General features: G+C 64.1%; 49 protein-coding genes and 1 tRNA gene (1 of these 50 only partly in view). 22 read left to right on the forward strand and 28 right to left on the reverse strand.

Features of this window, described 5'->3' with window-relative positions:
• Nucleotides 1-445 precede the first annotated feature (445 nt).
• The 3 genes from FIU85_RS02215 to FIU85_RS21890 all read right to left on the reverse strand — a co-directional run bounded on the left by FIU85_RS02215 (nt 446) and on the right by FIU85_RS21890 (nt 8432).
• A complete protein-coding gene (locus FIU85_RS02215; protein WP_152495689.1) occupies nt 446-2332 on the reverse strand; it encodes a Hint domain-containing protein in 1887 nt (628 codons plus the stop codon).
• Nucleotides 2333-2620: 288 nt separating this feature from the next.
• Nucleotides 2621-8044, reverse strand: a complete 5424-nt coding sequence (locus tag FIU85_RS02220) for a tandem-95 repeat protein (RefSeq protein ID WP_172978775.1) — start codon at nt 8042-8044, stop codon at nt 2621-2623.
• Nucleotides 8045-8048: 4 nt separating this feature from the next.
• Complete coding sequence (locus FIU85_RS21890) at nt 8049-8432, reverse strand: hypothetical protein (RefSeq protein ID WP_172978776.1); 384 nt, start codon at nt 8430-8432, stop codon at nt 8049-8051.
• 742 nt (nt 8433-9174) lie between these two features.
• Here FIU85_RS21890 and FIU85_RS02225 point away from each other — a divergent pair.
• From FIU85_RS02225 to FIU85_RS02250, 6 genes are read left to right on the forward strand one after another with little or no spacing between them, the layout of a single operon-like run.
• Nucleotides 9175-10389 (forward strand): SRPBCC family protein, encoded by a 1215-nt coding sequence (locus FIU85_RS02225; protein WP_152495691.1) that lies wholly within the window; start codon nt 9175-9177, stop codon nt 10387-10389.
• Between the two features lie 34 nt (nt 10390-10423).
• Entirely contained in the window at nt 10424-11290 is an 867-nt protein-coding gene (locus tag FIU85_RS02230; RefSeq protein WP_152495692.1) for an ABC transporter permease, read from the forward strand.
• Nucleotides 11287-12102 (forward strand): ABC transporter permease, encoded by an 816-nt coding sequence (locus FIU85_RS02235; protein WP_152495693.1) that lies wholly within the window; start codon nt 11287-11289, stop codon nt 12100-12102. Before FIU85_RS02230 ends, FIU85_RS02235 begins: the two co-directional genes overlap by 4 nt.
• 3 nt (nt 12103-12105) lie before the next feature.
• Nucleotides 12106-13227: an ABC transporter ATP-binding protein gene (locus FIU85_RS02240; RefSeq protein WP_254702983.1), complete on the forward strand. Its 1122-nt coding sequence runs from the start codon at nt 12106-12108 to the stop codon at nt 13225-13227.
• A 4-nt stretch (nt 13228-13231) separates the two neighbouring features.
• Nucleotides 13232-14437 (forward strand): SRPBCC family protein, encoded by a 1206-nt coding sequence (locus FIU85_RS02245; RefSeq protein ID WP_152495694.1) that lies wholly within the window; start codon nt 13232-13234, stop codon nt 14435-14437.
• Nucleotides 14434-15210 (forward strand): methyltransferase domain-containing protein, encoded by a 777-nt coding sequence (locus tag FIU85_RS02250; RefSeq protein WP_152495695.1) that lies wholly within the window; start codon nt 14434-14436, stop codon nt 15208-15210. The genes FIU85_RS02245 and FIU85_RS02250 overlap by 4 nt, the downstream gene beginning before the upstream one ends.
• 79 nt (nt 15211-15289) lie before the next feature.
• Here the strand turns inward: FIU85_RS02250 and FIU85_RS02255 are convergent, their stop codons facing one another.
• Nucleotides 15290-16303, reverse strand: coding sequence for an extracellular solute-binding protein (locus FIU85_RS02255; RefSeq protein ID WP_254702984.1), 1014 nt, complete (start codon nt 16301-16303; stop codon nt 15290-15292).
• On the opposite strand from FIU85_RS02255, the gene FIU85_RS21895 reads away from it, so the two are divergent.
• Nucleotides 16287-16460 carry a hypothetical protein gene (locus FIU85_RS21895; RefSeq protein WP_172977967.1) on the forward strand — a complete coding sequence of 58 codons (174 nt, stop codon included), beginning with the start codon at nt 16287-16289 and terminating at the stop codon, nt 16458-16460. The genes FIU85_RS02255 and FIU85_RS21895 overlap by 17 nt on opposite strands.
• Nucleotides 16461-16499: 39 nt before the next feature.
• Here FIU85_RS21895 and FIU85_RS02260 read toward each other — a convergent pair whose 3' ends face one another.
• The gene (locus FIU85_RS02260) at nt 16500-17891 is read right to left on the reverse strand and encodes an aminotransferase (protein ID WP_254702985.1); all 1392 of its coding nucleotides are present in this window, start codon (nt 17889-17891) and stop codon (nt 16500-16502) included.
• Nucleotides 17892-18144: 253 nt separating this feature from the next.
• Between FIU85_RS02260 and FIU85_RS02265 the strand changes: the two genes are divergently transcribed.
• The gene (locus FIU85_RS02265) at nt 18145-18768 is read left to right on the forward strand and encodes a TetR family transcriptional regulator C-terminal domain-containing protein (RefSeq protein ID WP_254702986.1); all 624 of its coding nucleotides are present in this window, start codon (nt 18145-18147) and stop codon (nt 18766-18768) included.
• Between the two features lie 178 nt (nt 18769-18946).
• A complete protein-coding gene (locus FIU85_RS02270) occupies nt 18947-19861 on the forward strand; it encodes a glycosyltransferase (RefSeq protein WP_172978777.1) in 915 nt (304 codons plus the stop codon).
• Between the two features lie 16 nt (nt 19862-19877).
• On the opposite strand, the gene FIU85_RS02275 is transcribed toward FIU85_RS02270, so the two are convergent.
• Genes FIU85_RS02275 through FIU85_RS02285 form a run of 3 tightly spaced genes read right to left on the reverse strand, consistent with a single transcriptional unit; the run spans nt 19878 to nt 22427 of the window.
• Nucleotides 19878-20825: a GNAT family N-acetyltransferase gene (locus tag FIU85_RS02275; protein ID WP_152495699.1), complete on the reverse strand. Its 948-nt coding sequence runs from the start codon at nt 20823-20825 to the stop codon at nt 19878-19880.
• On the reverse strand, nt 20822-21751 hold the full coding sequence (locus FIU85_RS02280; RefSeq protein WP_152495700.1) for a hypothetical protein: 930 nt from the start codon (nt 21749-21751) through the stop codon (nt 20822-20824). The genes FIU85_RS02275 and FIU85_RS02280 overlap by 4 nt, the downstream gene beginning before the upstream one ends.
• A gap of 1 nt (nt 21752) precedes the next feature.
• Nucleotides 21753-22427, reverse strand: a complete 675-nt coding sequence (locus tag FIU85_RS02285) for an acetyltransferase (protein ID WP_152495701.1) — start codon at nt 22425-22427, stop codon at nt 21753-21755.
• 115 nt (nt 22428-22542) lie between these two features.
• Here FIU85_RS02285 and FIU85_RS02290 point away from each other — a divergent pair, with 115 nt between their 5' ends.
• Together FIU85_RS02290 and FIU85_RS02295 are read left to right on the forward strand one after the other, a co-directional pair.
• Nucleotides 22543-22953 (forward strand): FdtA/QdtA family cupin domain-containing protein, encoded by a 411-nt coding sequence (locus FIU85_RS02290; RefSeq protein ID WP_152492272.1) that lies wholly within the window; start codon nt 22543-22545, stop codon nt 22951-22953.
• Complete coding sequence (locus FIU85_RS02295; protein WP_152495702.1) at nt 22950-24044, forward strand: DegT/DnrJ/EryC1/StrS aminotransferase family protein; 1095 nt, start codon at nt 22950-22952, stop codon at nt 24042-24044. The genes FIU85_RS02290 and FIU85_RS02295 overlap by 4 nt, the downstream gene beginning before the upstream one ends.
• 10 nt (nt 24045-24054) lie before the next feature.
• Here FIU85_RS02295 and FIU85_RS02300 read toward each other — a convergent pair whose 3' ends face one another.
• Entirely contained in the window at nt 24055-24921 is an 867-nt protein-coding gene (locus tag FIU85_RS02300; protein WP_152495703.1) for a glycosyltransferase family 2 protein, read from the reverse strand.
• On the reverse strand, nt 24908-25630 hold the full coding sequence (locus FIU85_RS02305) for a glycosyltransferase family 25 protein (RefSeq protein WP_172978778.1): 723 nt from the start codon (nt 25628-25630) through the stop codon (nt 24908-24910). The genes FIU85_RS02300 and FIU85_RS02305 overlap by 14 nt, the downstream gene beginning before the upstream one ends.
• Before the next feature lie 359 nt (nt 25631-25989).
• Here FIU85_RS02305 and FIU85_RS02310 point away from each other — a divergent pair, with 359 nt between their 5' ends.
• Both FIU85_RS02310 and FIU85_RS02315 read left to right on the forward strand, forming a co-directional pair.
• Nucleotides 25990-26370 carry a hypothetical protein gene (locus FIU85_RS02310; protein ID WP_152492268.1) on the forward strand — a complete coding sequence of 127 codons (381 nt, stop codon included), beginning with the start codon at nt 25990-25992 and terminating at the stop codon, nt 26368-26370.
• 319 nt (nt 26371-26689) lie between these two features.
• Entirely contained in the window at nt 26690-28684 is a 1995-nt protein-coding gene (locus tag FIU85_RS02315; RefSeq protein WP_254702987.1) for a DEAD/DEAH box helicase, read from the forward strand.
• A 51-nt stretch (nt 28685-28735) separates the two neighbouring features.
• On the opposite strand, the gene FIU85_RS02320 is transcribed toward FIU85_RS02315, so the two are convergent.
• Genes FIU85_RS02320 through comD form a run of 6 tightly spaced genes read right to left on the reverse strand, consistent with a single transcriptional unit; the run spans nt 28736 to nt 34004 of the window.
• Nucleotides 28736-29899, reverse strand: coding sequence for a mandelate racemase/muconate lactonizing enzyme family protein (locus FIU85_RS02320; RefSeq protein ID WP_152495706.1), 1164 nt, complete (start codon nt 29897-29899; stop codon nt 28736-28738).
• 55 nt (nt 29900-29954) lie between these two features.
• On the reverse strand, nt 29955-30410 hold the full coding sequence (locus FIU85_RS02325; protein ID WP_152495707.1) for a tripartite tricarboxylate transporter TctB family protein: 456 nt from the start codon (nt 30408-30410) through the stop codon (nt 29955-29957).
• A complete protein-coding gene (locus FIU85_RS02330; RefSeq protein WP_152495708.1) occupies nt 30410-31912 on the reverse strand; it encodes a tripartite tricarboxylate transporter permease in 1503 nt (500 codons plus the stop codon). The genes FIU85_RS02325 and FIU85_RS02330 overlap by 1 nt, the downstream gene beginning before the upstream one ends.
• A 26-nt stretch (nt 31913-31938) precedes the next feature.
• Complete coding sequence (locus FIU85_RS02335; RefSeq protein ID WP_152495709.1) at nt 31939-32895, reverse strand: tripartite tricarboxylate transporter substrate binding protein; 957 nt, start codon at nt 32893-32895, stop codon at nt 31939-31941.
• A gap of 46 nt (nt 32896-32941) precedes the next feature.
• Entirely contained in the window at nt 32942-33505 is a 564-nt protein-coding gene (gene comE, locus FIU85_RS02340; RefSeq protein WP_152495710.1) for a sulfopyruvate decarboxylase subunit beta, read from the reverse strand.
• Between the two features lies 1 nt (nt 33506).
• Nucleotides 33507-34004, reverse strand: a complete 498-nt coding sequence (comD, locus tag FIU85_RS02345; protein ID WP_152495711.1) for a sulfopyruvate decarboxylase subunit alpha — start codon at nt 34002-34004, stop codon at nt 33507-33509.
• A 142-nt stretch (nt 34005-34146) separates the two neighbouring features.
• Here comD and FIU85_RS02350 point away from each other — a divergent pair, with 142 nt between their 5' ends.
• Together FIU85_RS02350 and FIU85_RS02355 are read left to right on the forward strand one after the other, a co-directional pair.
• Entirely contained in the window at nt 34147-35052 is a 906-nt protein-coding gene (locus FIU85_RS02350; protein WP_152495712.1) for a LysR family transcriptional regulator, read from the forward strand.
• A 121-nt stretch (nt 35053-35173) separates the two neighbouring features.
• Nucleotides 35174-36571: an FAD-binding oxidoreductase gene (locus FIU85_RS02355; RefSeq protein ID WP_254702988.1), complete on the forward strand. Its 1398-nt coding sequence runs from the start codon at nt 35174-35176 to the stop codon at nt 36569-36571.
• A gap of 484 nt (nt 36572-37055) precedes the next feature.
• On the opposite strand, the gene FIU85_RS02360 is transcribed toward FIU85_RS02355, so the two are convergent.
• Nucleotides 37056-38087, reverse strand: coding sequence for a YeiH family protein (locus FIU85_RS02360; protein ID WP_152492258.1), 1032 nt, complete (start codon nt 38085-38087; stop codon nt 37056-37058).
• Between the two features lie 96 nt (nt 38088-38183).
• Here FIU85_RS02360 and FIU85_RS02365 point away from each other — a divergent pair, with 96 nt between their 5' ends.
• Nucleotides 38184-39071 carry a LysR family transcriptional regulator gene (locus FIU85_RS02365; RefSeq protein WP_152492257.1) on the forward strand — a complete coding sequence of 296 codons (888 nt, stop codon included), beginning with the start codon at nt 38184-38186 and terminating at the stop codon, nt 39069-39071.
• Between the two features lie 38 nt (nt 39072-39109).
• Here the strand turns inward: FIU85_RS02365 and FIU85_RS02370 are convergent, their stop codons facing one another.
• The 8 genes from FIU85_RS02370 to FIU85_RS02405 form a co-directional block, all read right to left on the reverse strand.
• A complete protein-coding gene (locus FIU85_RS02370) occupies nt 39110-40594 on the reverse strand; it encodes a class I adenylate-forming enzyme family protein (RefSeq protein WP_152495714.1) in 1485 nt (494 codons plus the stop codon).
• Nucleotides 40591-41337, reverse strand: a complete 747-nt coding sequence (locus FIU85_RS02375) for a CoA-transferase subunit beta (protein ID WP_152495715.1) — start codon at nt 41335-41337, stop codon at nt 40591-40593. Before FIU85_RS02375 ends, FIU85_RS02370 begins: the two co-directional genes overlap by 4 nt.
• The gene (locus FIU85_RS02380) at nt 41334-42161 is read right to left on the reverse strand and encodes a CoA transferase subunit A (protein WP_152495716.1); all 828 of its coding nucleotides are present in this window, start codon (nt 42159-42161) and stop codon (nt 41334-41336) included. The genes FIU85_RS02375 and FIU85_RS02380 overlap by 4 nt, the downstream gene beginning before the upstream one ends.
• Nucleotides 42158-42934 (reverse strand): enoyl-CoA hydratase/isomerase family protein, encoded by a 777-nt coding sequence (locus FIU85_RS02385; RefSeq protein ID WP_152492253.1) that lies wholly within the window; start codon nt 42932-42934, stop codon nt 42158-42160. The genes FIU85_RS02380 and FIU85_RS02385 overlap by 4 nt, the downstream gene beginning before the upstream one ends.
• A complete protein-coding gene (locus FIU85_RS02390; RefSeq protein WP_152495717.1) occupies nt 42931-44088 on the reverse strand; it encodes a CaiB/BaiF CoA-transferase family protein in 1158 nt (385 codons plus the stop codon). Before FIU85_RS02390 ends, FIU85_RS02385 begins: the two co-directional genes overlap by 4 nt.
• On the reverse strand, nt 44085-44894 hold the full coding sequence (locus tag FIU85_RS02395) for an IclR family transcriptional regulator (protein WP_152495718.1): 810 nt from the start codon (nt 44892-44894) through the stop codon (nt 44085-44087). Before FIU85_RS02395 ends, FIU85_RS02390 begins: the two co-directional genes overlap by 4 nt.
• The gene (locus FIU85_RS02400) at nt 44891-47104 is read right to left on the reverse strand and encodes a TRAP transporter fused permease subunit (protein WP_254702989.1); all 2214 of its coding nucleotides are present in this window, start codon (nt 47102-47104) and stop codon (nt 44891-44893) included. Before FIU85_RS02400 ends, FIU85_RS02395 begins: the two co-directional genes overlap by 4 nt.
• 111 nt (nt 47105-47215) lie before the next feature.
• Nucleotides 47216-48217 carry a TAXI family TRAP transporter solute-binding subunit gene (locus FIU85_RS02405; protein ID WP_152492250.1) on the reverse strand — a complete coding sequence of 334 codons (1002 nt, stop codon included), beginning with the start codon at nt 48215-48217 and terminating at the stop codon, nt 47216-47218.
• A gap of 845 nt (nt 48218-49062) precedes the next feature.
• Here FIU85_RS02405 and FIU85_RS02410 point away from each other — a divergent pair.
• Both FIU85_RS02410 and FIU85_RS02415 read left to right on the forward strand, forming a co-directional pair.
• A protein-coding gene (locus FIU85_RS02410; protein WP_152495719.1) for an IS3 family transposase occupies nt 49063-50210 on the forward strand; the annotation gives its coding sequence in 2 pieces (ribosomal slippage) (nt 49063-49315 and nt 49315-50210; 1149 coding nt in all).
• 77 nt (nt 50211-50287) lie between these two features.
• On the forward strand, nt 50288-51085 hold the full coding sequence (locus FIU85_RS02415) for a hypothetical protein (protein WP_152495720.1): 798 nt from the start codon (nt 50288-50290) through the stop codon (nt 51083-51085).
• A 66-nt stretch (nt 51086-51151) separates the two neighbouring features.
• Here the strand turns inward: FIU85_RS02415 and FIU85_RS02420 are convergent.
• A tRNA-Leu gene (locus tag FIU85_RS02420) sits at nt 51152-51237 on the reverse strand.
• A 129-nt stretch (nt 51238-51366) separates the two neighbouring features.
• On the opposite strand from FIU85_RS02420, the gene FIU85_RS02425 reads away from it, so the two are divergent.
• Nucleotides 51367-51981 carry an exopolysaccharide biosynthesis protein gene (locus FIU85_RS02425; RefSeq protein ID WP_152495721.1) on the forward strand — a complete coding sequence of 205 codons (615 nt, stop codon included), beginning with the start codon at nt 51367-51369 and terminating at the stop codon, nt 51979-51981.
• A 74-nt stretch (nt 51982-52055) separates the two neighbouring features.
• On the forward strand, nt 52056-52532 hold the full coding sequence (locus tag FIU85_RS02430; RefSeq protein ID WP_152495722.1) for a disulfide bond formation protein B: 477 nt from the start codon (nt 52056-52058) through the stop codon (nt 52530-52532).
• Here FIU85_RS02430 and FIU85_RS02435 read toward each other — a convergent pair.
• The gene (locus FIU85_RS02435) at nt 52529-52957 is read right to left on the reverse strand and encodes an Lrp/AsnC family transcriptional regulator (RefSeq protein WP_152495723.1); all 429 of its coding nucleotides are present in this window, start codon (nt 52955-52957) and stop codon (nt 52529-52531) included. The two genes, FIU85_RS02430 and FIU85_RS02435, sit on opposite strands and share 4 nt — an antisense overlap.
• A gap of 115 nt (nt 52958-53072) precedes the next feature.
• Here FIU85_RS02435 and rocF point away from each other — a divergent pair, with 115 nt between their 5' ends.
• Nucleotides 53073-54002 carry an arginase gene (gene rocF, locus FIU85_RS02440; RefSeq protein WP_152495724.1) on the forward strand — a complete coding sequence of 310 codons (930 nt, stop codon included), beginning with the start codon at nt 53073-53075 and terminating at the stop codon, nt 54000-54002.
• Nucleotides 54003-54025: 23 nt separating this feature from the next.
• Nucleotides 54026-55072 (forward strand): ornithine cyclodeaminase, encoded by a 1047-nt coding sequence (locus tag FIU85_RS02445; protein ID WP_152498158.1) that lies wholly within the window; start codon nt 54026-54028, stop codon nt 55070-55072.
• 398 nt (nt 55073-55470) lie between these two features.
• On the opposite strand, the gene FIU85_RS02450 is transcribed toward FIU85_RS02445, so the two are convergent.
• Nucleotides 55471-57370, reverse strand: the 3' portion of a protein-coding gene (locus FIU85_RS02450; RefSeq protein ID WP_152495725.1) for a vitamin B12-dependent ribonucleotide reductase. Its footprint extends 1766 nt past the window's final position; 1900 of the gene's 3666 nt are visible here — the last part of the coding sequence; its start codon lies off the right edge, out of view; it ends in the stop codon at nt 55471-55473.

The following is a 57370-nucleotide window of genomic DNA, read 5'->3' on the forward strand; positions in this document are numbered from 1 at the left end:
GGCGGGGTGCGGGACGCAAGCGCTCGGACCCGGGCCTTTGGCGCAAGTCGGGTGCGAGGGGCAAGACCTGTGCAACGCGCAAGACCTGTGCGACACACGGGGCGGCCGCAACAAGCAAGGCGCGAGCAACTCACGAGGCGAACGGGACGCAAAACGCAACGCACAAGGCCGATGCAACACACGAGGCGCGAGGCGGATACAACACGCGACATGCAACGCGCGCGCAATACGCGCCCCGTGCAAGGCACGCTGTGCACCCAACGCGCGCGGGATGCGCAAGGCGCGTGCAACATGCCAATCGCGCGCGACGCGCAAGGGGCGTTAAACACGCAAGGCGCTTGCAGGGCGCAAAGCCCACGAGGCACGCAAAGCGCACGAGGCACGCAAGGCGCTCGGGACGCGCCAAGTGTTGAGGTCGCGCGCAGATGCGCGATGCGTGCAGGTGCTAGCGCAGTGCCTGGTCCACCAGCAGCTTCGCCTCGTGCGCCTTGAGCGACAGGCGGGCGGAGTGGTAGCCCGCCAACCCCGCCTGCGTGGCAAGCTCGGGAAAGAGCGTGAGGATTTCGTCGCGGCTTTCCTGCCCCACGCCGCGCATCGAGTAGTCGCCGGGCTGGAAGCTTTCGGACCAGGCCGCGTCGGCCAGGATCACCTCGTGATGGTCGAACATCAGGTGAATGTAGCTGACCCTGTCGGTGACCGCGCGGTCAACACCGTCGAGCCCGGTCAGGTGCTTGGCGGCGATCAGAACCTCGCGCTCGCCGAACATGACCTCGGCCAGTTCGTTGGCCAGAAGCATCCGGTGGTTCGGGCTGACAAGCATGTCGCGGTCGGGCATGTCGGCCCCGAGCGCGCCCTTGCGGATCAGGATGGGCTGGAACTTGGGCATCGCGGCCAGGTCTGCCGCGCCAAGGTCGCGACGGCCCACCCAGCGGATCTCGCGGATGCCGTTGTCGCGGGTGAAGACGCGGTCGCCGGGGCGCAGCGTCTCGACCGCGCGGGTGCCCTGCGGGGTGGCGATCTGTGCGCCCGGCGTGAAGCAGACGATCAGCTCTTCGATATCCGTATAGTTGATATTGGCCGTCTCTTGGCCGCGCTGAAGCTGGATCTGGCCGTTGAAGCCCGGATTGCCATTCGTTTCGGGATTCTTGACGAAATTCGTCACGGTCCAGCCGTCATCCAGAAGCGGCGTGATGTCGAGCGTGTCGTAGTCGTCGCCGGTCGAGCCGCCGTTCACGGTGGTGTTGTTGACGCCCGACGTACCCAGCTGGTTGATGATGAAGGTGTCGCGGTCGGCTCCGCCGTTCAGGTTGTCATTGTCGCCGCCGCCGAAGATCGTATCGTTGCCCGCGCCGCCCTCGACGTTGTCGCACCCGTCGCCCGCGTCGATCCGGTCATTGCCGGCGCCGCCGTCGATCGTGTCGTTGCCCGAGCCGCCCTCGATCGTGTCGTCGCCGTCGCCGCCGGACAGGCTGTCATTGCCGCCCTGCCCGAAGATCTGGTCATTGCCGGTGCCGCCGAAGATGGTGTCGTTGCCTTCGACGAAGGGCGTGACGACCGGGTCGTCGATAAGATCGCCCGACAGGGAAAAGCCGGACTGGCCGGTGCGGGTTTCCAGGGTAAACTCGATGAATTCGCGGTTCTCGAACGAGGCCGAGAACCACGCGTCCTGATCGGACGGGTCGTTGGTTTCCGTCCCCGCGGCATTGACCACGCCACCCGAGGTGGTGACGTTCAAGGACGTGTCGCCCGAGGTCGAGAAATCGGTGAAGCTGCCGGCGTCGATGGTCACGGATTCCTGGTCGCCGGGGCTGTTGCGGTCGATGTCGTTCCAGGTGGCGACGGAGTTCAGCGCGACGTTCTGGCCGGTGGCCGGGTCGAAGAACTCCAGCCGGAACGAGGCGGTTTCGCCCACGTCATGCGCGTCGAAGTCGCCGTTCAGAAGGATCTCGAACCCCGCGCCGCCGGACAGGTCCACGGCAAGGTCCTTGTCGGACTTGGCGGTCAGGATCAGGCGGGCAGAAATGGGGGTGCCGTCCTCGAGGGTGGCCACGTTGCTGTAGACCGCGACATCGCCGACCTGGGCACAGTTGTTGCCCGACGAACTGTCGGAGACGAGGTTGTCGATATCGAGCACCAGCGGCGAGGCATCGGAGCCGAGCGCGGTGCCTTCGCCGGCATCGCCGAAGAGCACGTCATCGCCGGATCCGCCGTCGATGCAATCGCTGCCGCCTTCGCCGGAAATGCGGTCGTTGCCGCCCGCGCCGGTGATCGTGTCAGGATCGTTGGTGCCCTGCAACGTATCGTTGCCGGGAGTGCCGGGAATCGTCGCCATGGCAGTGGCCTCCTGAAGGAGCGGACGGACCTCCCCCGAGATGCGCCGCAATGCCGTCTAATTTGAGTCAAGATTGAGACATCATCTACCTCTGCTTCAAGGAGAATTCGAGTAAAATCCTTCATACTGTGCATAATGCGGCGTTAATTTATGCGGACGTCAATTACTTGATCTCAAAAACGAAACAATCCCGGCCAATGGCCAGGATTGTTCATTGGAACTCGAGTCAGCCCCCGTAACCGATTCCATGTGACCGGCCCCGGAAAGGGCCGGTCGGCTGCAAAGCTGTTACTTGACCAGAAGCCGGGCTTCGTGCCGTTTCAGCGACCGGCGCGCGGCGGTGTAGGCCTTCAGGCCCTCTGCCTCGGAGAGTTCCGGGAAGAGCTCGAAGATCTCCTTGCGCTGGGCGTCGCCCATCGCGTCGAGCACCGTGTCGCCGGGCTGGAAGCTTTCGGTCCAGGCACCGTTGGACAGCACCACCTCGTGTTGGTCGAACATGAAGTGGATGTAGCTGACCGAGCTGGCCTCGACCGAGGTCACACCTTCCATGCCGGTCAGGTGCTTGGCCGCCGCCAGAACCTCGCGGTCCTCGAAGTAGAGCGCCGACTTCTCGTTGTTGATCAGCAGGCGGTGCTGCGGCGAGACCATCATGTCGCGTTCCGGCAGGCCGTGACCCAGCGAACCCGCACGGATCAGGACCGGCTGCAGGTGCGGCGCGCGCGCCAGCTCCTGCCCCGACAGATCGCGGCGGCCCACCCAGCGGATTTCCTGCAGACCGTTGTCGCGGGTGATGACCTTGTCGCCTTCGCGCAGCTCTTCGACCAGCCGCTCGCCTTTCGGCGTGGCGATGACCGTTCCCGGCGTGAAGCAGGGAATGACGTCCTCGATCTCGGTGAACTTCAGCGAGCCTTCGACATTGCCGTCGGCATCGAGGAAGTTGACCTGGCCGGTAAAGCTGTTGCCGTCCGGATCGTTCGGCGTGGTCAGATCCAGCGGGGTGACGCCGTCGCTTTGGACGATCTCGAACCGGCCGAGACCGCGCAGGTCGAGCTGGTCGTTCTCGTTGTCGGTCGTCGGGTCGTTGTCACCATCCTCGGTGCCGCCGTCGATCTCGTCGCCGAAGGCATGTTCGCGCTCGTCGAAGTGGAACTCGTCCGAGCCGGCCTCGCCATACATCGTGTCGGCACCCTGGCCGCCATAGATGGTGTCGCGGCCGTTGCCACCGTAGATCAGGTCGTTGTCGATACCGCCATCGAGCAGGTCGCTGCCGCCGCCACCGTAGATGGTGTCGTCATCGTCCTGGCCATAGACCGTGTCGTTGCCCGCGCCGGCGTTGATCAGGTCGCGGCCGTTGCTTTCGTCCGGGTCGGGGCCGAAGGTTCCGCCATCGGGGGCGTTCGGGATGTTGACCTGGTCGAAGGGCACGACGTTGGGATCGAGACCGCCGTAGATGAGGTCGTCGCCTGCACCCGAAGAGATCGTGTCGTCGCCTTCGCCGCCGACGATGGTGTCGTCGCCCCAGAGCGTGTTGATCTCGTCGTCGTCGATGCCCGCGTCGACATAGTTGTCGCCTGCGCCGGCATTGATGGTGTCGTCGTCGTCGCCGGTATAGATCGTGTCGTTGCCGTTGCCGGTGTTGACAAGATCGCGGTCGTCGTTCGGGTCGGCATCCGAGGGCACGGCCGGGAACGGGCCGTAGGACGGGAAGCCGTCATCGGGCAGCGGCAGGGCGCTGTTCTTGGAGGTGTCGATGTAGTTGTCGCCACCGCTGCTTTCGACCGTATCGCTTCCGTCGCCGGAGATGACAGTATCGTTGCCGTCACCGGTGTCGATCTTGTCGTCGTCGTTGCCGCCGTCGACACTGTCGTCGCCTGCGCCGGTTTCCACGTCGATCGGGCCATCGGCATCCTTGGCGTCGATTGTGTCATCGCCGCTGCCGGTGATGATGCGCTCGATCTCCTCGAAGGTGATGTCGGGGGTATCGTCGGCATCGAGGCCGTTGACGGTGCCGTTCTCGGGATCGGCATCTTCCAGGATGACGGTCAGGTCGCCGGTCTGGTCGCCGAGGTTCAGGATGTCGCCCGCGTCGCCGTTTTCCGGGCCGTCGGGGTTGCCGTCGGTGCCGTCCGAGCCGCCGTCGATGGTGGCGTCGATATCCGCCGCCGGATCGGTGGCGTCGACGGTGAACTCGTCGTCGCCGGTGCCGCCGGACGCCTCGTCGTCGCCGCCCACGGCGATGTCGTCATCGCCCTGGCCGCCGTTCAGCGTGTCGGTGCCCGCGCCGCCCGCAAGGGTGTCGGAGCCCTCACCGCCATCGACGCTGTCGTCGCCGTTGGCGCCGGTGATTTCATCGTCGCCGGTGCCGCCATCGACCGTATCGTCGCCTTCGCCGGAGTCGATCCTGTCGTCGCCGCCATTGCCGAAGATGGTGTCGTTGTCACCGTCGGCGCCGTCGATCTGGTCGCCCTCGGCATCGGTGTAGCCGGGGGTCATCACCTCGCCGGTGTCCTTGCCGTCGACCGGGCCGATCACGTCCGTCACCTCGACCGAGATCTGCGCGGTGTCGGTCAGCCCGTTGCCGTCGGAAATCGTGTAGGTGATCGTCGCGTCGCCCACAAAGGCGGGTGCCGGGGTGAAGGTGACCGTGTCGTCGGTATAGGTCACCGTGCCCTGGCTGGACGGGACGCTGGCGTTGATGATGCGGATCGGGTCGCCATCGGGATCGCTGTCGTTGGTCAGCGGCGTGACGGTGACGGCCGTACCCTGCGGCGTGGAGCCGCCATCGTCGTTCTCGGCGACAGGTGCGTCGTTGACCGGGCCCACGTTGACCAGTGCGGTGCCGGTGTCGGTGCCGCCCTGCCCGTCGCTGACGGTATAGGTGAACTCGACCGGGCCGTTATAGTTCTCGGCCGGCGTGAAGGTGACGGTGCCGTCGCCGTTCAGGACCACCTCGCCAAGCGCCGGGTCGATCGGATCGACCGCGGACACCACCAGCGGATCGCCGTCGACATCGGTGTCGTTGGCCGCCGGGTTGAAGGTGATCGGCGTGTCCTCGAGCGTGTTCTCGATATCGTCCACCGCGACCGGGTCATCGTTGACCGACGTCACGGTCACGTCGATCTCGGCGCTGTCGGTGCCGCCGTTGCCGTCGGTGATCGTGTAGCTGATCGTCGCCTCGCCGTTGAAGTTCTCGGCGGGGGTGAAGGTGACGGTGGTGTCGGTGAAGGTCACCGTGCCCTGTTCGGACGGGACGTTGGCGCCGGTAATGGTGAGCGTGTCGCCATCGGGATCGGTGTCATTGTCCAGCGGCGTCAGAACGATCGCCGTGTCCTCGGCCGTGGTGGCGGTGTCGTCGGCAGCCTCGGGCGCGTCCTGCACCTGGCCCACGTTGACCAGAACGGTGCCGGTGTCCGACAGACCGTCGGGGTCTTCGACCGTGTAGGTCAGCTCGACCGGGCCGTTATAGTCGGTGGCCGGGGTGAAGGTGACCGTGCCGTCGCCGTTCACGACCGCGCTGCCCAGGGTGGGATCGGTGACGGTGACCGAGGTCACGGTCAGCGTATCGCCATCGGGATCGGTATCGTTCGCCGCAGGGTCGAAGGTGACGGATTCGTCTTCCAGCGTCGAGACGGTGTCGTCCACCGCTTCGGGCGCGTCGTTGACGTTGTTCACCGTGACCGAGACCTCGGCGGTGTCGGTGCCGCCATTGTCGTCGGTGATCGAGTAGCTGATCGTCGCCTCGCCGAAGAAGTCATCGGCCGGCGTGAACTGGATCTCGGTGTCGGTGAAGGTCAGCGTGCCCTGGTCGGACGGGACCGTGGCCGCCGTGATCCGCAGCGTGTCGCCGTCCACGTCGGTGTCGTTGTCCAGCGGCGTGATCGTGACGGTGGTTTCCTCGTCCGTGGTGGCCGTGTCGTTGACCGCGTCGGGCGCGTCGTTGACCGGGGCGACGTTGAACGTGATCGTCGCGGTCGAGGTTTCGCCCGAGGGATCGGTGACCGTGTAGCTGACGCTGTCGGTGCCGTTGAAGTTCTCGTTCGGCGTGTAGGTGTAGGTGCCGTCGCCGTTGTCGGTCAGCGTGCCGTTGGCCGGCGTGCCGATGCTGTCCACGGTCAGCGTGTCGCCGTCCGGGTCGGTGTCGTTGGCGGTCGGGTTGAAGGTGACGGTTTCGTCCTCGTCCACCGGGACCGTGTCGTCGACCGCGGTCGGCGCCTCGTTCTGGGGATCGGTCAGGATGGTCTCGATCTGGCTGAATTCCAGGGTCGAGCCATCGGCGAATGTCACGGTGCCGGCGCGGGCGCCGTCATCGGAGGCGTCCGCCGCATCGGTGATGGTGACCTTGCCGGTGCCGCGCAAGTCCAGCGTGTCGTTGTCCAGCGTGTCGTCCGGGCCGTTGCCGCCGACGATGGTGTCGCCATCGCCATCGGAGGACGTGGAGACCACGAAGGTGTCGTTGCCGCCCTCGCCGTAGATGACGTCCGCGCCCGCGCCGCCGGTGATCACATCATCGCCGCCCTCGCCATCCTGGTCGGGATCGAAGCCGGTGTCGAAATACATGTCGGTGATGTGAATGCCGGAATTGTCATGGCCATTCTGCGTGTGCGAGACCTCGACCCGCGATACCGGGCCGGGAATGGTAACCTGGACGGTCGTGTCGGGATCGTTCTGATTCTGGTACGGGCCGTTGGCATCGGCCTCGTTTCCGTTGATGACGACATCCTTGCCGCCCTGCAGGACGACTTCGATCGGGTTGTTGTCGGCGTCATAGGCGGTGACGGTGACAAGCCCGTCGCCGTCGAGGTCGTTGATGTTGAATTCCAGATCGCCGACCGGCTTGGAAAACTCCCATTGGAACTTGCCGGTGTTGCCCTTGCCGGAGGTTTCCGAATAGAGCGAGCTGTTGGTGTCGATCGACTCGCCGCCCGTGTCGATGCCGGCGGTGTTCAGGTTGGTGTGATTGTCGACGTCGCTTTCGTGGTGCCCGGTATCGAGGATCCGGGTGTAGGTGACGTCCACGCTGCCGGTATTCTGGGTGACGGTGTTGTCGGCCTGGTGGCTCGAGACCAGATCCCAGTTGAAGCTTTCGCGCGGGCCTTCGAATGTGCCGGCGTCGCCGCTGTCACCGTAAATGGTGTCGTCGCCGCCTGCGCCGTCGATCGTGTCGTCGCCGCCATTGCCGAAGATCAGGTCGCCATCGTTGGTGATCTTGTCGCCGCCCTGGTCGGTGGGCGCGTTGGAGTCGTCATAACCGAGGGCCATGTCCTCGCCGAAATCCTCGCCGTCGACGGCGCCATCGGCCGGGGCGTCGGAGGTATAGCCGGCATCCACGTTGAGCGCGCTCTTGTCGCCGCCGGACTTGTAGGGCGCCGCAATGGGATCGGAGAACCCGGAGTGCTGATTGGCGTCGCTGTCCTCGTTCTCGGCGCCGGCATTCTGCTTGACCAGCGGCTCGCCGTTAACCTCGGTGGGGAATTTCACCACGTAGGACTTGCTGTGATACGTGTGCAGGCCGGTGAACTCGTAGGCGCCCGACGCGTCGGTGTGCGTATATCCCAGGAAATACTTGTTGCCGTGGGAATCGACCTTGTAGAGTTCGACCCGCAGGCCCGCCAGGCCGGTGTCGTACCCGCCGGTGCCATTGTTTTCAGTGTTGTCGCCATCGCTGTCCGAGAACAGGCGCCCTGAAATCGTTCCGCCGCTTGAAAAGGTCATGAAATCATACTCCCGTGGTGGCGCGAGCGCCGAAGTTGAGGAAAGTGCCACCAGTGCCGGCGACGTGTGCAAAAGAGGTCGGAGAAGCGTTCGATCCGGTGCCCATCGCCCTGCCCTCATGCACGGGCATTTTCAGACTGATCGGGTCGGACCCATGTGTGGGAACAAAAGTCACCATCGTTTTCTCCATTCGACGTCCCGCATCGGCGGTTCGCCAGACCAATAACCAAGACCCACTGCCGACGATGTGACGGTCAGGGGCAACCTGCACGAACCTCATTTCAGGAGGGAAAGACCCACAATATTGCGGGAATGGCGCGACGTTCGCACGTCGCATCCATTCGCTCTCGGCCAGCCGCCAAAGCAACCCGACGATCGCATCTTCCACGCACCGGAATGATGGTGCGTCTCGTGCGGTCGCCCCCGTGACCTACAGACATCGCCCCCCAGTTGGGCTGAACTCGTTGTACGGGATTGCCCGGATCGCACAAAGTGAAATTTGTCAGAAAACTGTCGATGCAGTTTCCGAAATTGCCTTTTAAATGCGTGGATTATGGCAGCCGAAAAGCTGCAAATCTGGCGATTGTTTCCGCGCGCATCCGAGGCCGCCTTGGCGTGGAGCCAACAAAACATGAGGGTTGTGCCCTGCCATTTTGCCGCCCTGCAACCTTAAGCTGTGCATTGTTTCCGGACCACCCCGAAATCTAAATCGTTTTGAATGTGGCGGGAGTTGGATGGCCGTGAAATTCGGCTGTTGGCTGACCCTGCGTCAATGGGCATCGTTTCAGGCCTTTGGTTCCTAACCGGCAACGATCGCGCCACATTTTGCCCGAATCGTCACGTTTCGGGATTGAACCGCCCCCGCTGGAGCGACCGATTGCATGGCGCGCGGGCCTGCGGACCCGCCGCGGGGGATCGCAGACCGGCCCCGCCGCCGGTGACGCCGGGACGCTCGACGACACGCGAATTGCGGGAATTCGGCCACTAATATGACGCGGCCGGCCCGGCAGATCGGAAACCAGCAGCAAGTCCACGGGAAAGCCAAGGCTCTCTGCTGGTTCAGAATTAATTTATTTGAGCGCTCAATAAAACTTGATAAGGTATGCGCAGCGACCAACCTGGAGTTAGCCATGACCCCCCCTGCCACACAGGCCATAGACCTGCCCAATGACCATGACCGCAAGGGACTGCCCGCCTGGAGTTACTTCAACACCGAGATGCTGGAGATGGAAAAGGACCTGCTGTTCCGCGCGCATTGGCAGCTTGTGTGCCATGCCAACGACCTGCCGGAGGCTGGTGATTTCGTCACGCTGGACTGCGTGGGCGAACGCGCGCTGGTGATCCGTGGCAAGGATGGCGAGCTGCGGGCCTTTCACAACCTGTGTCGGCATCGCGGTTCGCGCGTTGTGGCCGGGGAACAGGGCAATTGCAAGAACGCGATCATCTGCCCGTTTCACGGCTGGGTCTATAACCTGGACGGCACGTTGCGCGGGGCGGCGCAGCCCGACACCCTGCCCGAGCTGGATCCCGTCGCCTTTGGCCTGAAGGCGATCGAGCTGGACCTGTGGCGGGGGTTCGTCTTCGTGCGGTTCCGGCCCGGCCCGCAACCGGCGATATCCGAGGTGCTGTCGCGCTTCGACGACGAGATCGACCAGTACGACCTTGAAGGTCTCATGCCCTCGGGCGAAGGCTTTTATGCCGACGTGGCGGAGGTGAACTGGAAATGCATCCGCGATGTGGACAACGAAGGCTATCACGTGCCGATGGCCCATCCCGGCCTGCAGGATCTTTTCGGCTCCAACTATTATGACGAGGATTTCGAGGACGGCGCGTCGCGGTCCTATTCCGAGTTCCGCGAGGCGAACCACCGCCTGTGGAGCGTGCGGGCCTACACGTCCATTTTGCAGGCGCCGCCCAAGCTGGACGAGAGCCATGCCAAGGCCTGGCTCTATATCGGCATTTTTCCGAATTGCGTGCTTGGCATTTACCCCGATTGTGTCAAATTCTACCAGGAATTCCCGGTGGAGTATGGCAAGACCATGCAGCGCGGAACGACTTACAGGCTGGGCAACGAAGACCGCCGGATGCGGCTGTCGCGCTATCTCAGCAGCCGGATCGACAGGCTGACCTCGGAAGAGGACGAGGAACTGGTGCGCTGGTCCTGGGAGGCGGCGTTTTCCAGCGGCTATGACGGGGTGATCCTGTCGGACCTGGAAAACACCGTGCGCAGCTATCACGACTGCCTGCGCGAGCTGTTCCCGGTGCTGAACGAGGATGAGCCGCCCAAGGGCACGGTGGCCGCGCGCAACGCCGAGTTGCTGGCGCAGAAAGTCGCCGCCGAATGAGTACCGGACCCGTCTCCGGCAGAGGCGCAACTTGATGGCATGGCGCTTTGACCGAGAGGCGGGACAGGGCCTCAAGCTGATCAGCCCCACATTCGGCTATGTGCTGGTGATGCTGGCCGCGCCGCTGTTGATGGTGGTCACCTTCAGCTTCTGGACGCAGGATTACCTGACGATCGACACGACGCTGACGCTGGACAATTACCGCGAGGCGTGGACGCAGCCGCTGTACCAGGTGCTGATGTGGCGCTCGCTGAAGATCTCGCTGATCGTGACGGTGGTGACGGTGCTGCTGGCCTTTCCCATCGCCTATTACCTGTCCTTCCACGTCCAGAAGCGCAAGGCGCTGTGGCTGTTCCTGATCACGGTCCCGTTCTGGACAAGCTACCTTCTGCGGGTGTTCCTGTGGAAGGTGATACTGGGCTATAACGGCGTCTTCAACACCACGCTGATGGGCCTGGGGTTCATCGAGGAACCGCTGACGTTCATCCTCTACAACCTGAACGCTGTGGTGATAACGCTGGCCCACGCCTGGGCGCCTTTCGCGATCCTGCCCATCTTCGTGGCGCTGGAAAAGATCGACCGGTCCCTGCTGGAGGCGGCGACGGACCTTGGCGACGGGCCAATGCGGCGGTTTTTCCGCGTGACGCTGCCGCTGGCGATGCCCGGCATCGTGGCCTCGACCCTGATCGTGCTGATCCCGACGGTGGGCGATTTCATCACGCCGCGGCTGGTGGGCGGCACCGACGGGCTGATGATCTCGAACATGATCCAGATCCAGTTCGGCAAGGCCAACAACGCGCCGCTGGGCGCGGCGCTGGCAGTGTCGGCTATGGTGGTGATCGGGCTGATCAGCGCGGGCATCTTCTTTGCCGGCAAGAAACTGGGAGGACGCGTGCGATGAAATGGCTCTCGGTCAAGTGGCTGACGATCTACGCCGTGGTCTACATGATCTTTCTCTATGCTCCGGTCATCCTGCTGCCGCTTTTCGCGTTCAACACCTCGACGATCATCGCCTTCCCCCTGTCGGGCTTCACCACCGAATGGTTCGTGGGGCTGTGGCATACCGACACGCTGCACACCGCGCTGGGCAATTCGATGATCGTGGGGCTAACCACGGCGGTGCTGAGCACGCTTCTGGGCGCCTTCGCCGCGCGCGCCTCGGCCCGATTCGCCTTTCCCGGAAAGACCGGGATCGTCGGGCTGATCATGCTGCCGCTGGTGCTGCCCGAGATCATTGTGGCGGTGGCGCTACTGGTCATGCTGAACCAGTTGGGGATGCCGCTGTCGCTGTGGACGGTAGTGGCGGGGCATGTGCTGATCTGCACGCCGTTTTCCATCGCCATCCTGAGCTCTGCCTTTCGGGGCCTTGACCGCGAGTTGGAGGAAGCCTCGTTCGACCTGGGCGAGTCGCGTTGGGGCACCTTCCGGCGCGTGACGCTGCCGCTGGTGCTGCCGGGCGTGATATCCAGCCTGCTGATCACCTTCACCATCAGCCTCGACGAGTTCATCATCGCCTTCTTCCTGACCGGAACCGACGTGACCCTGCCGGTCTATATCTGGAGCCAGCTGCGCTTTCCGGCCAAGCTGCCGTCGGTCATGGCGCTGGGGACGATCCTGCTGGCCGTCTCGGTCCTGCTGCTGATCGCCGCCGAGGCGCTGCGCCGGCGCAGTGCCAGCCGGCAGGGCGTCGAGACCACGCTGGCCGGGGTTTGAACCATGAGCGGAAAGAGTGACATGCAAGACGACAAGACGCCGATGATCGCGATCCGCGATGTGGTCAAGAAATTCGGCAGCTTCACGGCGCTGCACGGCATCACCGCCGATATCCGCGAGGGCGAGTTCTTTTCCCTGCTCGGCCCGTCGGGCTGCGGCAAGACGACCCTGTTGCGCACCATCGCGGGGTTCGAGCCCACGACCACCGGCACCATCGCCATCGACGGCAAGAACATGGAGGGCATTCCGGCCAACGACCGGCCCACCAACATGGTGTTCCAGAGCTACGCGATCTTCCCCCACCTGAACGTGGAGGAAAACGTGGGCTATGGCCTGAAGACGCGGAAGATGCCGAAAAAGGACATCGCCCGCGAGGTGGCCGAGGTTCTGTCGCTGGTGGACATGGAAGGCTATGGCAAGCGCAAGGCGCATGAGCTGTCGGGTGGTCAGCGGCAACGCGTGGCGCTGGCCCGCGCGCTGGTGATGAAACCCAAGGTGATCCTGCTGGACGAGCCCTTGTCGGCGCTGGACAAGAAGCTGCGCGACCAGATGCAGGTGGAGCTGCGCAGCCTGCAACGCTCGATCGGGATCACCTTCATCCTTGTGACCCACGACCAGGAGGAAGCGCTGATCATGTCCGACCGGATCGCGGTGATGTTCGAGGGGCAGATCGAGCAGCTGGACACGCCCGAGGGCCTGTACCGGCGCCCGGTCAACAAGCGGGTGGCGTCCTTTATCGGGGTGATGAATTTCCTGTCGGCCAAGGTGACCGATCAGACCGGCACGCACCTGACGCTGGATATCGACGCCCTTGGCAAGGTCGAGCTGCCGCGCGACGGTCTGGGCGACGACATTACCCCCGACAGCATCGGCACCGTCGGCGTGCGGCCCGAGATGCTGACGGTGCTCTTCGACCAGAACGACTGGTCGCAAAACAAGGTCGAGGGCGAGGTGGTCGATACCGAGTATTACGGCGACATGACCTATTACGAGGTGCGCCTGCCGGGTCGGGACGCGCCGCTGAGCATCTCGATGCGCAACACGGCGGGCCGGTCGGTAGTTCCGCCCGGCAGCCCGGTCACGGTTGGCTGGGGGGCGGAATCGATCGTGGTATTTGGAGACTGAGGCCATGCGCATCACCGACCTGATCGACGCGCAGCGAGACGGCCACGCGATGGCGCAGGCGTTCTATACCTCGCCTGCCGTGTTCGAGGCGGACCGCAGCGCGATATTCGGGCGGGAGTGGATGCTGGCGGGGCATGTCTCGGAGATACCGGACCCCGGCGACTACCTCGTGTTCGATATCCTCAAGGACAGTGTAATCGTTTGCCGCGATCACGATGGTGACGTGCGGGGGTTTGCCAATGTCTGCCGGCACCGGGGCTCGCGCCTGTGCATCGAGCCGCGAGGGAACGTGCGGCGTCTGACTTGCCCTTATCATGCGTGGGTCTTCAATCTGGATGGCAGCCTGTTCAGCGCGCGGATGCTCGAAGAGCATCACGACAAGAGCGCGCTGGGGCTTTTTAATGTCGCGGTCGAGATCCTTGAAGGTCTGATCTACGTCTCGCTGGCCGACGATCCGCCGGATTTCGCACCGATGCGAACGCACCTGACGCCCTGCCTGGCGCCATTCGACCTGGCAAACACCAAGGTCGCGCACCGCGAGACCTATCCGGTTGCCGCCAATTGGAAGCTGCTGCTGGAGAATTACAACGAGTGTTACCACTGCACCCCGGCGCATCCGGAATTTTCGCGCAGCCATGTCACGCATTTGTCGGACGAGCGCGTCACACCGTTGAACGAGGCGATGGCGGCCCGATCGGCCGCCTGCAACGTTCCCACCGATTTCATCGATCGGGTCGGAAAGCACGCGCCCGCCCCCGGTGTCGATTTCGCCTATAACCGCTATGCCCTTTACGACGGGTTCCTGACCGGAAGCGAGGATGGCAGGCCGCTGGCGCCCCTGCTGGGGCAGATCGGCGGCCATGACGGCGGCGCGTCGGATGTGTATGTGGGGTTTCTCAACCCGATGCTGCTCTATTGCGATCACGCGGTGCTGTATCGGTTTCTGCCCATCGACACGGACACCTGCGCGCAGGAGATCATCTGGATGGTCCATGCCGATGCGCAGGAAGGGCGCGACTATGACCTGGGTCGCCTGACATGGCTGTGGGACGTGACCACGAAGGCCGACAAGCGCATCGTCGAGGACAACGCGCGCGGCGTGGCATCGCGGCACTACGTGCCCGGTCCGCTGGTGCCGATGGAGGGCTATATCGCGCGCTTCATCGACGCCTATCAGACCACCCTGCGGCAACACGAGGCCCGGACATGAGCGACCTGAACTACGATGACCGCCACATCGCCTTGCTCGAGGCGCTGTGGGGCGAGGGATATCTGTCCCCGGGTGGGCCGGAGGAAGTGGCGCGCGTGGTCGAGCACGCGCCGGTCGCGGGCGCCCGGATGTTGGATATCGGCAGCGGCTCCGGCGCTATCGCCATCTCGCTGGTGCGTGATCATGGCGCGGCGCATGTCACCGGCATCGACGTCGAAGCACCCGTCTGCGCGGCGGCGCGGCGTCGGGTCGAGGCCGCGGGGCTGAGCGACCGGATCGCGATAGAGCTGGTCGCCCCCGGCCCCCTGCCCTTTGACGACGCGACGTTCGACGTGGTGTTTTCCAAGGATTCGATCATTCACATTCCGGACAAGGAGGCGCTGGCCACCGACGTCTTTCGCGTCCTGAAACCCGGCGGCTGGTTCGCCGCCTCGGATTGGCTGATGTCGCATGACGACGCGCCCTCGCCCGAGATGGCGGCCTATATCGCGATGGAGGATCTGGATTTCGCCATGGCCTCCCCGGCGCGATACGAAAAGGCGCTGGCCGATGCGGGGTTCCGGCACATCGCGCTGACCAACCGCAACCGGTGGTATCTTTCGCTGGCGCGGGAGGAACTGGCCGGTTTTTCCGGCCCGAAGCGGCCCGAATGGGAAAAGGCGCATGGCGCGGACCTGATCGCGTCGTCGATCGAGACGTGGAGCGCGATGATCACGGTTCTGGAAACCGGCGAGCATTGCCCGCATCACCTGCTGGCACAGAAGCCCGGCTGACCGGGACCACCTGCCCCAAGAAACGAAAACCGCCGCACCCGGATGGCTGCGGCGGTCTTTTTTCCGAGAGGGGTCGGGGTCAGAACCCGGCCTTGATGTTCTCGAATTCCGCGATCATCTTCTCGCGCATTTCCGATCCCGGAGGCGCCTGCCAAAGGGTGTTCGCGCGCAAGGACTCGTTGCTGTCGAGCCCGACCGATTTCAGCATCTCCTGGTCCATCTCCGCCATCTGCGCCGCGTTGGAATGGCCGTAGCCCCAGGCGTTGACGATGTAATCGGCCGTTTTCGGCTCCAGCCATGCGTTGATGAAGTCGTAGAACTTGTCGTCCGACCCTTCGCCATCCTTCAGCTTGACGTAGCCGCAGACCCAGCTTGACGCGCCTTCCTCGGTGTCGCGCTTCATCGCGATGGGATGGCCTTCGCCGCTCATGGTGGCCGAGGTTTCGTTCCAGGCCCAGGCCAGTTCGACCTGGCCCGACTGCATCAGCTGCGCCAGCGACGACGAACTGTCCCAGTAGGACAGCACGTTCTGGTGCACCTTGCGCAGGAAGTCGGAGGCTTTCTGGAAATCCTCGTCGGTGGCGGTGGTCCAGTCCTGCACGCCCGTGGCCAGGAAGCCGAGCGCATAGGCGTCATCCACGCTGTCGCCTATCGACACCTTGCCCATCATCGACGGGTCGGCGAAGATCTGCAGCGAACTGACCTGCTCCTCGGTCAGCTTGTCGGTGTTGTAGGTCAGCGCCGTGTTTCCCCAGTCCATCGGGACGAAATAATATTCACCGTCCTTCTTGTAGGCTTCGATCTCGCGGAATTCCTCGTTGAGGTCATCCCAGCGGTCGATGCGGGAGGTGTCGAGCGGCTCCAGCAGGCCAGCCTCCATCCATTTCGGCACCGACTGCGAACAGGGGTGCGCGGCATCCGCCTTGAAGCCCGAGCGCAGTTTCTGAAACGCCTCTTCTTCGTCGCCGAAGAAGGCGAAGGTGGGTGGCGCGCCGTGCGCCTCGGTATAGGCGGTGTAGAATTCGGGGTCCTCGTAGCCGGCCCAGTCGAACACCGTCAACTCGGGATCCTGCGCCATGGCCGTCGATGTCATCAGCGCGGCAGCTCCGGCGAGCGCGGCAATCTTCAATCGTGACGTGATCATCCATTTCTCCCTGTTTCCTATTGCACCGGCCCGTCCGGCACGGATGCGGCAGGCCTCTGGCTGCAAAGGCTACGGGGGAAAGCCGGTTGACACAACGTTTATTTGAGCGCTCAAATAATCCGCGTGCCAGGCACCGGGCGGCGCGTCAGTCCGAGGCCATCTGCGCGGTCACGTCTTCCAGCGCGTCCTCGAGCAGGTCGAACATTTCGTCCACCTGCGCCTCGGTGATGATCAGCGGGGGCGAGAAGACTGCCATGTTGATGAGGGGTCTCACCAGGAGGCCGCGCTTTTCGCAGGCCTCGTCCAGCAGCGCGCCCAGCTTGCGCTCGGCCGCGAGCGACGTGCCAGGCGTGTCGGGCCGCCCCTCGATACAGCCCAGAAGGCCCATGCCGCGCAGGTCGCCGACGATGGGAAACCTCTCCAGCGCCCGCAGGCGGGCCTGGAACTTCGGCGTGATCGCGCGGGCGTGGTCCAGAATGCGTTCTTCTTCCATGATCTCGATATTCTTCAGCGCCGCGACACAGCAGACCGGATGCGCCGAATAGGTGTAACCGTTGGAAAACAGCACGTTCTCGTCCGGCCCGGTCATCCGCTCCATCACGCGGTCCGAGATGATGCAGGCCCCGAGTGGTAAATAGCCCGAGGTCAGCCCCTTGGCGCAGGTGATGATGTCGGGCACGATCCCGAACACCTCTTCGGAGGCGAACCAGTGGCCCAGCCGGCCGAAGGCGGTGACGACCTCGTCGGAAATGTAGAGGATGTCGTGCTTGCGGCAGATTTCGAGCGTGCGCTTGTGATAGCCCTCGGGCGGGATGATGACACCGCCGGAACACAGGATCGGCTCGGCGATGAAGGCACCGATCCTGTCGGCGCCGAGCTCGGCAATCATGTCTTCCAGATCCGCGACCTTGGCGGCGCACCAGTCCTCGACGCTCATGCCGTCGGGGCGGGTGTAGGGGTTCACGTCGGGGAGAAAGCGGACCAGGCGTTTCTCGACGTCGAAACGGCTCTTGTCGCGTTCCTTGCCGGTCACGGTCGAGGCCAGGTAGGTCGAGCCGTGATAGCCCTTTTCGCGGGCGATAACGATCTTCTTGTCGGGCCGGCCCAGGGCATTGTTCATGAAATGCATCGTGCGCAGGGCGGTGTCCACGGCGGTGGAGCCGCCGGTGGTGAAGAACACGTTGTTCAGGTCACCGGGCGCCAGATCGGCGATCTTCTTGGCGAGGATCGTCGAGGGATCGGTCGTCGTGGTCCAGGGCGAGGTATAGGGCAGCCGCATAACCTGTTCGGCGATGGCCGCCGCCATGTCCTTGCGGCCGTAGCCGATATTGACGCACCACATGCCGCCCGGTCCGTCGATATAGCGCTTGCCGTCGGCATCCCACAGGTAGATGCCCTCGGCGCTTTCGATCGGGTGATAGTCGCTCTCCTGCCAGGCATCCATGGCCGCCCACGGGTGAATCTGGTGGTTGCGGTCCCATTCGTTCAGAAGGTCCGGCGAGGTGCCGTTGGTCATGGTGCGGGGAAGCGTTGTCATGTCGTGCTCTCCAAAGTCGTCAGAACGCCCCGGGCGGTGTCGCGCGGGCGCGGTCGGGCCGCCTTGGCCCGCCCCGGGCGAGGATCGCGTCATGTGTGTTCCCGGTCATGCGCCGTTTTCCTGAGCCTTGGCAACAGTCATAGCGAAGGGCCGATTTGGCGTAAAGTTTTTTTGAGCGCTCAAACAAAAACAATTAGAATGACATTGCCGTGCCGGTATGGAAAAAACGGCACCACCCTGCGGAGGAACGGGATTGACGCAAGAAACCACGAAAAGCACCGAAAAGCCACGCAAGGAGCGCAAGGCGAACGCGGACAAGCGCCGGCGGCAATTGCTGGAGGCGACGCGGCGCTCGATCATCGAGCACGGGCTGGCCAGGACGACGCTGGCCACGGTGGCGGCGGAGGCCGGGCTGTCGCAGGGGGTTGCGGTGTTCTACTTCAAGTCCAAGAACGGCCTGCTGGTCGAGACCCTGCGGGCGCATTACGAGTTCTACGACGACACGTGGCGCGCCGCGCTGGCACAGGCGGGGCCAGACCCCATGGACCGCCTGATGGCGCTGATCACGGCGGATTTCTCGGAAGATGTGTGCTCGGCGGAATCGCTCTCGCTCTGGTTCGCATTCTGGGGAGAGCAGACATTCGTGCCGCAATATGCCGAAGTTTGCCGCGAGTTCGACCGTGACCGCGTGGCGGCGATACGCGAAGCCTGCGCCGCGCTGATGACCGACGCGCCCGAGGAAGAGGTGCACCGGGTGGCGCAGTGGATCGACACGCTGACCGACGGGTTCTGGCAGAACCTGCACCTGCAACCCACGCGCATGACCCCGGCAGAGTGTCTTGCCTCGACCCGCGCGATGATCGATGCGCTGATCTGAGCCGGGCACGGCGGCGGGCGGACAGGTCCGTGCACGGGATCGCGCGACGGCAATTGCACGAACCGGGGCGCAGGGCGTTGATGGGAGGGATGTCATCTGCTACGCGGTTCGAGGTGACTTTCCCAACTTGAGCCCGGGCCGACCGATGCCAACGCCGCCGAAGGCCACATGCCTTCTCTTGACCTACCAACAGCAGGACCATGTCGCCGAAACGGTGCAATCCGCGCTGCAGCAGGACTGCGCGCCGATGCAGATCGTTCTGTCGGACGACGCCTCGCGCGACGATACGTTCCTGCGCATGAAAGAGGTGGTCGACAGGTATGACGGGCCGCACGAGGTCGTTCTGAACCGCAACGAGACCAACCTGGGCGTCAACGAGCATCTCAGGAAATGCCTCGAGATGTGCCGGGAGGACATCATCATCGCCGCCGCCGGCGACGACCTCTATTATCCGCACCGCAACCGGCGGATCCTCGAGGCATTCGCGGCGCACGACCCGCTATTGGTGTTCTCACACGCGGATGTGACGACGCTGGACGGGGCCCCTGCCCCGGCGCTCTATCGCAAGGCGACGTTCTATTCGACCACCGACCCGTTGGCCGCCGCGAAATCCCTGTCGCTGTACCTTGGGGCAACCTGCGCCTGGCATCGGTCGCTGTATCGCAAGTACGGGCCGATGATGTTCGACAATACCTTCGAGGACCTGATCCTCGGGTTTCGGGCCGCTCTGGAAGGCCGGGCGCATTTTATCGACGAGGCGTTGCTGGCATACCGGACGGGATCGGGTCTGACCAACACGAAACCTCAGCGGTTCACCGCAGAAAGCTACCGGGCGCAGCGCCTGCGTGAGATCGAAAGCAACACCTGCGTCTTCCGTCAACGCGCGGCCGACGCAAAGACCTTCGGGCTTGGGCCCCGCCACGAGATTTCAAAACTCCTGGCCGACCGCGTGGCCGACGGAGAGGTGCGCGCCGCCTTTGTCGAGAAAGGCTGGGCGGGCCTTGCACCGTATTTCGGCCGTCACCCGCTGCAGGCCATCTCGCGCGGCGTGTCCGAGACCCGGCGGCGCAAGAAGCGCATGGCCGCGGCCTGACGCCTGATCCCGCGCCTCAGCCGAGGTCCCACCGATATTGAGGAATAGCGAGGCTGCGCGCGCCGAACATTTCCTTCTGGCGGGACAGCCCGACATTCAATTCGCGGCCTTCGGCCGTGGTCGAGATGCCGAAGCTGAACCAGTCGCGGTCCGCGAAGGTGTCGTTGACAAGGGACTGCACCACCAGATCCAGCGCGCCGAGGTCGCGCCCATCCCCGGACGAGGCCATGTACTGGCAATGCACGGTGCGCCCGAAATCGAAGAGGACGACACCGGCCAGCATGCGCGCGTCCTCGAAGGCCGCAAATAGACGTATCCGCTTGGGAAAGGCGGCATTGAGGCGCGTGATCTCGTCCAGCGAATGGGTTGGCCGTGCGTCGTGGCGCTGATCAAGAACCTCGCCCAGGATATCCCAGAAGGCGGCAAAATCGGTGGTCTCAGAGGTTGTCAGCCCCGCCTTGGCGGCCTTCTTGGCCCCGTATTTGCGGCCGCTGCTGAATGACAGCTTGCGGCGCAGGGGAATGGCCGCGCTCAGGTCGGTGCGGACCTGCCGGGCGCCGGCGTTGCAGAGCGCATAGATATCCGCCTCGGCGGGTTGTGCGTGGAATATATGCGGCACCGGCTTGTAGTGCAGCGCCCCGATCCCCTGCCTGAGAAGATCGTCGCGCAGGCTGGCGAAAATCTGAACCACCTGTGCGGCCGAGGTCGCGGGCTTGACCAGCAGACCACCGAAGGTCAGGCCGCCATGGGATTGCAGCGTGTCGTCCACCCGGTTCGCGGGCAGGCAGGCGATGATCTTGCCGTCGCTTTCGAAGATCAGGGAATGATCGTCGAAACGGTCGGAATGGTAGTCCATGAAGCGGCGGTCATGCAGGAAGGTGCCGTTCGTCGCGGCGGCAACGAAGTCGTTCCACGCAACGGAAAGATCGGGCGTGTAGCGCTTGATTTCGATGTCGCCGCTCATGTCGCCTGCCACTTCGCCAGGCCGACCCCGGTGCGCCCCATGTCGTTGCCGTTGTAGAACAGGTACCGTGCCCCGTCCGGCGCCCTGATATGCGCGGGATAGCAGCTCATGTCGCTGTCCCAGCTTCCGGGCGCTCCCAGGGGCAGCTCGACATCGTCCGTGCGGGTGAATGCAACGCCGTCCGGCGAGGTAAAGCGGAAGGCCGCATATTGCTTGGCGCGGGTGTCGGAGGTCGCGCGCAGTTCCCATGTGCCGTCCTCCAGCCGGGTCGCACGGGGGCGGCCGATGCGGTATTCGGCGCCCGAGGGCGTGATGATGCGCTGGGCGGCCGCGTTGTCGAAGCTCACGCCGTCAGGGCTGGTCAGCGTCCAACAATCGTAACGGGGATAGAGCCGCCCGCCGATCTCCTCCCACCCATCGCCACGGGAAATCCATGCGCGAAAGCGGCCATCTGGCAGTCGGGCGATGGAGTGCAGCGCGCCTATGAAAGGCCCGTCCGGGCAGCGATCGAGCACCGGGGTCGCGCTGACCCGTTCAAAGCTGTCGCCACGGTCCCGGCTGATGGCGAGGCCGGTGAAGGCCAGGAATTTCGCCTTTTCCACCAGCTGGAAGCCCACGTAATACAAACGCAATTCGTCCGGCGTGACCTCGATCACGTCGCCCAGGATAAGGCCGTTGTCGTCGAACATGCCCGGTGCGCCGAGGTCCAGCACGGGGGCCGAGGAACTGGCCTTGACCCGGGTGGGATCGTCGGCGGCGACATCGACCCAGCCGATGCGGCTGATGCCGTGTGCGTCGCGCATCCCTCCGAAGATCCGTATCGTCTGCTCGTCGCGCAGCCACGGGCATGGCGTCATGAAGGAATGCTGCGCCCAGTCGAGGCTTCCGTCGGGGCTGAAGACATGCCCCTGTTTCACCCAGGCCATATCAGGGCTTGATCCGGTAGTAGCGGTAGGAGGACACCTTGGCGGCCTCGGCCGGATTGCCGTTCAGAATCAGGCCCGGTGTGTCGAAGCTCTTGGTGACGGCGGCGGCCATGCCGACAAGGCAATCCTCGGCCAGGTGGACGTTGTCGGCCAGCGCCGCGTTCACGCCCAGAAAGCTGCGCGCGCCAATGTCGCAATAGCCGGAAACCACGACATGCGAGGACAGGAAGCAGTTTTCCCGGATGCGTGTCTGGTGCCCGATATGGTTGCCGGACCACAGCACGCAGCCGTCCTCGATCTTCACGCCATGCTGCACCACGTTGTTCTCGAAGATAAAGACGTTCTGGCCCAGCTCGGCGGTGCGCCAGACCATCGCGCGCGGACTGATGAAATTGGCAAGGTGGTATCCGTGCGCCTTGGTCGCCTCGATCAGGCGGGCGCGGATCCGGTTGAGCTTGGTCGAGGTGACCGCGACATGGGCGTCGGTCCTGGCCGGATCGAAATGCGACGGGGCGTCCTCGAGCGGCACCACGGGAAGGTCGAACTTGACGGTTTCGTCAAGGTACTCGCGCTCCACCGCGAACCCGACAACCGTGTAATCGCTGTCGACGGTGAAATACTCATAGGCGATATCCGCGAACTCGCCGGCTCCCACGATCAGGATATCTTTTGACATTCCAAACCTTTCTGTGCCCGGTAGTCCGGGCCGTCTCTCTTCGGTGCCCGGCTATTTCAAATCGTCGTTGCGCGGTTTATAAACATGGACCAATGCAGAAGCGAGTCGTAATCCCTTGCCGCTAAGTGACTGTCGCCTAATAGATTTACCCAAGGTTTCGGACGCGCGGGGCAACCTGACCTTCGTCGAGGGGCACAATCACATCCCGTTCGACATCAAGCGGGTCTACTATCTTTACGACGTGCCCGGCGGCGCCGACCGGGGCGAGCACGCGCACAAGGACCTGCACCAGTTCGTGATCTCGATGTCGGGCAGTTTCGATCTGCTTCTGGATGACGGGTTCGAACAGAAACGGTTCCAGCTGAACCGTCCCTACTACGGCATCTATGTCTGCCCGATGATGTGGCGCTACCTGGACAATTTCTCGTCCGGGTCGGTCTGCATGGTTCTGGCGTCGGGTCCCTATGACGAGGACGATTACATCCGCGACCGCGACGAATTTCTCAGAGCGGTGGGGGCTGCGTGAAGGTCCCCTTCCTCGATCTGGCGGCGGCCCGCGCGGGCATCCAGGCGGAGCTCGACCGCGAATTGCTGCGGGTCGCGCAGTCCGGCAGCTATGTCATGGGCCCCGAACTGGAGCGTTTCGAAGACGCCTTCGCGGCCTATGTCGGCGCCGGCGCCTGTATCGGGACGGCCAACGGGCTGGATGCGCTGCACCTGGGGCTTCGCGCGCTGGGCATCGGCCCGGGCGACGAGGTGATCGTGCCGTCGAACACCTATATCGCGACCTGGCTTGCCGTCAGTCAATGCGGCGCGGTGCCGGTGCCGGTCGACCCCGTCGAGGACACGCACAACATCGACCCCGAAGCCGTCGCCGCTGCGGTCACCGGGCGGACCAGGGGCATTCTACCGGTGCATCTCTACGGTCAGCCCGCGGACATGGACGCGCTGAACGCGGTGGCCGAAACCCATGGGCTGAAGGTGCTGGAGGACGCCGCCCAAGCGCATGGCGCGCGCTACAAGTCGCGCCGTGTGGGCAGCGACGGCACCGCGGCGTGGAGCTTTTATCCCACCAAGAACCTGGGCGCGCTGGGCGATGCCGGGGCGCTGACCACATCGGATGACGACGTGGCGCAGAGTGTCAGATTGCTGCGGAATTACGGCTCGGAACGGAAATACGAAAACGACATCCGTGGCTTCAACAGCCGTCTCGATCCCCTGCAAGCCGCCGTGCTGGCGGTCAAGCTGCGGGTTCTGGACGACTGGACAGAACGTCGCCGCGCCATCGCGCGCGACTATTCCGATGCCTTTTCCCGCGCCGGGCTGCACGTTCCTTTCGTGCCCAACTGGGCCGAGCCGGTCTGGCACCTTTACGTGCTGCGCCACCCCGACAGGGATCGGTTTCAGGCGCGACTTGCCGAGGCCGGCATCGGGACCGTGATCCACTATCCCATCCCGCCCCACCTGCAAAAGGCCTATGCCGACCTGGGCCATGCCCGGGGCGCATTCCCCGTGGCAGAGCGGCTGGCGAGCGAGGTCATCAGCCTGCCCATGTGCCCCGGCCAGACCGACGCGCAGACCGAGTACGTCATCCGGCAGGTCGTGGACCTCGCCTGAGCCGGCCGGCTTAGCCGCCGGTTTGGCGCAGCGCCGCGATCATCCCGGCAAAGCGCGCGGAATATTTCCGCCTTCGCCGTGCCGAGACGATGGTTGCCGGTGACAGGGTGCGCAACGCCGTCTTCACCACCGCCGCGGCGCAGTTGGCGCGCAGCCCGTGTTTGCGCGCGGTGTAGATCTGGGAATACCCCCAGTGCCAGTTCTTGATGCGCTCGGCTTTCACCGACCCGCCCGAGGAAGCGCCCCCGGCGTGGTGCACCGCGGCGTCAGCCACATAGACCAGGCGGCCCTGGGATCGGGACAGGCGCAGGCTGAGATCGTCATCCTCGAAGAACAGGAAGATCGCGGGGTCGAACCCGCCAACCGCCTCGAACGCGGCCCGGCGCACGAAAAGCGCGGCGCCGGAGAGGACCGGGACGACCGTGTCCCCGGTCAGCTCCCGCTTGGGCAGCCATTGGGCGCGATCCACAAGGTCGCTGCGGCGTTTGACGACCGCCCTGCCCTCTTCGTCCAGGATCCGGGGGTTGAATCCCGCCGCGTCGGGGTGCCGCTCTGCCGCATCGACCAGCTTTTGCAGCGTGTCGGAACACAGCGTCGTGTCGGGGTTGAGAAACAGAAGGAATTCGGTGTCGACGCCGTCGGCGCCCCGGTTGCACGCGCTGCCAAAGCCCAGGTTGCGCGTGTTCTCGACAAGCCGTGTCGGCCCGCGCCGCGCCGCCACGAGGCGGTGTAACTCCGCGCGGTCCTCCGACGCGTTGTCCACGATCACCACCGGCGTCGCGGGCGGCACGGAGGCCAGCATGTCGGGCAGGACCCCGGTGCTGTTATAGGCGACCGTGACAATCGTCACGCGCGCTTCGGCATCATTTCGAGGCATGCGAGTGCTGTCTTGCCAGGGCACGGATCCTGTGCCGGTAAAGCGGCCGCAGGATTTCACGGCGCAGTTTTTGCAACAGGCCCTCCTTGCGGCCGATCATGCTGCCGCCAAGCTCGGCAGAAATCTCGCGCACGCCGGATGGCCATACCGTCGCGACGCGGACATTGTGCACCCATTGCATCTGCAGGAAATTGTCCACCGGCCTGTCGAAGCGCTCGGACGCGGCGAGCAGCGCGCGGGCCGCGTCGCGCGTGACCAGTTGCGCGACCATGCCAAGCGCGATCCGGTCGTGGACGTGCAGCCCGATCTCGTCCGACGTGGCGATTTCCTCTGTCCGCTCCTCGCGCAGCTTTATGGGGAACCGGATGAAATCCCCCGGCCGGATGTTGGCCAGGGCGAGGTCCAGAGCCCTGGGAAAAACATCCTCCTGAAGGTGCAGGTCGTCTTCGAGGACAAGCGCGGCCTCCAGATCGTCATCGAGGATCCTCTGCCAGCACGCGCGGTGGCTGTGAAAGGCGGCGATCTCTGAGGGGCGCATCGTGAAGGGATAGGTCGGACGCATCAGTTTGCGGCGATAGGCGTCGGCGTGGGCCTCGCTCATCTGCTGCCCGTCGACGGCGCTGACGACGTGGCACGCAAGCGGGACGGCCTGCATCATGGCCTCGACCTGCGGCAAACGCGCCTCGGCGCGCGCAAGGTGGATGATCATGCACTCGGCTTCCACTGCCCCGGCCTTTCCGCGTAGATGCAAGCAACAGTCCAGACCTACAAGCTCGGGAACCGAGATGCCAGCGCGGGCCGTCCTTCGGCCCGCAAAAAGCGACGGCACCAGACGGCTGTTGCCGGCGGCGCGCCGAAGCTGGAAACACACCTTCGACGACTCGTAGCGAACTTTCACCAAAATGAGGCGGTCGGATCGTTGGAGAGACTGCACGAGCCACATCGCGCATTTCGGGTTTTCGGCCTGTCGCCGGAACATATTCACGCCACGGCGCGTTCGGGTGATGAAGGTTTACGTTTTGAGTGCATGGTGCATGGGGCGGTTAGACCTAAAAGCGGGAGTTTTACATGACCCTTAACAGTACGTTTTTGAAAACCAGCTCGGTCCTCGGCCTTGTCGTTGCTCTTTCGCAGCCGGCCTACGCGATGCGGTGCGCAGAGTTCAACGAGATGGATGAGGCCGGTCAGATGGAAGCACTCGAAACCATGGGTGGCCGCGAGAACATCCGCGAAGAAGCAGTCGGTGCCGACGAAGGCGCCGACACGGATTCCTCGAGCGCCACCGCGGAACTAGGCGACCCTGATGCTGACAATGGCGGCCGCGCCGCTGCCCGCGCCGCCGCAACCGGCTCGGACGAGGAATTGATGGTCGTGCTGAGGGAAGAATGCGCAAGCAACCCCGAGATGGACATGGCCGGCATGTTCCGCGACGAAGACGAGTCGAAATAAGCGACCCGCGTCATATTGGCGGCCCTTGGATTGGGGCCGTCAAAACTTCGGCCTTTCTACGGGCCGAAACCGCAGACCACACATCCATCAGTGATATCATCGGCATACGAGGCCGGTCGCCCGCGACAAGTTCGTGCGTCGGTCGGCGTGTGTGCCAAACTGCGTTCCTGACGTCTATCGGTACTTCACTGAACAAAGTTATTCAGAAAAGCTGATTAGTGCCTGTACAAAGGTGGCCCGAGCGAATAATGCCCGGCACTTGCCGACGGCCTGAATGCCGCTCGGCCCCCACCTCTTTCCCAAGAAAAGCATAGACCTCTTGAAACACACCCTTGCGAATGCGCTGGCCCGTAAGGGCTATGACGTTTTGACCCCTGTCCAGCAGGCCGTGACCCAACCGGAGTTGCAGGGCCGCGACCTGCTGGTCTCGGCACAGACCGGATCCGGCAAGACGATTGGCTTCGGGCTGGCGATAGCCTCCACCTTGCTTGACGACGCGGACATATTCGGTCAGGCCGATGCCCCGCTGGCGCTGATCGTCGCGCCCACCCGCGAGCTTGCCATGCAGGTCAAGCGAGAGCTTGCCTGGCTTTACGCCGATGCGGGCGCGGTGCTGGCCTCCTGCGTGGGCGGCATGGACATGCGGGACGAGCGGCGGGCGCTGGCGCGCGGCGCCCATATCGTCGTGGCCACGCCGGGGCGGCTGCGGGATCACATCATGCGCGGGTCGATCGACCTGTCGGCGGTGCGGGCGGCGGTGCTGGACGAGGCGGACGAGATGCTGGACCTCGGCTTTCGCGAGGACCTGGAGTTCATCCTGGAGCAGACGCCGCAGGCGCGTCAGACGCTCATGTTCTCGGCCACTGTGCCCAGTGCCATCGCCAAGCTGGCGCAAAGCTACCAGCGTGATGCCGAGCGGATCTCGACCGTTGGAGCGCAGGCGCAGCATTCGGATATCGCCTATCGCGCGATGAGCGTCGCGGCGCATGACAACGAGAACGCGGTCATCAACGTGCTGCGCTATTACGAGGCCCCCAATGCCATCGTCTTTTGCAACACACGGGCGATGGTCGCGCGGATGACGACGCGGCTGTCGAACCGGGGGTTCCCGGTCGTGGCCCTGTCGGGAGAGTTGACGCAGAGCGAACGGTCGAACGCGCTGCAAGCCATGCGCGACGGGCGCGCGCGGGTCTGCGTGGCCACGGACGTCGCCGCGCGGGGCATCGACCTGCCAAAGCTGGACCTGGTGGTCCATGCCGAATTGCCCAGCAGCCATGAGACTCTTCTGCACCGCTCGGGCCGCACCGGCCGCGCGGGGCGCAAGGGGGTCAGTGCGCTCATTGTCGTGCCCTCGGCCCGCAAGAAGGCGGAGCGCATCCTGAAATTCGCCAAGCTGACCGCGGAATGGACCGCCGCGCCGTCGGCGGCGGATGTGGACGCGCAGGATCAGGTGCGCATGCTGGAGGCCGATGACTGGCAGGCGGAGATCACCGAGGGCGAGCGCGCGTCGGTGGATCAACTGCTTGAACGCTTCACGCCCGAGCAGATCGCCGCCGCCTACCTGCGCCAGTACAAGCTGCGCCATTCCGCCCCCGAGGACCTGAGCCCGGTCAGTACCGGCAAGCCTGACAAGCCGAAACCGCGTGCCGCGTTCGGCCCCAGCGTCTGGTTCTCGCTGTCCGAAGGGCGCAACCAGGCGGCCTCGCCCCGGCACCTGCTGCCGATGATCTGCAAAGCGGGCGGGTTGAGCAAGGACGATATCGGGGCGATCCGCGTCGCCGATGACCTGTCCTATGTCGAGATCCGCGAGGCCAGCGTGCCCGATTTCCTGGAGGCGATCGGCCCGGGGATGACGATAGAGGGACACAAACAGCTTCGGCGCCTCGACGCGGCACCGGACCTGCCGCCCTTCCGGCCCGGCAAGCCGGAGCGCCGGTCCAAGGGCAAGCCGGGGCCTCTCAAGGGGGACACAAGACCCGTCGATTGGAACGACACGCCCGAACCGCGCCGGCGCAAACCCAAGCCCGAGGACCGCAAGGACACGAAACCCCCGGCGCAAAAGCGCGAGGCGAAGACGTCCGATCCGGCGGTGCATGGCCCCTTGGGCAAACCCCGACACGGGGCGCGGGTCGCCAAGGACACGCCGGAAGACGCAGGCAAGGCCGGGAAGGCCAAGGACGGTGGCAAACCTGCCTCCAAGCACGCTGGCAAGGGTCCGCCGCCGCCCAAGGGCAAGCCCAGCAGCAAGAAGAACCGGGCGCGCGCGGCGCTAAAAAGAGCGTCGACGGAAAAACCGGGACCGAAGCGGCGCTAGCATCCATACGACTGCAGGCAAGCCCGTCTTCGCCTGCACCGCCAACGCTGTTCACTCTGCCAGCGCGCGCATCACGTCGATCAGATCGGATTTGCCCTCGAAACCGATGCCGGGCAGTTCGGGCATGAGGATGTGCCCCTCCTCGACCTGCACGCCGTCGGGGAAGCCACCGTAGGGCTGGAAGAGATCGGGATAGCTTTCGTTGCCGCCGAGCCCCAACCCCGCCGCGATGTTCAGGGACATCTGGTGGCCGCCATGCGGGATGCAGCGCGACGGGGACCAGCCGAGTTCATCGAGGACATCGAGCGTGCGCAGGTATTCGACAAGCCCGTAGGACAGCGCGCAGTCGAATTGCAGCCAGTCCCGGTCGGGGCGCATTCCGCCATGGCGGATCAGGTTGCGCGCGTCCTGATGCGAGAACAGGTTCTCGCCGGTCGCCATGGGACCGGGGTAGAATTCGGCCATCGCGGCCTGAAGCTGATAATCCAGAGGATCACCGATTTCCTCGAACCAGAAGAGCGGGTATTGCCGCAGCATCTTGGCATAGGCGATCGCGGTCTCGAGGTCGAAGCGTCCGTTGGCATCGACGGCCAGCTGCGCCTCTGAGCCGATTTCGGTCAGCACCGCCTCGATCCGGCGCTGGTCTTCGTCGATGGACGCGCCCCCGATCTTCATCTTCACCACGGTATAGCCGCGGTCGAGGTAGCCGCGCATCTCCCTGCGAAGCGCGGTATCGTCCTTGCCCGGATAGTAGTAGCCCCCGGCGGCGTAGACGAAGACGCGCGGGTCCGCCTCGCGCCCCTTGCGGTCGGCCAGAAGGCGGAACAGGGGTTTTTCGTCGATCTTGGCGATGGCGTCCCAGACGGCCATGTCGATGGTGCCGACCGCGACCGAACGTTCGCCATGGCCGCCGGGTTTTTCGTTCTGCATCATGGCGGCCCAGATCTTGTGCGCGTCCAGGTTGCTGCCCTCGTCGTTCAGGAGCGATGCGGGGTCGGCGTTTAGGATGCGGTCGCGGAAGCGTTCGCGGATGAGACCGCCCTGCCCGTAGCGGCCATTGGAGTTGAAGCCGTAGCCGACCACGCGGCGGCCGTCCCGGACCACGTCCGTCACGACGGCCACCAGGCTCGCCGTCATCTTGCTGAAGTCGATATAGGCGTTGCGGATGGGCGACGCGATCGGCTTGGTCACTTCCCGGATGTCGACGATTTTCATGGGCGTGTTCCTTGTTCGGGCTGGTGTCGCGCCAGTTTCTGTCAGGTGCCCGATGTCACGGAAGCGGGACGTGCAGGACGTAGCGGAACAGAGCGAAGAACGCGATCATCACCGCCGCACCGCAGCCTGCGTAGAGCAGCGCGGTGATCGGCGTCCACCTGTCATGCATCGCCGCAATGAGCCCGCCCGCGAAGGCGATGGCGCCACTGGCCAGAAAGCCGATATGCGGGATGGCAAGGCAGCCCGCGAACATGGCCACGATCAGCAGGACCCGCCGCCACCACGTGCCTGTGCCGAAGCCGCCGCTGTCGCTGGGATGCAGAAAACGTGTGACCAGTGACAGGCCGGCCGTCAGGATCATCAGGATCGCCACAGTGCGGGGAAACACCTGGCTGTCGCGGTCGGAATAGCCGATGGTGTCGTAAAGGGCGATGATCCCCATGAGCACGAAAAGCGCGGAGATTACCAGCGATCCGATATGGCCGTCCGGGTGGCGTTGCTGGTCCGGCATCAGGTCTGCTCCCCTGCTTTCTTGCGGCGGCGGCGTGCCGTGTAGAGCGGCAGGATGAGGGTGATCAGCGTGAACGCGATGATCCCCTGCGAGATGGGCCGCCCGAAGAACATCCCGAAAAGGTTGCCCGTGGCCGAGCCGATGGTCCAGCCCTGCACGAAGCCTTGTTCGGCGATGGGCCCGAGGATCAGCCCCAGCACGATGGGCGAGGCGGCGAAGCCGAAGCGCCCCACGACCCAGCCGAAGACGCCGAGACCCAGCATCAGGATCACATCCGTCACGCTGTTGCGGATCGAGAAGGTGCCGATGATGGTCATGAACCCCACGGTGGGCACGAGAACGGCCTTGGGGATGTTCACGATCGACTTGTAGGCGTAGCGCCCGATCAGCAGGCCCGCGGGCAGCATCAGGACCGTGGCGATCAGAAGGCCGTAGATGAAGGTAAAGACGATCGAGCCGCTTTGGCTGAACATCGTGGGGCCGGTGCGCACGCCCTGCACCAGCAGCGCCCCCAGCACGATGGCGTCGGGCGGCGTGCCGGGAATACCCAGCACCAGCGTCGGGATGAAGCCGCCGCCCACGGTGGCGTTGTTGGCGGATTCCGTGGCGAGGATGCCGTCTGGCTCGCCCTCGCCGAATTTCTGGTGCGGCTTGCCGGTGCGCTTGGCCTCGGAATAGGCGACGAGGCCGGCCACAGAGCCGCCCGCGCCGGGCAGGATACCGATCAGGGTGCCGATGACCGAGGACCGGATCAGGTTGATCTTGGAGCGCGCGGCGATGCGGAACGCCTCGCCGATGCGGACCGAGCGCACGTCCTCTTCCACCTTGAGGTGCCGGTCGGGCGTCGCGACGAGGTCGATCAGCACCGGGATGCAATAGAGGCCGATCAGCGCGCCGATGACGCCGAAGCCGCCGATCAGCATCTGGCTGCCGAAGGTCAGCCGGATGTCGGCCGAAACCTCGGCCACGCCGACGGTGGACAGCAGCATCCCGAAGGCGCCCCCCGCCAGCCCCTTCATCAGGTTGCCGGTGGACAGCGACGCGATGAGCGAGAGGCCGAAGATCGACAGCCAGAAATACTCGATCGGCCCGAACGCGAGCGCCACCTTCGACAGGGGCGGCGCCAGCAGCAAAAGCGAGAATGCCCCCACCAGCCCGCCGACGACCGAGGCGAAACAGGCAAGGGCAACCGCAAGGTCGCCGTCGCCGCGTTTCGCCATCGGGTAGCCGTCAAACGTGGTGGCGATGGCCGAGGGCGTGCCGGGCGTGTTCAGCAGGATCGCCGCGTAAGCCCCGCCGTAGATCGCCCCGGTATAGATCGCGCCCAACAGGATCAGCGCCGAGGCGGGATCCATGCTGAACGTGATCGGCACAAGCACGGCCAGCGCCATTGTTGCGGTAAGGCCCGGGATCGAGCCGACGATCGTGCCCGCCACGACACCGAACAACGCCAGAACGAGGTTGAACGGTGTCAGGGCGGACAGGAAGTGACCGAATTCCATGTGTCGGGCCTTTGCGCCGGGTCAGCTTATTCGATCAGGCCCGCTTCGCGCGCGTCGCTGAGATATTCCTCGCTGCGCGCGGCCATGAAATCGTCCATGCCGTCCGCTTCGACATCGAGCATCGCAAAGCCGTTATCCAGCATCTGCTGGCGGAACTCGGGGTCGTTGTTGATCTCGGCGATCATGTCGGACCACATCTGCGTGACCTCGTCGGTGGCGGAATTCGGCAGGGCGATCCCGCGATAGGCGCCGCCCACCATGTCATAGCCCAGCTCCTTGAAGGTCGGCACGTCCGGGAAAAGCGGGTGGCGTTCCTCCATCGCGACGGCGAGCATCCGCACCTCTTCGCCCTGGGTGGCGGCGACGGTGGAATAGCCCCATTCGGCCTTGACCTGGTTGCCCAGAAGCGCCGTCACGGCCGCTCCGGTGCCTTTGAAGGGCACATAGGTGGTCTGGATATCGGCCATCTTGTCGAACTTGATATGCGCCAGATGGTTGGCCGTGGCCTTGCCCGAGCCCGACATGGTGACCTGCGCCGGGTTCGCCTTGGCGTCCTCGACCAGGTCTTCGAGCGTCTGGTAGGGGCTGTCGGCGCGCACGATGATCGCATCCGGCGTGAAGTGGAACATGTGGAAGACGTTCAGGTCCTCGGTGGTGAATCCCACGTCCTTTTGCGCCGGCTTGATGATGATATGGGGCAGGTTGACGCCCATGATCGTCTGGCCGTCATCGCTGAGACCGTTGAGCGTGGCCCATGCCACCGCACCGCCGCCGCCGGGCTGGTACGAGATCACCATGTCCTGGCCGAACTTGTCCTTGAAGAACGGTTGCTGGAAGCGCGCGGAAATGTCGGATTCTCCCCCGGGTCCGAACGGGATGATATAGTTGACCGGCCCGTTGAGTTCGGCCGCAGTGGCGCCCGTTGCCAGCGATGCGGTCACGGCCAGCGCCGCGCCCATCTTCAGAAATGTTCTTTTCAGCATGTTTTCCTCCCAGAGTTGCTGACTATCGGCGTTTTCGCCGTCTTGATTATGCGTTGGCCTCCTTCAACGCGGTCATGAACCTGTCGCGGATCACCACCGGATCAGTCTTGATTACCGACACGGGGATGTTGCCGCTTTCGCATTTGCACACGATCACGGTCATCTTGTCACTGTCCAGCGCGTCTTTCATGACGGCTGCGCAGTCTTCGGCCTGGCACTCGATGACGTTATCGCAGCCGCAGGCCTCGGCCACCTTGGCGAGCGACGTCTTCATGCCGGCATAGGTGGGCTGGTCGCCGGTTGAGCCGTAGCTGCCATTGTCGATGATCAGCAGGATGAAATTGTCGGCCACGTTGTTGGCGATGGTGGGCAAAGTGCCGAAATTGGTCAGGACCGAGCCGTCGCCGTCGATCGAGATGACCTTTTTCGACTGCGCCAGCGCCACGCCCAATCCGATGGACGACGCAAGGCCCATGGTGCCCAGCATGTAGAAATTCGTCGGCTGGTCATCCAGCATGTGCATTTCCTGGCTGGGCAGACCGATGTTGCAGACGACGAAATGGTCCGAGATCAGCGGGACCAGCGAGCGCAGGACGTCGGATCGGATCATGTCAGTATCCTTTCCAGAAGGTGGCATCCGTCAGGATCGCGACCGGTTTCATGCACATGAAGGTGTATTGCAGAATCCGGTCCAGTTCTTCGGCGTCGGATTCATGATGGAAGTGATAGGTCGGGATGTGAAGCTGATTCAGCAACGCCTTGGTGTGCACGGCCATTTCCACCTGGCAGGCCACCGGCTCGCCCAGCTCTCCGCGATAGGAAATCAGCATCGGCAGCGGCATCCGGTAGAACTGTGTCAGCGTCACCAGCGTGTTGACCGTCACGCCAAGCGCGGTGTTCTGCATGATGATCGCGGACCGCTTGCCGCCCATGAAGGCGCCGGCGCAGATGCCGATGCCTTCGTCTTCCTTGTTCGCGGGGATGTGGTGGATATCCTCGCATCGGTCGATTTCCGCAATGACTCCGGCAAGCTGTTTGCACGGGACCGTCGTGACCAGTTTGACGTCGTTCTTGACCAGATCCGCGACGATCTTTGCGTCGATGCTCACGCGCAGGCCTCCCCCTCGATACGTTCATGTTTGATGATCTTGCGCGATAAGAGAAGCTTTAACAAACCAACAATCTTTTCCCATTTGTAAATGTCTGCTTTAGTAAATCGTGCCTTTGATCCTGTTGTGAAAGCGCCCTGCCATGTCGATCACGCTGTTCAAGACCCTTATCGCCGTCGCCGAGGAAGGCAGTTTCAACGCCGCCGCGGACCGCGTCTGCGTCACCCATGCGGCGGTCGGCCAGCAGATGAAGCGGCTGGAAGAGACGCTGGGCGTGGCGCTGTTCGACCGCTCGCAGAAATCCCCGCGCCTCAATCAGCTGGGCCGCGCCATGGTGCCCAAGGCCAAGGAGGTCGTCGCCGCCTACGAGACGATTCTGGATGACCTGACCGGCGACCCGCGCCTGATCGGGGATATCGTTCTGGGCGCGGTGCCGTCGACGCTGCGCGGGCTTGTGCCCAAGGCGATGAAGGGGCTGATCGGGCAATATCCCGACCTGCGCATCCGGCTGGTGCCGGGATTGAGTCCGACCTTGCAGGAGATGGTCGAGACCGGCACCGTCGATGCCGCGCTGGTCAGCGCGCCAAGCCGGACGCCGGCCACGATGACATGGACGCCCTTCGCGGTGGAAAAGCTGGTGCTGCTGACCTCGGTGGAGGTGACGGAAACCGACCCCGAGCGCATCCTGTCGGCCAGGCCCTTCATCCGGCACAGCGCGCTGTCGGCCATCGGGGTGATGGCCGAGGACTGGCTGGCGCGAAGCAGGCTGAAGGTGCGCGACATGATGGAGATGAGCTCGCTCGACACGATCGCGAGCATGGTGGCGCATGACCTGGGCGTGTCGATCGGGCCGGATTTCTGCGTGCCCGACCCGATCTTCGGCAGCCTGCGCAAGCTGTCGCTGGGGCCCACGGCGCCGTCGCGTACGCTGGGCGTCCTCAGCCGGGCGGATTGTTCGAAATACCGGCTGGTCGAGCGGTTTCTGGACGAGTTGACCCGGACGGTCGCGGCGCATGGCGGGCACACCGTTTCTAAAGAGATAGCTTAGATAATCGTAAATTATCTTGCCTTGCTAAAGATCGTGTTTGCCACAGAATGAGCCCGAACGAGGATCGGACGACAGGAGCATCGGGCAGTTGGTGGCTTTCAAGACCGCGGAAGACAGAACTTTGAATGATATCAGGGCGATTGTCGGGGAGACCGGCTGCAAGTCGGGTCGGGATGCCGCGCGCTATTACGAAGACCCGCGCGGCAGCTTTACCGGCAAGGATTGCGTGGTCTTTCTGCCGGAGACCACCGAGCAGGTGTCGCAGATCGTGCGGCTGTGCAACGACGCCGGCATCGCGATCATCCCCTATGGCGGGGGCACCGGCGTGGTGGCCGGGCAGCTGTCGCTGGACAGCGACGCGGCCATCATCCTGTCGCTGGAGCGGATGAACCGGGTGCGCAGCGTGTCGCCGGACGATTTCGTGATGGTGGCCGAGGCCGGCTGCGTGCTGGAGAATATCCACGCCGAGGCCAAGCGGCACGACCTGATGTTCCCGCTCAGCATGGCCTCGAAGGGCAGTTGCACCATCGGCGGAAACCTGGCCACCAACGCGGGCGGCATCCAGGTGCTGCGCCACGGAAATGCCCGCGACCTCTGCGTGGGGATCGAGGCGGTGCTGCCGTCGGGCGACGTTCTGGAAGAGTTGAGCCCCCTGCGCAAGAACAACACCGGGTATGACCTGCGGCACCTGCTGATCGGCAGCGAAGGCACCCTTGGCATCATCACCGCCGCCAGCCTGACGCTGAAGCCGCTCGACCCCGAGGCCGTGACCGCCTTTTGCGCCATCACCTCGCCGGCGGATGCCTTGCGGGTGCTGCGGGCGCTGCGCACGGCCATCGGCAACCGCATGAACGGGATGGAACTGATGAGCGGCTTCGGCGTGGGCGTTGTTTGCGAGCATTTCCCGACGCTGAGAAACCCCTTTGCCGACGACCACCCCTGGTACCTGCTGATCGATGCCGCGGGGAACCCGGGCGTGCGGGATGAGACCGAGGCGGCGCTGGCGGAGTGTATCGAGCAGGGTTTCGTCGTCGACGTCGTGATGGCCGAATCCGAGGCGCAGCGCAGCGCGCTCTGGTCGCTGCGCGAGCATACGCCCGACGCCAACCGCAAGACCGGCGCGTTCTGCAGCAGCGACACCGCGGTGCCGATCGGCCAGATCGACGCGTTCGTGTCGGGAACGCACGCGGCGATTGCCGGCGTTCACGAGGGCTTGCGGACGAACAGCTATGGTCACATCGGCGACGGGAACATTCACCACAACGTGTTTCCGCCGACAGGCATCTCGAAGGCCGATTTCCTGCAGGCCCACCCCGGCATCGCCAACCGCGTGCGGGGCGCGATCAACGAGGCGACGCTGGCGCTGGGCGGGTCGATCAGCGCCGAACACGGGATCGGCCGCCTGAAACGCCAAGACCTGCAGAAACATGCAAGTCCCAGCAAGATGGCCGTGCTGCGCCAGATCAAGCAGGCCATCGACCCCAACAACATCATGAATCCCGGCGCGCTGATAGAATAGCGCGCCGCCGCGGTCCGGGTCGGGATGAAAGTCCCGTGAGCGAGTTGGATTTGTTCAGGTGTTTCTTGCGCCACGCAACGAACCATTCCTCGGCATCGCTCCACCTTCAGCCAAGGCGGCACCGCGTCCCTGCCCGCCTGCAATTGTTCGTCGCCCCCCGCGCAAACGCGGTTTTTCAAGGAATGATCTGGAAGTCCTGTGAGGGGGGAACGTACACCGCCATAAGGCAGGCGATTGAACACCCGGGGCGCAAGCCCTCGAAGGGGTTGGTACCCAAGGCCGGACTCGAACCGGCACGGTATCACACCGGGGGATTTTGAATTCTCACAAAATTCTGGAAAAACAAATTGTTACATTTTTCAACTCCCACATGCATCGCGCTTACGTGGCCTCATGTGGGAGTCAGAGGACTTGGAGAATAGACCATCCATTTCGGCTACACTCTGAGAGAGCATGCAAGAATGGCCTCAATATCTTGTATCGCTTATCCCGCCATTGCCCAAAGCGACAAGCCCAATCCCAGGGTCGCGATGAAGATCCAAGCCGACCCACCCAGCACCAACGGGCGCAGGCCCTTTTGGCGCAGCCGGCGCAAGTCTGTCTCCAGCCCCATCGCTGCCAGCGCCGCCGTCAGCATCAACGCCGTCAGCGTCACCGTGGCATCGTGCAGCCGGCCCGGCAAGCTCACCAGCGAATTGACCCCCATCAGAATCACGAACCCAAGCACGAACCACGGCACGATCGTAATCTTGGAGCCGGAAGCCCGCTGACCGCCTCGGCGGAACTGCAAGACGCCCAGCGTCAGGATCAGAGGCGCAAGCAGCAGGACCCGGGTCAGCTTGGTCACGGTACCGACGTGCCCGGCGTCTTCGCCCATTGCGAAGGCAGCGCCCACGACCTGGGCCACTTCGTGCACTGTCGCGCCCGCCCAAAAACCGTAGGTTTCCGGTGTGAGCTCCAGCATGTGAGCCGCCATCGGCCCAAGCAGCATCGCGCTCGTCCCGAACAGCGTGACGCAGGCGATGGCATAGGCAACGTCTTCGTCCGATCCTCGTGTCACCGCGTTGCACGCCAGAACCGCAGACGCACCGCACACCGACGTCCCCGCAGCGATCAACTGTGCCAGCCGGTTTTCCACGCCCAGCAGACGGCCAAGCAGGCATGTGAATGCAAATGTCGCGGCCAGGGTCGTCGTGACCGCAACAACACCGCGCAAGCCCAGGGTAGACACCTCTCCGACCGTGACCTGAAGCCCCAGCAATACGATCGCAACGCGCAGGACTGGCTTGAGGGCAAACCGGATACCGGGCTGCAGCAAGGGCGGGCTGCCCACGGCGACACGCCAGCCGATCCCGAGCAGCAGGGCAACGACCAGCGGGCTGAGCGCCGCCAGCCCGGTCGCCCTCTGCACAAGCGTGGCGATGGCGGTGATCGCCATGACCAGTGCCAATCCGGGCAAGTGCGCGTAGAGGTCTTGGAGCGCACCGGGGTGTGCGCGTTGGCTCAGGGTTTGCATGGCGTACCTCCTCGGTGTCTGCGCCTGCAAACTGCCTTAATTGCATTGTTCATTAAATTAACTAATATCGAACGTATTAATCGATTGGATTGATGGATGACGCTCGATCAGCTCCGCATATTTCTTGAAGTCGCCGAACGCGCCCATGTCACCCGCGCGGCGGAGGCGCTGAAGATGACACAATCCGCCGTCTCGGCCGCCCTGCGCGCGCTGGAGAGCACTCATGGGGTGCAGCTTTTCGACCGTGTCGGCCGCGGCATCACCCTCACCGAAGCAGGCCGCAAGTTCGTGCCCGCCGCCGAAAGCGTTCTGAACCAAGCAGAGACCGCGGAACTGATCCTTGATGATCTCTCGGCGCGGCCAAGGGGGCGACTTCGGATCGAGGCCAGCCAGACGGTCGCGACCTATTTCCTCCCCCCGGTTCTGGTACGGCTCAGGCAGGCACATCCCGATCTCGCCGTGCGGCTGAGCGTGGGCAATACGTCAAGCGTTGCCAGGGCCGTGGCGGACGGTGCTGCCGACCTGGGTTTCGTCGAAGGCGAGGTCGTGCATGGCGACCTGCGTACACGGGTAGTGGCACGCGATGAACTGGTTCTGGTGATGCGGCGCGGACATCCCGCAGCCCGCGGCGCGATGTCAGCCCAAACCTATCGCAAGCTCGACTGGGTGATGCGGGAAGAAGGCTCGGGAACACGCGCCGAGGTCGAAGTTCACCTTGCCCAGTTGGGGCTGTGCCGGGATGACCTTGCGGTCCTGCTGGAGATCCCGTCGAACGAAGCGGTGTTGTCGGCAGTGGCGGGCAGCGACTGCGTGTCCATGGTGTCACGACGCGTCGTCGACGCGCTGGCGGAAGACGGTGCAGTCCACCAGCGCCGCGTGACCTGGGCACCGCGACCGGAGCGTCCGTTTACCGTGCTGTCGCATCCGGAACGGCATCGCACCCGGGCAGTCGAAGCGCTTATGGCGCTGATCGACGCGGGCTGAGCCGAAACAGACCCGTCAGATGGACCGACGGTCCGGCCTCAACCGCCGGTCAGTGCCGGGGACATGCGTTGCGACAGCTTTGCCGTCAGCTGTTTGCGGTCAATCTTGCCGACATGGTTTTCCGGCAGGCGGTCCACGCGTTCGATCCCGGCCAGACAATGGGCGCGGCCAAGTGCGTCCCGGATCTTTCGGTTCAAGTCGTCAAGAGCCTCGATCTGGCTCGTGCCTTCCACGAAAGCGAACGGCACTTCTCCGAGATCGGCATGTGGCGCGGGCACCACGCAAGCCGCCCGGATACCCGGGCTTGCAAGCAGCACATCCTCTATGCTTGCGGGAGCCAGGTTTTCACCACCGCGTATGATGATCTCCTTCAGGCGGCCGGTCAGGAAAAGATAGCCATCTGCGTCGAGATATCCCAGATCCCCTGATCTGACCCAGCCCTCCGGGTCGAACGGGGGATGGCCGACATAGCCAAGAGCGGACAACGGACCGCGGAACGCCACTTCGCCGCGGCTTTCGATCGGCAAGGGCGTGTCCCCGGCAGGTTCAAGAATTGCCACCTCGGCACCGGGAATGGCGCGCCCGACAGAGCCGCGCCGGGCCGCGCCCGGCGGATTGGCGGTCGATGTGCAGGTAAACTCCGTTTGCCCATAGCTCACCAGAACCTGGCAGCCCAGATGCGCTTCGATCCGGTCCTGTGTTTCGACCGCCAGCGGCGCCGAGCCGCAGCGAAGCATGCGCAGCCGGTCCGTCGCCCCTTGCGGGATCGGATGGTCCAGCAACCTTTGGAACATCGTCGGCACACCGGTGACAACGGTGGGCTTGAGGTCCGCCATCGCGTCCAGCGCGGCTTCCGGCGTGAAGCGCGGCAGCAAGGTAATCTGCGCGCCGCGCATCAATGGATAAAGCAGTTGGTTCAGAATGCCGTTGGTATGGCTCAGGGGCATCATGTGCAGGTAATGATCATCAGCGCCCACCGGCGTGATGTCCGACAATCCCCGCGTATTCGCCGCGATGTTTCCGTGGCTCAGCCGCACGGCCTTAGGACGTCCGCTGGAACCGGACGTAAAGATCAGCAAAGCTTCCTCTTCGGCGCTTGGAACCGGGACCGTGTAGCGGCCGGTGGCATCTTCCGGCACAGGCGGTGTCACGAAGCGCAATCCGGCCGCGTCGGCCAGCGCCTGCGCCGCCTCCCGGTTGGTGTCGTCACAGATCAAACCTGTAAAACCACCATCGACCAGCTTGGCCACGACCGAGCCTTGCGCCTCGCTCCGGCTCAGAACGGTCAGTGGCAGCCTGGCGTGCAGACAGGCCAGAAGGTCCGTGCAAAGATCCACGCTGCGATCCTGCAACAAGGCGACCCGGTCGCCGGGAACAAGGCCCGAGGCCAGCATTGCCCCGGCACGGGCCACGACCCTGGCGTGCAGCGTGGCATAGCCTACCGTCTGCCCGTCCGCGGACAATGCCGGCGCGTCTCCGCGTAGGCGCGCCTGTTGCTCGAATGCGGTGACGAAATCACTCATGCGGCCAACTCCGGCATTCGAACCGCCGCATCCGCTTCGAATGTCCCATCGGGATCCAGCGCCCGAAGCGCCGCCAATTCCGCCGCGGTGGGTTCGGGGGTTGGACCGGCCTGCGACATGTCGGTTTCGAAACCGGTCGCGGCCCGTATGTCGTCCAGCGTAACATCCGGGTGATGCGAGGCCACCGCAAGCCGCCCGTCCCTCTTGTCGAAGACGCACATCGGCGTGACGACGGATTGCAGATTGCCCTTTGCGGTCTGGAAAAACAGCGTGTTGACCAGCGTGCGCGTCGAATGTTCCGTCCGCCACGTGGCGGCCCGCTTCAGCGTCGGCATCATGACGGCCGATCCACCGCCGCCCGGCAGGCGCACCTTGGGGCTGTCCCAGTCACCGATGACCGAGTTGTTGGTCGCCCCGGTGCCGTCGATCTGACTCGCGCCCAAGAAACACAGGTCCATGCCGCCGCGCGTGCAAAGGTCGTAGAAATCCTCGTTAGCGAAGATCGAGCGCGAGCCCGCGGTAAGGGCCGCGTCCCCCGACGACAGCGGCACCGGCCCCGCCAGCTCCGCATCGACCCCACCGGCGACGTTCAGCCATGTGAAGTCGAAGTCGTAGGCCCGCTTCGCGACCAGGCACGCCAGCATCGGAAGGGTCGAGTTCACACCGGAGAACGTCACCTCTGATGGTCGGATCAGGCGGGCCAGGTTGATGACGATGTAGGAAAACGGGGTATAGCTGGTCATGCTGGCTCCTCCTGCCTGGCTTCGGGGGCTGCCGCCATGTGCCCTGCGATGGAACCACCGGCACTTTCTTCAACGTACCGGGCGACTGCATCGTAGTTGACGTCATAAATCGGGGCGAGCGATCCCGGCCAGGCGCCCTGCGGTGCATGAACGGCGGCGGCGGTCATGAAGCTGGGCACCAGGGTCAGTTCCGGCCGCTCTGAAAAGCTCTCGGACGGGGCAAGGGTTTCGGCGGTCACCAGAACCTTGCGGGCCGCGCGTGTCAGCGCCCGGTCCCAATGCGGCGAGCCCTCGACGCGGGCATTGCCATCGCGGTCCACCGCATGGGCATGAATGACGGCGAAATCCGGGCGGATGGCAGGGATAAGCCAGACCTCTTCTTCGCCGCCGTAGGGGTCCGTCATTTTCTTCCAGCCGGACACCTCGGCGATCTGGCTGCCGTGCACGCCGCCGACCGGCATGAACGGCACGCCGGCTCCGGCCGCGCGCAGCCCGGCAGTCAGCGTCATGCATGCGTGTTCCTCCAGCTTGACCGTCCCGCTTTCGATCGCCTTGCGATACCCGCCGGCGAGACCGAAATTGCCTTCCATGGCGACGATCCCGGCCCGCACGCGCGACACGCACCCGGCCCTGCACAGGATGTCGATGTCGTAACCGGGGGAAGCCTTGATGATTTCCAGGTCGCGCTTGCCCTGCCGGATCAACTCCCGGACAAAGGCAAAGGGGCCGCGATGAAGGAAACTGCCGCCCAGCCCGATGGACGCGCCATCCGGGATCGTGGCGACCATCTCTTCCAGGGTGGTGAGTTTTTCCGAACGGGTCATGAGGGAACCTTTCGTTTCGAAGTGTCGGTTGCGGCTTTGGCGTCTTGCCGTGCCGCTTTCTGCGCCGCGACGTAGGCGGCGATCCGATCACGCAGACCGGGCCGCGCGGCAGACGCGACGAACGCGGCCATATCCGCTTGCGGATCGGCCTTGGAAACTGTGGTCGACAGGTGCGCCGCCACGTGCGGGTCAAGCTTCATCACCCCTGCACTCCACTCCTCCAGCGCCTCTTCCGGCGCGGCCGGCGTGGCATGCACGAGGCCAAGCCTCAGCGCATCCTCCGCCGCGACGGGTCCGCCGGCAGCGAGCACCCTTTCCGCGGCGTTTTCACCGATCCGCAGCGAGAGGCGATGGGTGCCGAGGAAGATGCCGAAGCCAAGCCCGGGGAACGCCATGCGTCCCCCGTCGGACAGCACACGGTGCTGACAACAGACCAGGATGTCGGCCCCCGCACCAATCGCGGCTTTCTGCGCCAGGCCAAGTGTCCGGCACGGCAAGGACCACAGCCGCTGCAGCATCAGCTCGATACGAGTCAGCAGCCACAGCATGTCCGCGTCCGACCGGCTCTCGATCCCCGCAAGGTCGAGCCCGGCACAGAAGACTGGCCCCGCACCGGTGATCACCAGGCCGCGCGGCGTTTCGGCCTCGACCCGGTCGAAGGCCGCATGCAGGGCCTCGACCATGTCGAGCGACAAGGCATTGCGCGTGTCCGGCGCGTTCAGGGTCAGGCGCCAGACGGGGCCGTCGGTGTGCAACAGTACGGCGTCCGTCATGCCACTTTCTCCGCGTCCAGTTCGGCCAGGATCGCGTCGCGATCCCCGTCCAGCCCCGGCGGGCCGCTGCGGATCGTGAACGCGCGGCCGGACATCAAAACCGGCGGGCCGAAGGTCGAGATCTCCGCTCCGGAGGGAAGTTCCGTGCGCTGGATCCAGCCCTGCGCTTCGACCTGCGGGTCGGCCAGTGCTTCGGGGTAGGTATTGATCGGCGCACAGGGCACACCGGCCGCGCTGAACCGGGCCAGCCATTCCTCTGCATCTTCCTTGACGAAACGCTCTTCCAGCAACGGCTTCAGCTCCGCCTGGTTGGTCGCCCGGTCCGAGGTGGTCAGGAATCGCGGGTCATCTTTCAGGGCCTCCAGCCCGGTAACGGCGCACACCTTTTCCCAGAGACGATCATTGCCGGCCGCGATGACGAAATGCGTGTCCCGCGCCGCGTAAGCCTCGTAGGGAGAGTTGCGCGGATGCGCCGCCCCCAGCTTTCGCGGCACGTTCCCGGTGCCGAAATACTCGGAAGTCTGCAGCGCGGCGATGCCCAGCGAACAGCCCAGCATCGAGGCGTCGATATGCGCCCCCTGCCCGCTTTGCCGCGCGGCCATCAAAGCGGACGCCACGTTGAACGCGCCGTAGAGGCCGGTCGCGAAATCGGCGATAGGCACACCGCACTTGACCGGCGGAACTCCCTCGTGGCCGGTCACGCTCATGATCCCCGAAATCGCCTGCATGGTCACGTCGAACGCGCCCTGCGTCGCCTTGGGGCCGGTCTGACCGAAGGCGGAGATCGAGCAATAGACCAGCGCCGGATTCCAGACTTTCGCGGTTTCGTAATCCAGTTTGAGGCGTTCCATGACACCGGGCCGCGAATTCTCGATCACCACGTCGGCGCGCGCGATCAGCGCGCGGGCGGTGTCGTAGTCACCCTGATCCTTCAGATCGAGCGCGATCGATTTCTTGTTGCGATTCAACGACGCGAAGTTCTCCGAGTAGCCGTCGGTGATCGGCGGCCATGCCCGCATGGCATCGCCGGTGGGGGGTTCGATCTTGATGACCTCCGCGCCCATATCGGCCAGAAGCATCCCGCAGAAGGGCCCGGCCGCGATCTGGCAGATCTCGACGACGCGAACGCCGGCCAACGGAAGTGTACTTGTCATGAATTGTCCTTTCGTCCTTGCAACGCAACCGAAGCTTCCTCGGCTGCTGCCATCACCAGCGGAGCAAGCTCCGCGATCCTGTCGTCGGGCATGCGTTCAGCCGGGCCGGCAATGGACAGCGCCATGCGCACACGTCCGTTCCAGCCGCGGATCGGCGCACCGATTGCACGTACGCCACCGCGCCACTCACCCCGGTTGATCGAATGACCCCTGTCGCGGGTGGCCTTCATGTCGGCGGCAAAAGCCTTGTGATCGGTGATCGTTTCCGACCCGAACGCATCCAGTGTCATCTTTCTCCAGCGCTCTTCACCAGCGGGGTCAAAAGCAAGGACGGCCTTGCCGGTGGCCACGCAATGTGCCGGCGCCCTATCCCCCACGCGCGTGAAGGTCCGCACCGCTTCCGGGCTGTCGAGCCGGTGCAGGTACAAGATCTCGTCCCCGTCGATCAGACCGAGGATGACGGTTTCCCGGCTGAGATCGCGCAGCCGCTGCATCGCCGGCAGACAGGGCGAGACGCGGTCCGGTTGCTCGGACCGCATCATTGCCACCTCCCAGATCCGCATTGTCGCGGCATAGCGCGATGTTTCCGCGTCCTGATCGACGTAACCTTCTTCCGACAATGTTTGCAGCAGCCGGTGGGCCGTGGCCTTGCCAATCCCGGTCACGCGGGACAGATCGCCAAGGCTCATTGCGCCCCTCATCGAGAGCGCTTCGACAATGCGTAGCCCGTTGCGCAGCGTGGAATCACGTCGCGGCGTCGCATCGCTGGTCGTGGTCTGTTTCGATGAAGTCTTTTCTTCGGTCATGTTTCGATCCTCTGGCCGATCGGGTGTCGCGGACGCGTCCCCCAGGCGGTAACAAGGATCAGGACAGCCCCGCCAAGGTTCGCCCAGATATGGTATGGCAAGAAGGCCCCCATGGCACCAGCCAACAGCCCGGCGTAGGCCCACCAGGTCAGCGGCCCTTCGGCATGGCGTTGCAGCAGGGCGGTAACCGCGTAGATCCCGAAACTGGCAAAGACCGCGACCCGCAAGGCCTCTGCCCCGTCCCCCGATATCAGTGGTGTGTAGGCAAAAAGCAAAGGCATGATGTAAAGCCCCTTGGCGATCTTCCAGGAGGTCAGCCCGGTTGCCATCGGCTTCGATCCCGCGATGCCGGCCGCGGTATAGGCCGCAAGGCAGACCGGCGGCGTCACGTTGCTGTCCTGGCTCAGCCAGAAGATGATCAGATGCGCGACAAGAAGGAAGGTCGACAACTGGCCTTGGTCCACAAGCGACGAGCGCAACACCGCGGACACTTCCATGGGCAGGCTGCTTACGACTTCGGCCGCGCGCTCTGCGCCGAGCCCGTTGGGCAGATCCGCCTGTAGAGATGGATCGAAGAGCGCGAGCGTCCCACTGACGGCCGCATCATTGACGCCCGCCGCCAGCGCGTCGATGACGATCCGGTCGGCCAGCAGCCCCGACAGCGCCGGCGCGAGCAGGATCGCCAGGATCACGTAGGCGGCCGTCACCGGCAGCCCCATGCCAAGGATCAGCGAGGCAAGCGCCACCAACGCGATCGCGATGATCAGCGATCCTTGTGACCACTGGATGATCATAAGGCTGAAGGCCCCGCCGACGCCGGAGGTCGTGATCGCGTTGTTTACCAGGCCAATGGCAGTCAGCAGCACGGCCGTCATCACCGCGGTCCGCATCCCGAAGATCAGCGCCTGCGCGATACGCTTCGGGGTCATCTTGGTGGGTGTTGCCCAACTGACGACCACCAGCACCGCGATGGCGACCGAGGCCGCATAGTTCGGTGTACGTCCGGTCATCAACAGCCAGATCATGACCCCGAGTGGCAGCACGAAGTTCAACGCACCGGCCGCCAGTTTCTTGCGGTCTACGGGGCGCGGCTCCGCAGCAGGGATACCCGACCGCAGGACCTCGATCCGCACGAAACAGGCGACCGACAGGAAATAAAGGATGGCCGGCAGTACCGATACCGCGACGATCGTGCTGTAGGGCAATCCGGTGTAACTCGCCATTACGAAGGCACCGGCCCCCATGATTGGCGGCACCAGCTGGCCGCCGGTCGACGAGGCTGCCTCGACCCCGGCGGCAAAGGTCGGCTTGAAACCGTTGGACGTCATCGTCGGGATCGTGATGACCCCGGTGGAGGCCGTATTGGCGACCGCGGAGCCGCTGATCGTGCCGGTCAGTGCCGAAGAGATCACGGCGACATAGGCGCCACCGCCGCGCAGGCGCGCGGCGACGATCCGGCTCAACTCGATGACGAAATCCGACGCGCCGGAGTAGATCAGGAAACCGCCGAAGATCATGAACAAGGTGATGTTGGCCGACGAGATCGTGGTGATGCCGCCGAACATGCCTTCGTCGTTATAGAGCGACCGGAACAGCACGTCCGACAGCGGCAGGGACGCGGACCGGAAAACGCCCGGCAACCAGGCTCCGAGGAAAAGGATATAGGCCAAGGATATCACGATCAGCGTCGGGATGATCCAGCCCGTAAGCCGCCGGGTCAGGTCCACGGCGGCAAAGATCACCAGCCCGCCGGCGATCCAGTCCATCGGACTGAAGATCCAGCCGGACCCGCGCTGGGCCATGGAGTTCACGTATACGCCATCCTCGGCATATGCGACCCAGATGGCCGCCCCGAAAATGGCAAACCCGTAGATCACGTCGAGGGCCAGCGCCCAACGACTGTCGCGTAACCGCTGCATGGGGGCTGTTGACAAGGCCGCGATCAGCCCGAAACCGCCGAAGTGCAACGCATTCTGCCATATCCCGGCTTCGTTGATGAAAAGGTTCGTGGCGATGTGCCAGAGCGCAAAGGCGATCACTGCCCAACGTATGACATGCGCGGTCCAAGCCCCCTGCCCCAGGCTTTCCGGGTCAAGCCAGCGCCGGCGTTTTTCTGACACCTGGTCGGCATCCGAGGATACCCCGGTCATAGCGGTCGCTGATACCGGGGCGTCGGAGGCGGCTTCGATCGAGTCTTTCGGGGCGGGCATGGGCTTCGCTCCTGTTTTGCGGTGGCGCGGAGACAAGGCGACCGGCAATCATCCCGGTCTGCTTTCGCAATGTGCCGGAGGCGGCAAACCGCCCCCGGTCGCGTCCTGCGATCAGTCCTGCATTTCCGGCGGGATCAGCCGCTCGGGAATATCCAGGCCAACCTCCCGGTAATAGCGCACGGCCCCCGGATGCAGCGGCGTCGGCAGGCCGGCAATCGCCGACTCCAGCGACATCGCCTTTGTTGCCGGGTGGATCGACTGCAAGAACGGCAGGTTTTCGTAAAGCGCCTTGGTCAGCTTGTAGACGTGGTCTTCGGACACGTCGTCGTTCACCGCAAGAAAGTTCGGCTGGGCGATGGTCTGGATCGCCTCGTCCTGACCGGGATAGCTGTTGGGCGGGATGGTATAGGCAGTCCAGAGTTCACGCCCGCCGTCCATCGCTTCCGCCTCTTCCGGCGTTACGTTCAGGATCGTCACGTCATCGCCGTTGGTGGCAAGAATCTGGGTGATCGCGCCCGCAGGCACGCCGGCCGGGATCGATGCGAAATCGATTTGTCCATTGGCCATGGCATCAAGTGTCGGGCCGTAACCGGAATAGATCATCTGAAAGTCTTCTTCGGCAGTCAGCCCCAGACCTTCCATCAAGAGTGTCCCGGAGCCAAGGCTGCCCGAATTGCGCGCGCCCATGCCAGCGCCGGCGCCCTTGGCGGCGACGATATCGGCGGCCGTGCCGGTATCGACCAGGTCGTTGCGCAGGATGAAGTGCTCGACATTCTGCCACAGCATGGAAACCGAACGGATATCTTCCATCGGAGTGCTCAAAGGCCCGGTGCCGCGCGCCGCGTAATAGCCGAACAACCCCTGCAGGATCGAAAAGTCGGCCGTTCCGGACGCCATGGCCTGTAGGTTCGCGCCCGAGCCCGCCGAGTTCACCGCCGTCAGCGAGAAGCCCTCCGAAGGCAGCAGCTTGACCTTGCTCAGCGTCGAGATGGCGACCCCCACAGGGTGGAACGTGCCACCCGTTGACGCGGTCTGCATGACATAGTCTTCGGCCTTCGCCGCACCGGTCATCATCACCCCTGCCATCATCAGGGTACAAATTGTTTTTCTCATCAGGACCTCCCTTGTTTTCAATGCTGATCGACCTCCTATCGTTCAGCATATCTGAATATTGTTCATCTTATTGAAACACGACGTTGTTGTAAACACGATTCCATCCGAGAACGCGCAAACCAGCGCGGGTTGCCCTGCGGCGACAGTCGGCCGGGCTGGCCGAAGGACCTGGCACCAAGGCCTAGGGCACTCCTGCCGCGGGCCTTCACTTGGGGCAGGATGTGCGGAACATGCGGCGGCAGGAACACCAGGCATTCGCAGAGCGTCTTGATTGCGCAATCACGGCCGTGGAACAATCTTCCTATTACGAAGGCTATGACCGCGGCTGGAGCCAGGAAGAAGCACTCAGGCGAGTGGGTCAGGCTTGCAAGTCAATCCGCATTATTCCTGAAATCAATGCGCCGGTCCGAGCGAAATAGGCCCGCTGGGTTTCGCCTTATGGAGGGAGAATTCGATGCCAGCGTGTTTCCACCAGACAACGACAATCTCACATTGGTAGTTGGAGCCCATCAGTCCCCAGTGGCACCACCAGGACGCACCCAGCACCCCGAAACATTGGTATACCGCCCCGGCTTGTATTCCCTTATGTGGGGGCGGCGGAAGAACGGAAGCCCTGCCGCCCTTCGGCGGATCGCTTTGCCCAAGGCGCGATCCCGGGTCTCCATGGTCGCTGTGAGTCCCATCCCTGCGAGAACGGAGATACCGCTTCGACCGCCCGGGATCATGTTGAGTCCCCTTGGTGCGAGCGTGTTGGGCCCCACCATGTCCTCCTCCAACGCATAGATCTCATCCGGACTTGCCCTGGAAAAGTGGAGAGCACCAACTGAGGAACCAGGAGGTGTTCTATGGGAAACGGAAACAGACCGACGCCGGAGTTCCGGCGTGAAGCGGTGCGGCTGGCGCTGACCAGCGGCCGGACGCGACGGGAGATCGCGGAAGATCTGGGGATCGGGCTTTCGACACTGACGCGATGGCTCAGTCGCGAGCGGGACGCTGGTGGGCCGGTCGAGGCATCGGTCGATCTGCACGCGGAGCTGAAGCGGTTGCGACGCGAGAACGCGGTTCTGAAGCAGGAGCGCGACATCTTAAAAAAGGCCGCAACCTTCTTCGCGAAAGACGCAAGTCGATGAGCTTCGCTTTCATAGAGGCGGAGAAGGCCAGCTTCCCGATCCGGCGAATGTGTCATGTTCTCGGTGTCAGCCAGAGCGGGTTCTTCGCTTGGCGGGACCGCCCTGCCTGTCATCGCCAGCAGCAGGACATGATCCATCTTGCCCACATTCGAACGGCCTTTGAGCTGTCGAACGGGACCTACGGCAGTCCCCGCATGCACCGCGACCTCGTCGATGAGGGGCTCAAGATAGGGCGGCACCGCACGGCACGACTGATGCGCGAGAACCAGTTGATCGCGCGGCAAAAGCGGCGCTTTAAACGGACGACGGACAGTGAACATGCCTGGCCTGTGGCGCCCAACCTCGTGGCACAAGATTTCGCGGCGGACTGTCCGGACAGGAAGTGGGGGGCGGACATCTCCTACATCTGGACGGCAGAGGGCTGGCTTTACCTTGCCATTGTCTTGGACCTCTTCTCGCGCCGCGTCGTCGGTTGGGCCACGAGTGATCGTCTGAAGCGTGACCTCGCCCTCGCAGCCCTGCGCCATGCTCTGGCCGCTCGCAACCCTGAGCCAGGACTGGTTCACCATTCCGACCGCGGATCGCAATACTGCTCGGTGGACTATCAGGCGCGGCTCCGCAAACGTGGCATCTTGATCTCGATGAGCGGGCGCGGGAACTGCTATGACAACTCAATGGTGGAAACGTTCTTCAAAACCATCAAGTCGGAGCTGATCTGGCCGGTCGCCTGGAAATCCCGCCAACAGGCCGAAAACGCCATCGCCAGATACATCGACGGGTTCTACAATCCCGTCAGACGCCATTCATCGCTCGGCTTCCAAAGCCCGATAGCATTCGAGCGAAAGGCCCGCGAAGTGAGCTAAACGCTCTCCACCAAAACCGGGCAAGTCCAACTTGGGCTGAATGCATTCGCGAGTGGCGTAGTGATGCGCGGATCCAGATGAAACTCTCGGACGGCACCAAGAAGTCGTACAACCGTGAGTTTGAGAAGATTCTCGAAAAGAACGCTGATAAGCCAATGTCTTCGACCACCAAGTCAGCTATCCGAAAAAAGCACAACGGAATGTCAGCGACGCCGAGAGCAGCCGACTGGATGTTGCAGACAGCTTCCATTCTTTGGAATTATGCGAAAATCAAGATGGACTGGCCGCTTCGAGAGAATCCGGCCCAAGGCGTCGACAAGTTTGGCTCGCAACGTGAATTCTTGGCGTGGCCAGATTGGATGCTCGAGGCGCTTGCCACCGCGCCCGAAGATGTGCGGATTGCAGGTGAACTGATCCGTGGGACCGGACAGAGGCCTGCTGCGGCGATCAAGACGCCCAGAAACGCCTTGAATGGCGATTGGATTGCAGTCACGGATGAAAAGGGCGATGAGACATTCGAGATCTGTTGCCCTGTCCGTTTGCGAACGCTGATCGAGAACCTTGAGGAAGGCCCAATGCATGTGCTTGCTAAGTCGGAGAACGCGCCGCGCTCCTATGACTCTGTGGAGAAGTCATTCCGAGCATGGCGCGCGACACTTCTCGACCTTGCCAAGGAGCACGACGACGACGCAAATCGTTACACTCTACATGGTCTCCGCAAACGCGCATGCGTTGAACTCGCGGAAGCCAACTGCTCCGACGCGGAAATCCAAGCTGTAACAGGCCAGAGCGCTGAAACAGTAGCATACTACCGGAAACAGGCGAACCGCAAAGCAATGTCGCGAACCGCACAGAAGCGGCGCTTCAAAGAATGATGTGGGAGTCACACAACGCCTGAAGACCAGCACCTCATTGCTCAGCGTGCAACCCATTGAAATCATTGGTACCCAAGGCCGGACTCGAACCGGCACGGTATCACTACCGGGGGATTTTGAATCCCCTGCGTCTACCATTCCGCCACTTGGGCACGGACCCAACGTCTACCCAACTCGTCGCCCGAGGACAATAGCAGAACTGACGCTGGCGTCGGGCCATGCGATTTGCTACCGCAGGGCCGGAGACCCCTTCGCCCCTCTCTGTCCAAGGACCCCAGAGCATGACCGAGACCGCCCCGGAAGATCTTGCGATCTCGGACCGGCTGAACCAGTTGACCGCCCGCGCCGAGGGCACCGAGGTCTCGCTGGCCTGGATCCTGGAGCAGTTGCACGAACGCGCCTTCGGGCTCTTCCTGCTGATCCTGGCCCTGCCCTGCTGCATCCCGTTCCTCTATGGCGTGCCGCAGATCGTGGCCCTGCCGCTGATGTTCGTCTCGGTCCAGATCATGATCGGGCGGCGGGTGCCGTGGCTTCCGGGAAAGCTGGCCGCGCGCCGCGTCGCCACGGCCAGCCTGCGCCGGCTGGCCGAACGCGCCGGCCCGTGGCTGCGCCGGATCGAGGCGGTGAGCAAGCCGCGCCTCGGGGTTCTGACCCGCAGGCCGATGGATCATTTCGTCGGCGCCGCGCTGGTGCTGTTCAGCGCGTCGATCCTGGTGCCCCTGCCCGCGACCAACACGGTGCCGGGCTTTGCCGTGGTGGTGGTGGCGATGGGCCTGTTGCAACGCGACGGCATCCTGGTGCTGATCGGCGCCGTGCTGGGCACCGCGTGGATCGCCACGCTGCTCTTCGCGGGGGCGACGCTGGTCAGCCTGATCCGGGGGTGGCTGGGCCTGTGACCCGGCAAGATCATCCCTTGCGAAGCGCCGCACACCCGGTCTAATGCGACCACCCCTTACCGTTCGAGGCAAACGTGACCCGTAATTCCCTTGTCATCCTCGCCGCCGTCGGCTCCCTGGCCCTGCTTCTGGGGGCTTTGGCCTTTCAGCACCTGGGCGGGCTTGCACCCTGCAAGATGTGCATCTGGCAGCGCTGGCCCCATGGCGCGGCGGTCGTTTTCGGGGCGCTGGTGCTGCTGGTGCCTCTGGGCGTCGGGGCGGTGCGGCTCTTGCTGGGAGCCGGATTGCTGGCGGCGCTGACCACCGCCGCGATCGGCGCTTATCACACGGGAGTCGAACGCGGCTGGTGGGAAGGTCCCTCGTCCTGTTCGTCGGGCAGCACGGCGGGCATGAGCACGGACGAGCTGATGGAACAGATCATGTCAGCGCCGCTGGTGCGCTGCGACGAGGTGGCTTGGCAGATGCTGGGCCTGTCGATGGCCAGCTGGAACATGCTGGCCTCGCTTCTCTTGGCGGTGTTCTGGCTGATGGCGCTGCGCCGGGCCGCTTAACCTGCCTGTTTCTTGGTGCTCAAGAGCAGGCTCGTCTCGGACGTCGCGACACCCTCGAAGCGCCTTATCTCGGCCAGCACCGCATCGAGCTCCTCCAGCGTTTCGGCCCCGATCTCGACGATCAGGTCCCAGCGGCCATTGGTGCTGTGCAAGGCCCGCACCGCCGACAGCCCCCGCAGCCGCCGCTCGATCCGCTCGGTGCCGCGCCCCTCGATGCCCAGCATCATCAGTCCGCGCACCGGATCGCGGATCGTGTCCTCTTTCAGCACGACCGTGAAGCCGACGATCTTGCCCGAGGCCTTCAGCCGGTCGATCCGCGAGCGCACCGTGGTACGCGACACGCCAAGCGTCATCGCCAGTTCCGACAGCGACGCGCGGGCGTCGTGCCGCAGGGCCGACAGCAGTTTCTGATCAACCGCATCCATTTTGCAGACCATAGCCTCCGTTTTGCCGATATTGGTTTCGGTATGAACAAAATACCTGCTTCAATCCGACCATTTTCGCAACAACATTCTGGCCAACACCAAAAGGAGCCGTGCGATGACCCAGACCAACTGTATTCTGATCGGTGCCCCCGTGGACAGCGGCAAGGCAAGGCGCGGCTGCCTGATGGGCTCGGACGCGCTGCGTGTGGCGGGGATCGAAAAATCGCTGGCCTCACTGGGCCACGCGGTAGAGGACTGGGGCAACCTGACCCCTGCCCCGGCCACCGCGCCCGCCTCGCTGCCCGGCCACCTGGTGCAGCCGGCGGAAACCATCGGCTGGACCCAGAGCATCGCGGATGCCGCCGAGAAGGCGATGGACAGCGGCCTGCCAATCTTTCTGGGCGGCGATCATGCGCTGTCGCTTGGCAGCGTGATCGGCGTGGCCAACCATGCCGCCCGCGTGGACCGCCCGCAATTCGTGCTGTGGCTGGACGCGCATACCGATTTCCACACGCCGCAAAGCACGGAATCCGGCAACCTGCACGGCACGCCGCTGGGCTATGCCACGGGGCGCGACGGCTTCGACGGATTTCCCGAGGTCGCCCACCCGGTCCCCTACGAAAACATCTGTTTCCTCGGCCTGCGGTCGGTCGACCCGGACGAACGGGAATTCCTGCAATCCACCCCCGCCCATCGCCACGACATGCGCAGCATCGACGAGCAGGGCATCGCGCGGCCCCTCGCCGCCTTCCTCGACACGGTCGCGGCGGCGAACGGGATGCTGCACGTCTCGTTCGATGTCGATTTCCTCGACCCCGGCATCGCGCCCGCCGTTGGCACCACCGTGCCGGGCGGCGCCACGATCCGCGAGGCGCATCTGGTGATGGAGATGATCTGTGACAGCGGCCTGATGACCTCGCTCGACCTGGTCGAACTCAACCCCTTCCTCGACGAGCGCGGCCGCACGGCGCAGGTGATGGTGGAGCTGACCGCCTCGGCGCTTGGCCGCCGCATCTTCGACCGTCCCACCCGCGCCTTCGCCTGATTTCAAAGGAGCCTGACATGCCTATCCTCGCCCCCTCCGACAAGGCGCTCGTGCCGTTCGTCTCCGTCGAGAACATGATGCGCCTCGTGCACCGGATCGGCATCGAGAAGATGCTGACCGGGCTGGCCGAGTATATCGCCGCCGATTTCGCCCGGTGGGAGTTGTTCGACAAGACGCCGCGTGTGGCCAGCCACTCGGACGTGGGCGTGATCGAGCTGATGCCCACCTCGGACGGTGAGGCCTATGGCTTCAAATACGTCAACGGCCACCCCAAGAACACCAAGGACGGGTTGCAGACCGTGACCGCCTTTGGCCTGCTTGCGGATGTCGACACCGGCTATCCCGTGCTGCTGACCGAGATGACGGTGCTGACGGCCCTGCGCACAGCGGCGACCTCTGCCCTCGTGGCGAAACACCTGGCGCCCAAGGGTGCCGACACCATGGCGATGATCGGCAACGGCGCGCAGTCCGAATTCCAGAGCCTTGCGATGAAGGCGGTTCTGGGCCTGAAAACCGTGCGCCTGTGGGATATCGACAAGGCCGCGACGCAGAAAGCCGCGCGCAACCTCAAGGGGCTGGGCCTCAACGTGGTGGAATGCGACAGCGCCGAGGACAGCATGGAGGGCGCGCAGATCATCACCACCTGCACGGCGGACAAGCAATATGCCACGATCCTGACCGACAACATGATCGGCGAAGGCGTGCATATCAACGCCATCGGCGGCGACTGCCCCGGCAAGACGGAACTGGCCCCGGCGATCCTGACGCGCTCGGACATCTTCGTGGAATACCCCGAGCAGACCCGGATCGAGGGCGAGATCCAGCAGATGGAGCCCGACCATCCGGTCACCGAGTTCTGGCAGGTCCTGACCGGCGCCGCACCGGGCCGGACCAGCGACCGGCAGATCACGCTCTTCGACAGCGTCGGCTTCGCCATCGAGGATTTCAGCGCCCTGCGCTACATCCGCGACCATATCCCCGGCACGGATTGCTTCCTGGATCTCGACCTTCTGGCCGACCCGGACGACCCGCGCGACCTTTTCGGGATGGTGCAACGCGCGACGCCGTAAGGCGCCGTCACTCATACGCGCTCGGCTCGGACAATGGACCTGAAGTTGATGCCGCCTCGGTCCCGGGTGAAACCGCGTGACCTTGGCTTCTGCGTCCGGGAAGAAAGGTCGCTACGTCCCTGAGGACACAAGAAAAACGGGGGGCCTAAGCCCCCCGGTCCAAGTTTCGCCGCTCAGGCTCACTCTTTATGTACCGCCCGGTTTCTGCCTGCGGCCTGAGCTGCGTCAGGGGCGAGCGCACCCGCCCCGGATCAGGATGGGTCAGAGCGATAGTCTGCCCCCACCCTAGTCTTCAGACCGTCCGCGATGTCTCGCGCCTCTGGCCTGTCTCGTCGGGGCGGCCGGCCTAACGCCAAACCGGGACCGCCCCTGCACACCCCCCAGGGGATGTGTGTCTCTCAGCTACACCCCGAGGTCGCGCCGCAGGTGTTGCACTTCATGCAGGTGCCGTTGCGCACCAGCGTGTAGTTGCCGCATTCGCCGCAGGCCTCGCCTTCGTAGCCCTGCATCTTGGCCTTGGTCGCCGCCGTCATGCCCACCGTGCCCGACGACACCGCCGTGGTCGTGGTCGCGCTGGCCGGCTTGGTCTCCGGCACCAGGGTCTTCAGCGCCGCCTCTGGATCGCCGCTGTCGAGCGCGGTGGCGAGCGCCGCCCCGCCGTTCAGCACCACCAGTTCCTGGGGCAGACGCTTGCGCAGGTAGCCCGTGGAGCTGATCTGCTTGAGCACTTCGAGGGATTTGGAGGCAGCTTCGCCCGACATCTCCTTGATATTGCTCACACCTTCCTCTTCGCCGCGCCCGAGGTCGTCGAACGACGCGCCTTCGGGTTTCACGTGCGCCAGGTCGGTGCGGTCGAGGTAGCTGACCGCCAGTTCGCGGAAGATATAGTCGAGGATCGACGTCGCGTTCTTGATGCTGTCATTGCCCTGCACCATGCCCGCCGGTTCGAACTTGGTGAAGGTGAAGGCGTCCACGAACTCCTCCAGCGGCACGCCGTATTGCAGGCCCACGCTGACCGCGATGGCGAAGTTGTTCATCATCGCTCGGAACCCGGCGCCTTCCTTGTGCATGTCGATGAAGATTTCACCAAGCGAGCCGTCGCCGTATTCACCTGTGCGCAGGTACACCTTGTGCCCGCCGACGACCGCCTTCTGGGTATAGCCCTTGCGGCGCTCCGGCATCTTCTCGCGATGCGACTTGACCACTTCCTTGACGATCACCTTCTCGACGATCTTCTCGGCCAGCACGGCGGCCTTTTCCTGTGCCGAGCCGGTCTCCAGCACCTCGGCGGCCTCGTCGTCATCCGCGACCAGCGCGGCGGCCAGCGGCTGCGACAGTTTCGAGCCGTCGCGGTAGAGCGCGTTGGCCTTGACGCCCATCTGCCAGCTGCGCTCATAAGCTTCCTGGCAATCCTCGATGGTGGCGTCGTTGGGCATATTGATCGTCTTGGAGATCGCGCCCGAGATAAACGACTGCGCCGCCGCCATCATGTCGATGTGGGAGTTCACCGACAGGAAGCGCTTGCCCTTCTTGCCGCAGGGGTTGGCGCAGTCGAAGACCACGTAGTGTTCTTCCTTGAGGTGCGGTGCGCCTTCCAGCGTCATCGTCCCGCAGACGTGGTCGTTGGCCGCCTCGATGTCCTGCTTGGAATAGCCCAGCGAGGCCAGCAGGTCGAAGGTCGGGTCGTTCAGCTTTTCTGCCGGGATGCCCAGAACGTTGCGGCAGAACTCCTCGCCCAGCGTCCACTGGTTGAAGACAAAGCGGATGTCGAAGGCGCTGCCAAGCGCCGCGTCAATCTTGGCCAGCTCGTTGGCGCCAAAGCCGTGCCCGGCCAGCGTGGTGTGGTTGACGCCCGGCGCGTTGCCGATAGTGCCGTGACCCACGGCATAGGCGACGATTTCCTCGATCTGCGCGCTGCCATAGCCCAGCTTTTCCAGGGCGGCAGGCACCGACTGGTTGATGATCTTGAAGTAACCGCCCCCGGCCAGCTTCTTGAACTTCACCAGCGCGAAGTCGGGCTCGATGCCGGTGGTGTCGCAGTCCATCACCAGGCCGATGGTGCCGGTGGGCGCGATGACGGTCGACTGCGCGTTGCGGTAGCCGTGCTGTTCGCCCAGTTTCAGCGCCTCGTCCCAGCTGGCCATCGCCAGATCGGCCAGGCGGCTGTCGGGCACGTTGGCCAGATCCAGCGGCACGGGTTTCACGGCCAGCTTCTCATAGCCTTCGGTCGCGCCATAGGCCGCGTTGCGGTGGTTGCGCATGACCCGCAGCATATGCGCCTTGTTGCGCTTGTAGCCT

The sequence above is a fragment of the Roseovarius sp. THAF8 genome (assembly GCF_009363735.1).
Taxonomy (GTDB): Bacteria; Pseudomonadota; Alphaproteobacteria; order Rhodobacterales; family Rhodobacteraceae; genus Roseovarius.

Bases quoted from the DNA above. Each gene is read 5' to 3' on its own strand.
- FIU85_RS02215 (WP_152495689.1), bottom strand. From the start codon at position 2,332: ATGGCGACGATTCCCGGCACTCCCGGCAACGATACGTTGCAGGGCACC.
- FIU85_RS02220 (WP_172978775.1), bottom strand. From the start codon at position 8,044: ATGACCTTTTCAAGCGGCGGAACGATTTCAGGGCGCCTGTTCTCGGAC.
- FIU85_RS02225 (WP_152495691.1), top strand. From the start codon at position 9,175: ATGACCCCCCCTGCCACACAGGCCATAGACCTGCCCAATGACCATGAC.
- FIU85_RS02230 (WP_152495692.1), top strand. From the start codon at position 10,424: ATGGCATGGCGCTTTGACCGAGAGGCGGGACAGGGCCTCAAGCTGATC.
- FIU85_RS02235 (WP_152495693.1), top strand. From the start codon at position 11,287: ATGAAATGGCTCTCGGTCAAGTGGCTGACGATCTACGCCGTGGTCTAC.
- FIU85_RS02240 (WP_254702983.1), top strand. From the start codon at position 12,106: ATGAGCGGAAAGAGTGACATGCAAGACGACAAGACGCCGATGATCGCG.
- FIU85_RS02245 (WP_152495694.1), top strand. From the start codon at position 13,232: ATGCGCATCACCGACCTGATCGACGCGCAGCGAGACGGCCACGCGATG.
- FIU85_RS02250 (WP_152495695.1), top strand. From the start codon at position 14,434: ATGAGCGACCTGAACTACGATGACCGCCACATCGCCTTGCTCGAGGCG.
- FIU85_RS21895 (WP_172977967.1), top strand. From the start codon at position 16,287: ATGGCCGTCGATGTCATCAGCGCGGCAGCTCCGGCGAGCGCGGCAATC.
- FIU85_RS02255 (WP_254702984.1), bottom strand. From the start codon at position 16,303: ATGACATCGACGGCCATGGCGCAGGATCCCGAGTTGACGGTGTTCGAC.
- FIU85_RS02260 (WP_254702985.1), bottom strand. From the start codon at position 17,891: ATGACAACGCTTCCCCGCACCATGACCAACGGCACCTCGCCGGACCTT.
- FIU85_RS02275 (WP_152495699.1), bottom strand. From the start codon at position 20,825: ATGAGCGGCGACATCGAAATCAAGCGCTACACGCCCGATCTTTCCGTT.
- FIU85_RS02280 (WP_152495700.1), bottom strand. From the start codon at position 21,751: ATGGCCTGGGTGAAACAGGGGCATGTCTTCAGCCCCGACGGAAGCCTC.
- FIU85_RS02285 (WP_152495701.1), bottom strand. From the start codon at position 22,427: ATGTCAAAAGATATCCTGATCGTGGGAGCCGGCGAGTTCGCGGATATC.
- FIU85_RS02300 (WP_152495703.1), bottom strand. From the start codon at position 24,921: ATGCCTCGAAATGATGCCGAAGCGCGCGTGACGATTGTCACGGTCGCC.
- FIU85_RS02305 (WP_172978778.1), bottom strand. From the start codon at position 25,630: ATGATCATCCACCTTGCGCGCGCCGAGGCGCGTTTGCCGCAGGTCGAG.
- FIU85_RS02310 (WP_152492268.1), top strand. From the start codon at position 25,990: ATGACCCTTAACAGTACGTTTTTGAAAACCAGCTCGGTCCTCGGCCTT.
- FIU85_RS02320 (WP_152495706.1), bottom strand. From the start codon at position 29,899: ATGAAAATCGTCGACATCCGGGAAGTGACCAAGCCGATCGCGTCGCCC.
- FIU85_RS02325 (WP_152495707.1), bottom strand. From the start codon at position 30,410: ATGCCGGACCAGCAACGCCACCCGGACGGCCATATCGGATCGCTGGTA.
- FIU85_RS02330 (WP_152495708.1), bottom strand. From the start codon at position 31,912: ATGGAATTCGGTCACTTCCTGTCCGCCCTGACACCGTTCAACCTCGTT.
- FIU85_RS02335 (WP_152495709.1), bottom strand. From the start codon at position 32,895: ATGCTGAAAAGAACATTTCTGAAGATGGGCGCGGCGCTGGCCGTGACC.
- comE (WP_152495710.1), bottom strand. From the start codon at position 33,505: ATGATCCGATCCGACGTCCTGCGCTCGCTGGTCCCGCTGATCTCGGAC.
- FIU85_RS02350 (WP_152495712.1), top strand. From the start codon at position 34,147: ATGTCGATCACGCTGTTCAAGACCCTTATCGCCGTCGCCGAGGAAGGC.
- FIU85_RS02360 (WP_152492258.1), bottom strand. From the start codon at position 38,087: ATGCAAACCCTGAGCCAACGCGCACACCCCGGTGCGCTCCAAGACCTC.
- FIU85_RS02365 (WP_152492257.1), top strand. From the start codon at position 38,184: ATGACGCTCGATCAGCTCCGCATATTTCTTGAAGTCGCCGAACGCGCC.
- FIU85_RS02370 (WP_152495714.1), bottom strand. From the start codon at position 40,594: ATGAGTGATTTCGTCACCGCATTCGAGCAACAGGCGCGCCTACGCGGA.
- FIU85_RS02375 (WP_152495715.1), bottom strand. From the start codon at position 41,337: ATGACCAGCTATACCCCGTTTTCCTACATCGTCATCAACCTGGCCCGC.
- FIU85_RS02380 (WP_152495716.1), bottom strand. From the start codon at position 42,161: ATGACCCGTTCGGAAAAACTCACCACCCTGGAAGAGATGGTCGCCACG.
- FIU85_RS02385 (WP_152492253.1), bottom strand. From the start codon at position 42,934: ATGACGGACGCCGTACTGTTGCACACCGACGGCCCCGTCTGGCGCCTG.
- FIU85_RS02390 (WP_152495717.1), bottom strand. From the start codon at position 44,088: ATGACAAGTACACTTCCGTTGGCCGGCGTTCGCGTCGTCGAGATCTGC.
- FIU85_RS02395 (WP_152495718.1), bottom strand. From the start codon at position 44,894: ATGACCGAAGAAAAGACTTCATCGAAACAGACCACGACCAGCGATGCG.
- FIU85_RS02400 (WP_254702989.1), bottom strand. From the start codon at position 47,104: ATGCCCGCCCCGAAAGACTCGATCGAAGCCGCCTCCGACGCCCCGGTA.
- FIU85_RS02405 (WP_152492250.1), bottom strand. From the start codon at position 48,217: ATGAGAAAAACAATTTGTACCCTGATGATGGCAGGGGTGATGATGACC.
- FIU85_RS02415 (WP_152495720.1), top strand. From the start codon at position 50,288: ATGAAACTCTCGGACGGCACCAAGAAGTCGTACAACCGTGAGTTTGAG.
- FIU85_RS02425 (WP_152495721.1), top strand. From the start codon at position 51,367: ATGACCGAGACCGCCCCGGAAGATCTTGCGATCTCGGACCGGCTGAAC.
- FIU85_RS02435 (WP_152495723.1), bottom strand. From the start codon at position 52,957: ATGGATGCGGTTGATCAGAAACTGCTGTCGGCCCTGCGGCACGACGCC.
- rocF (WP_152495724.1), top strand. From the start codon at position 53,073: ATGACCCAGACCAACTGTATTCTGATCGGTGCCCCCGTGGACAGCGGC.